Source organism: Adlercreutzia sp. ZJ242, from assembly GCF_011038995.1.
Classification (GTDB): domain Bacteria; phylum Actinomycetota; class Coriobacteriia; order Coriobacteriales; family Eggerthellaceae; genus CAAEEV01.
In genome coordinates this window covers 1-57,189 of the sequence record NZ_JAAKEE010000015.1, presented here as the reverse complement: position 1 = coordinate 57,189, position 57,189 = coordinate 1, and the positions used below count along the sequence as shown (strand labels likewise).

At 66.3% G+C, this 57,189-nt stretch carries 49 protein-coding genes and 1 pseudogene (1 of these 50 only partly in view); 7 read left to right on the top strand and 43 right to left on the bottom strand.

Going from position 1 to position 57,189, the window contains the following annotated elements; all coding sequences use genetic code 11:
- The 9 genes from moaA to G7Y49_RS05445 all read right to left on the bottom strand — a co-directional run.
- Positions 1 to 853: the 5' portion of a GTP 3',8-cyclase MoaA gene (gene moaA, locus G7Y49_RS05485; RefSeq protein ID WP_165171858.1), read on the bottom strand. It extends 149 nt beyond the left edge of the window; 853 of the gene's 1,002 nt are visible here — the first part of the coding sequence; it begins with the start codon at positions 851 to 853; the stop codon falls past the left edge of the window.
- Positions 854 to 1,134: 281 nt separating this feature from the next.
- A complete protein-coding gene (locus G7Y49_RS05480) occupies positions 1,135 to 1,506 on the bottom strand; it encodes a hypothetical protein (RefSeq protein WP_165171856.1) in 372 nt (123 codons plus the stop codon).
- Between the two features lie 65 nt (positions 1,507 to 1,571).
- Positions 1,572 to 2,132 (bottom strand): hypothetical protein, encoded by a 561-nt coding sequence (locus G7Y49_RS05475; protein WP_165171854.1) that lies wholly within the window; start codon positions 2,130 to 2,132, stop codon positions 1,572 to 1,574.
- 617 nt (positions 2,133 to 2,749) lie between these two features.
- Positions 2,750 to 3,862, bottom strand: a complete 1,113-nt coding sequence (locus G7Y49_RS05470; protein ID WP_165171852.1) for a sulfate/molybdate ABC transporter ATP-binding protein — start codon at positions 3,860 to 3,862, stop codon at positions 2,750 to 2,752.
- Position 3,863: 1 nt separating this feature from the next.
- Positions 3,864 to 5,354, bottom strand: a complete 1,491-nt coding sequence (gene modB / locus G7Y49_RS05465) for a molybdate ABC transporter permease subunit (RefSeq protein WP_241157273.1) — start codon at positions 5,352 to 5,354, stop codon at positions 3,864 to 3,866.
- A gap of 129 nt (positions 5,355 to 5,483) precedes the next feature.
- The gene (locus G7Y49_RS05460) at positions 5,484 to 6,392 is read right to left on the bottom strand and encodes an extracellular solute-binding protein (protein ID WP_165171850.1); all 909 of its coding nucleotides are present in this window, start codon (positions 6,390 to 6,392) and stop codon (positions 5,484 to 5,486) included.
- A 272-nt stretch (positions 6,393 to 6,664) separates the two neighbouring features.
- Complete coding sequence (gene ligA / locus G7Y49_RS05455) at positions 6,665 to 8,923, bottom strand: NAD-dependent DNA ligase LigA (protein WP_165171848.1); 2,259 nt, start codon at positions 8,921 to 8,923, stop codon at positions 6,665 to 6,667.
- Positions 8,924 to 9,020: 97 nt separating this feature from the next.
- Entirely contained in the window at positions 9,021 to 9,728 is a 708-nt protein-coding gene (locus tag G7Y49_RS05450; RefSeq protein ID WP_241157272.1) for an HdeD family acid-resistance protein, read from the bottom strand.
- A gap of 169 nt (positions 9,729 to 9,897) precedes the next feature.
- Positions 9,898 to 10,785 carry an NAD(P)H-hydrate dehydratase gene (locus G7Y49_RS05445; RefSeq protein WP_165171846.1) on the bottom strand — a complete coding sequence of 296 codons (888 nt, stop codon included), beginning with the start codon at positions 10,783 to 10,785 and terminating at the stop codon, positions 9,898 to 9,900.
- A gap of 90 nt (positions 10,786 to 10,875) precedes the next feature.
- Between G7Y49_RS05445 and G7Y49_RS05440 the strand changes: the two genes are divergently transcribed.
- The gene (locus G7Y49_RS05440; protein ID WP_165171844.1) at positions 10,876 to 11,304 is read left to right on the top strand and encodes a hypothetical protein; all 429 of its coding nucleotides are present in this window, start codon (positions 10,876 to 10,878) and stop codon (positions 11,302 to 11,304) included.
- Between the two features lie 252 nt (positions 11,305 to 11,556).
- Positions 11,557 to 11,775 (top strand): helix-turn-helix domain-containing protein, encoded by a 219-nt coding sequence (locus tag G7Y49_RS05435; protein WP_165171842.1) that lies wholly within the window; start codon positions 11,557 to 11,559, stop codon positions 11,773 to 11,775.
- Between the two features lie 21 nt (positions 11,776 to 11,796).
- Here G7Y49_RS05435 and G7Y49_RS05430 read toward each other — a convergent pair whose 3' ends face one another.
- The 14 genes from G7Y49_RS05430 to glmS form a co-directional block, all read right to left on the bottom strand.
- Positions 11,797 to 13,233, bottom strand: coding sequence for an oligosaccharide flippase family protein (locus tag G7Y49_RS05430; protein WP_165171840.1), 1,437 nt, complete (start codon positions 13,231 to 13,233; stop codon positions 11,797 to 11,799).
- Complete coding sequence (locus G7Y49_RS05425; protein ID WP_165171838.1) at positions 13,220 to 14,425, bottom strand: Coenzyme F420 hydrogenase/dehydrogenase, beta subunit C-terminal domain; 1,206 nt, start codon at positions 14,423 to 14,425, stop codon at positions 13,220 to 13,222. Before G7Y49_RS05425 ends, G7Y49_RS05430 begins: the two co-directional genes overlap by 14 nt.
- The gene (locus tag G7Y49_RS05420; RefSeq protein ID WP_165171836.1) at positions 14,412 to 15,578 is read right to left on the bottom strand and encodes a polysaccharide pyruvyl transferase family protein; all 1,167 of its coding nucleotides are present in this window, start codon (positions 15,576 to 15,578) and stop codon (positions 14,412 to 14,414) included. Before G7Y49_RS05420 ends, G7Y49_RS05425 begins: the two co-directional genes overlap by 14 nt.
- 1 nt (position 15,579) lies before the next feature.
- A complete protein-coding gene (locus G7Y49_RS05415; protein WP_165171834.1) occupies positions 15,580 to 16,809 on the bottom strand; it encodes an O-antigen ligase in 1,230 nt (409 codons plus the stop codon).
- Positions 16,796 to 17,902: a glycosyltransferase family 4 protein gene (locus G7Y49_RS05410; protein ID WP_165171832.1), complete on the bottom strand. Its 1,107-nt coding sequence runs from the start codon at positions 17,900 to 17,902 to the stop codon at positions 16,796 to 16,798. The genes G7Y49_RS05415 and G7Y49_RS05410 overlap by 14 nt, the downstream gene beginning before the upstream one ends.
- A 4-nt stretch (positions 17,903 to 17,906) precedes the next feature.
- A complete protein-coding gene (locus G7Y49_RS05405) occupies positions 17,907 to 18,773 on the bottom strand; it encodes an ATP-grasp fold amidoligase family protein (RefSeq protein WP_206214565.1) in 867 nt (288 codons plus the stop codon).
- A 26-nt stretch (positions 18,774 to 18,799) separates the two neighbouring features.
- A complete protein-coding gene (gene wecB, locus G7Y49_RS05400) occupies positions 18,800 to 19,891 on the bottom strand; it encodes a non-hydrolyzing UDP-N-acetylglucosamine 2-epimerase (protein WP_165171873.1) in 1,092 nt (363 codons plus the stop codon).
- A 25-nt stretch (positions 19,892 to 19,916) separates the two neighbouring features.
- Positions 19,917 to 21,134 (bottom strand): nucleotide sugar dehydrogenase, encoded by a 1,218-nt coding sequence (locus tag G7Y49_RS05395; protein WP_165171828.1) that lies wholly within the window; start codon positions 21,132 to 21,134, stop codon positions 19,917 to 19,919.
- Complete coding sequence (locus G7Y49_RS05390) at positions 21,127 to 21,918, bottom strand: WecB/TagA/CpsF family glycosyltransferase (protein ID WP_206214563.1); 792 nt, start codon at positions 21,916 to 21,918, stop codon at positions 21,127 to 21,129. The genes G7Y49_RS05395 and G7Y49_RS05390 overlap by 8 nt, the downstream gene beginning before the upstream one ends.
- A complete protein-coding gene (locus G7Y49_RS05385) occupies positions 21,918 to 22,718 on the bottom strand; it encodes a sugar transferase (RefSeq protein WP_206214562.1) in 801 nt (266 codons plus the stop codon). Before G7Y49_RS05385 ends, G7Y49_RS05390 begins: the two co-directional genes overlap by 1 nt.
- Before the next feature lie 283 nt (positions 22,719 to 23,001).
- A complete protein-coding gene (locus tag G7Y49_RS05380) occupies positions 23,002 to 23,643 on the bottom strand; it encodes a transcription termination/antitermination NusG family protein (protein ID WP_165171824.1) in 642 nt (213 codons plus the stop codon).
- 179 nt (positions 23,644 to 23,822) lie between these two features.
- Positions 23,823 to 24,449, bottom strand: coding sequence for a transcription termination/antitermination NusG family protein (locus G7Y49_RS05375; RefSeq protein ID WP_206214561.1), 627 nt, complete (start codon positions 24,447 to 24,449; stop codon positions 23,823 to 23,825).
- 282 nt (positions 24,450 to 24,731) lie between these two features.
- On the bottom strand, positions 24,732 to 25,358 hold the full coding sequence (gene acpS / locus G7Y49_RS05370) for a holo-ACP synthase (RefSeq protein ID WP_165171820.1): 627 nt from the start codon (positions 25,356 to 25,358) through the stop codon (positions 24,732 to 24,734).
- 135 nt (positions 25,359 to 25,493) lie between these two features.
- Positions 25,494 to 27,365 (bottom strand): glutamine--fructose-6-phosphate transaminase (isomerizing), encoded by a 1,872-nt coding sequence (gene glmS / locus G7Y49_RS05365; RefSeq protein ID WP_165171818.1) that lies wholly within the window; start codon positions 27,363 to 27,365, stop codon positions 25,494 to 25,496.
- Positions 27,366 to 27,756: 391 nt separating this feature from the next.
- Here glmS and G7Y49_RS05360 point away from each other — a divergent pair, with 391 nt between their 5' ends.
- The 3 genes from G7Y49_RS05360 (at position 27,757) to G7Y49_RS05350 (ending at position 29,564) form a co-directional block, all read left to right on the top strand.
- A complete protein-coding gene (locus tag G7Y49_RS05360) occupies positions 27,757 to 28,212 on the top strand; it encodes a PadR family transcriptional regulator (RefSeq protein ID WP_165171816.1) in 456 nt (151 codons plus the stop codon).
- Between the two features lie 140 nt (positions 28,213 to 28,352).
- Positions 28,353 to 28,994, top strand: a complete 642-nt coding sequence (locus tag G7Y49_RS05355) for a flavin reductase family protein (protein WP_165171814.1) — start codon at positions 28,353 to 28,355, stop codon at positions 28,992 to 28,994.
- Positions 28,995 to 29,012: 18 nt separating this feature from the next.
- Positions 29,013 to 29,564 (top strand): methylated-DNA--[protein]-cysteine S-methyltransferase, encoded by a 552-nt coding sequence (locus tag G7Y49_RS05350; RefSeq protein ID WP_165171813.1) that lies wholly within the window; start codon positions 29,013 to 29,015, stop codon positions 29,562 to 29,564.
- On the opposite strand, the gene G7Y49_RS05345 is transcribed toward G7Y49_RS05350, so the two are convergent.
- The 9 genes from G7Y49_RS05345 to G7Y49_RS05305 all read right to left on the bottom strand — a co-directional run bounded on the left by G7Y49_RS05345 (position 29,561) and on the right by G7Y49_RS05305 (position 41,412).
- A complete protein-coding gene (locus G7Y49_RS05345; protein ID WP_165171812.1) occupies positions 29,561 to 30,004 on the bottom strand; it encodes a GNAT family N-acetyltransferase in 444 nt (147 codons plus the stop codon). The genes G7Y49_RS05350 and G7Y49_RS05345 overlap by 4 nt on opposite strands.
- Before the next feature lie 24 nt (positions 30,005 to 30,028).
- Entirely contained in the window at positions 30,029 to 31,054 is a 1,026-nt protein-coding gene (locus G7Y49_RS05340; RefSeq protein ID WP_165171811.1) for a DUF169 domain-containing protein, read from the bottom strand.
- 189 nt (positions 31,055 to 31,243) lie between these two features.
- Positions 31,244 to 32,566 (bottom strand): radical SAM protein, encoded by a 1,323-nt coding sequence (locus G7Y49_RS05335; protein WP_206214560.1) that lies wholly within the window; start codon positions 32,564 to 32,566, stop codon positions 31,244 to 31,246.
- Between the two features lie 99 nt (positions 32,567 to 32,665).
- Positions 32,666 to 33,529 (bottom strand): DUF2064 domain-containing protein, encoded by an 864-nt coding sequence (locus G7Y49_RS05330; protein WP_165171810.1) that lies wholly within the window; start codon positions 33,527 to 33,529, stop codon positions 32,666 to 32,668.
- Positions 33,530 to 33,541: 12 nt separating this feature from the next.
- Positions 33,542 to 35,845 (bottom strand): molybdopterin-dependent oxidoreductase, encoded by a 2,304-nt coding sequence (locus tag G7Y49_RS05325; protein ID WP_165171809.1) that lies wholly within the window; start codon positions 35,843 to 35,845, stop codon positions 33,542 to 33,544.
- A 4-nt stretch (positions 35,846 to 35,849) separates the two neighbouring features.
- Complete coding sequence (locus tag G7Y49_RS05320; RefSeq protein WP_165171808.1) at positions 35,850 to 36,779, bottom strand: heterodisulfide reductase-related iron-sulfur binding cluster; 930 nt, start codon at positions 36,777 to 36,779, stop codon at positions 35,850 to 35,852.
- Positions 36,780 to 36,949: 170 nt separating this feature from the next.
- The gene (gene nrfD, locus G7Y49_RS05315) at positions 36,950 to 37,927 is read right to left on the bottom strand and encodes an NrfD/PsrC family molybdoenzyme membrane anchor subunit (RefSeq protein WP_165171807.1); all 978 of its coding nucleotides are present in this window, start codon (positions 37,925 to 37,927) and stop codon (positions 36,950 to 36,952) included.
- A complete protein-coding gene (locus G7Y49_RS05310) occupies positions 37,927 to 38,505 on the bottom strand; it encodes a 4Fe-4S dicluster domain-containing protein (protein WP_165054430.1) in 579 nt (192 codons plus the stop codon). Before G7Y49_RS05310 ends, nrfD begins: the two co-directional genes overlap by 1 nt.
- Before the next feature lie 12 nt (positions 38,506 to 38,517).
- Positions 38,518 to 41,412, bottom strand: a complete 2,895-nt coding sequence (locus G7Y49_RS05305; RefSeq protein WP_165171806.1) for a molybdopterin-dependent oxidoreductase — start codon at positions 41,410 to 41,412, stop codon at positions 38,518 to 38,520.
- Positions 41,413 to 41,832: 420 nt separating this feature from the next.
- On the opposite strand from G7Y49_RS05305, the gene G7Y49_RS05300 reads away from it, so the two are divergent.
- The gene (locus G7Y49_RS05300; protein WP_165171805.1) at positions 41,833 to 42,669 is read left to right on the top strand and encodes an MBL fold metallo-hydrolase; all 837 of its coding nucleotides are present in this window, start codon (positions 41,833 to 41,835) and stop codon (positions 42,667 to 42,669) included.
- A gap of 6 nt (positions 42,670 to 42,675) precedes the next feature.
- On the opposite strand, the gene G7Y49_RS05295 is transcribed toward G7Y49_RS05300, so the two are convergent.
- The 6 genes from G7Y49_RS05295 to G7Y49_RS05265 form a co-directional block, all read right to left on the bottom strand.
- A complete protein-coding gene (locus G7Y49_RS05295; RefSeq protein ID WP_165171804.1) occupies positions 42,676 to 43,827 on the bottom strand; it encodes a toxic anion resistance protein in 1,152 nt (383 codons plus the stop codon).
- A gap of 106 nt (positions 43,828 to 43,933) precedes the next feature.
- Positions 43,934 to 45,235, bottom strand: a complete 1,302-nt coding sequence (locus G7Y49_RS05290) for a 5-bromo-4-chloroindolyl phosphate hydrolysis family protein (RefSeq protein WP_165171802.1) — start codon at positions 45,233 to 45,235, stop codon at positions 43,934 to 43,936.
- Between the two features lie 175 nt (positions 45,236 to 45,410).
- Positions 45,411 to 47,882, bottom strand: a complete 2,472-nt coding sequence (gene pheT, locus G7Y49_RS05285; protein WP_165171800.1) for a phenylalanine--tRNA ligase subunit beta — start codon at positions 47,880 to 47,882, stop codon at positions 45,411 to 45,413.
- A gap of 266 nt (positions 47,883 to 48,148) precedes the next feature.
- Entirely contained in the window at positions 48,149 to 49,210 is a 1,062-nt protein-coding gene (gene pheS / locus G7Y49_RS05275) for a phenylalanine--tRNA ligase subunit alpha (protein WP_165171798.1), read from the bottom strand.
- 554 nt (positions 49,211 to 49,764) lie between these two features.
- Entirely contained in the window at positions 49,765 to 50,202 is a 438-nt protein-coding gene (locus G7Y49_RS05270; protein ID WP_165171796.1) for a type II toxin-antitoxin system HicB family antitoxin, read from the bottom strand.
- 98 nt (positions 50,203 to 50,300) lie between these two features.
- Entirely contained in the window at positions 50,301 to 50,474 is a 174-nt protein-coding gene (locus G7Y49_RS05265; protein WP_165171794.1) for a type II toxin-antitoxin system HicA family toxin, read from the bottom strand.
- Between the two features lie 1,129 nt (positions 50,475 to 51,603).
- On the opposite strand from G7Y49_RS05265, the gene G7Y49_RS05260 reads away from it, so the two are divergent.
- A complete protein-coding gene (locus G7Y49_RS05260; RefSeq protein WP_165171792.1) occupies positions 51,604 to 52,851 on the top strand; it encodes a serine hydrolase in 1,248 nt (415 codons plus the stop codon).
- Positions 52,852 to 52,865: 14 nt separating this feature from the next.
- On the opposite strand, the gene G7Y49_RS05255 is transcribed toward G7Y49_RS05260, so the two are convergent.
- From G7Y49_RS05255 to G7Y49_RS05235, 5 genes and pseudogenes are all read right to left on the bottom strand, one after another.
- On the bottom strand, positions 52,866 to 53,636 hold the full coding sequence (locus G7Y49_RS05255; RefSeq protein WP_241157271.1) for an energy-coupling factor transporter transmembrane protein EcfT: 771 nt from the start codon (positions 53,634 to 53,636) through the stop codon (positions 52,866 to 52,868).
- The gene (locus G7Y49_RS05250; RefSeq protein ID WP_165171790.1) at positions 53,633 to 54,487 is read right to left on the bottom strand and encodes an energy-coupling factor ABC transporter ATP-binding protein; all 855 of its coding nucleotides are present in this window, start codon (positions 54,485 to 54,487) and stop codon (positions 53,633 to 53,635) included. The genes G7Y49_RS05255 and G7Y49_RS05250 overlap by 4 nt, the downstream gene beginning before the upstream one ends.
- Entirely contained in the window at positions 54,484 to 55,323 is an 840-nt protein-coding gene (locus G7Y49_RS05245; protein WP_165171788.1) for an energy-coupling factor ABC transporter ATP-binding protein, read from the bottom strand. The genes G7Y49_RS05250 and G7Y49_RS05245 overlap by 4 nt, the downstream gene beginning before the upstream one ends.
- Positions 55,324 to 55,441: 118 nt before the next feature.
- Positions 55,442 to 56,029 carry a tryptophan transporter gene (locus tag G7Y49_RS05240; protein ID WP_241157270.1) on the bottom strand — a complete coding sequence of 196 codons (588 nt, stop codon included), beginning with the start codon at positions 56,027 to 56,029 and terminating at the stop codon, positions 55,442 to 55,444.
- Between the two features lie 548 nt (positions 56,030 to 56,577).
- Positions 56,578 to 57,189: pseudogene (locus tag G7Y49_RS05235) on the bottom strand (DNA repair protein RecN); the annotation flags it as partial.

Here is a 57,189-nt window from a genome sequence, read left to right as displayed (position 1 = left end):
TGAACAGGCACGGGCGGATCTTGCCGTCGGCCGTCAGGCGCAGGCGGTTGCACTCGCCGCAGAAGTGGCGGGACAGGGGCGAGATGAAGCCCACCGTGCCCTGCGCGCCCGGGAACTGGAAGTAGCGCGCCGGGCCCCAGCCGAGCGGGCGCCCGCTCCCCGCGTCCACGAGCTCCGGCAGGCCCTGCGCCCGCGCGCGCTCGTTGATGAGGGCGTAGAGCTCCTCGCTGGGGATGACGTCGTCCTTGCCCCAGCCGCAGCCGTCCGCGCCCGAGCTTTCGCCCACGGGCATGTACTCGATGAATCGCACGTGCAGCGGGCGGTCGACGGAGAGCTTGGCGTACTCGAGGAAGTCCTGGTCGAGGCTGCGCACCACCACCGCGTTGATCTTCACCGGGTTGAGTCCCGCCGCCAGCGCGGCCTCGATGCCCGCGAGCGCGTCGTCGAGGTTGCCGCAGCGCGTGACCATGCGGAACTGGTCGGCGTCGAGCGTGTCGAGCGAGATGTTCACGCGCGAGAGGCCCGCCGCCTTCAGGTCGTCCACCATGCGCGGCAGAAGCACGCCGTTGGTGGTCATGGACACGTTCTCGATGCCGGGGATCTTGGTGATGGCGTCCACCAGGTCGATCACGCCCTTGCGCACGAGCGGCTCGCCGCCCGTGAGGCGGATGCTCTTGATGCCGATGCCCGCAGCGATGCGCACGAGCTCCTCGATCTCCTCGATGCGCAGGATGTCCTCGTGCCTCAGCTGGCTCACGCCGCCTTCGGGCATGCAGTAGATGCAGCGGAAGTTGCAGCGATCCGTGAGCGATATGCGCAGGTAGTCGATGGTGCGGCCGTGTGAGTCCTTCAAGATGCTTCCCTTTCCGTTCTATCGCCGCCCATTATACATGAACGCGATTAGTTCTCACGCGGGATCATCCGCCACGGCCCGGGAGGACGAGGGGAAGCGCAGGCAGGCGGCGAAGGGGCGGAGGCGCCGCGGGGCGCTGGGGGCCGCATCGAGAGCCGACCTGAAAGATGGAGCAGCGATCCGAAAGCGAGCAGCGGGCAGCGGAGAGCACGTACGTCATCCCCGCCTCGAGACGCGAAAAGGACGAGGCTCGGCGCAGGAAGGCAAGGCGAAGCAGCACGTCAGATCAGGCGCACGCCTGCTTTCGCGCTCCTGCCGCGGCGCTGGATGTCAGCCAAGCTCGTCCTGAGCGCCAGCTTGCGCGCATCGTGGTCATCGAGCGACACCCGCATGCGAACGCCGAGCCGCCGCGCAATGCCCGAGGCGATCCGATCCATCTCGCGGAGAGACTTGAGCTCCGCGTTCGTCACCGTCACGACATCGTACCCCAGAGCCTTCAAGTCGTTTCGGCGACGAGAGTCGCGCACGAACCTCTCGTCCCCCGAATGCCACTCGTCGCTTTCGTACTCCAAGGCGAGGCGCGCGCCCCTCCAGAGCATGTCGGGGGTGATTGCCTCCCGATCGATCAGCTTCCTCTGAGATTCGGTGAGCACGATACGCTCATTCAGCGCGGGCTTCGGCAGGGCATATCCACCCATGCGCAGAGGAAGCGTGAGCATCATGTCGACGTCAGTCTCCCGAGGCGAGGCCGACCTCTCGGAAGCGCGACCACCAGCAGGCGCATCTCCCGAACGCCGCGCATGCCCGAGGCGCTTTTCGCAAAGCTACTCACCCGCGACAAATTCGTGATCGGCTGGCAGCCGCTGAATCCGCGCACGTCATTCTCGTTAAGCACGTAGCAGCCGCACAGCTCGTAGAGCAAGCGAAGGAGCTCGATCCTCGTCAGGCGCGCCGCCATCCTGAGCGCCAGATACTCGGGAGAAGCCACGTAAACGCCCTCATTGAGCCGGACGAAAGAGCCTGCTGGCAGGACGCCGCCGAAAACCCGATACGACACGTCGCAAGTCCTTCGAACGTCAGACGCACGCGCCACCAAAGCGCAAACCGGCTCGTCGGGCGCACGAAAATAGTCACACGCCGCCACTATGTCGCTTGGAGGCGGCGACCCTTCGGGAACGGCCTTCAGGCGCGCAGGGGCGAACTGGCTGAGCTGCGAACCGCTGCTCGCCCTCCAACGCCAGAACCACATCGCCGTGTCGTCTGTGAGCAATATCGCCATGAGGGCACTCTACTCCTCGCGAGCCACACGACGATGCAGAACTTCTCGGGATAGGATATCGCTATCGAAGCCCTGTGCGATTTCACGCCCCCGCGCAATTCGCATTCCTCTCCGCGCGCTCCGAGGACTCCGCGCCCCACACGGCTCGCAGATCTCCCCCTCGCAGCTTGCGGATCTCCCTGCGCAAAGCTGCGCCTAAGCCCGCGCCCACGCGATTTTCGGGCATCCCGCGCAACGCCGCATTCCAATCCGCGTGATTTTAAGCGCCCTAGGATGTGCGTGCAAAATTCCGGAGCGATTTTGGCAGAAATCTTCAGATATTGGTCAATCCAGGTGCTCCAAAAACCGCTCAGAGCCGCCATCGAACGCTTCGCGAGCAACGGTAGCAACAGCGACCAGGTGTTTTACACAAAGACACACTGTCGCAATCGGTCAAGCAACCTCTAACGCCCCGCGAAAAGACAAACAACTGCAGATTTCTGCCAAAAACGCCCGTGAAATCTGCACTGCCCGCAAAAATGCCGAAAAGAAACGGCGTCGCGAGCCCCCGCATGCCCTGGCACACCGCCCTGGCACACCGCCGCCGCCCGCCATGGGCGGGGCCGCGCCGAGAGCAGCTACTTCGTCACCAGGTAGATGCGGTCCTTCGGGATGTGGACCCAGACCTCGTCGCCGGCGTCGAGCAGCCGGGCCGGGTCGACGTCCACCTTCCCCACGCGCCAGAACATGTGCTGGTGCAGATACTTCATCTCGTCCTCGGTGTGCGCCACCGTGGGCACCGCCGACTCGTCGCGGTCGACGAACCCGAGGAGCAGCGTGCGCTCGAAGCGCGAGTCGCTCGCGCGGTCGACGCGCATGCGGTAGTTGTTCTCGCCCGGCCCCTCGGCGCGCTCGACGTAGCGCGCGCGCACGCCAAGGTACTTCACGTCGGCCGGCACCTCCTCGTCGGTGGCCACGCGCACGCCCCACTTCGGCAGCCACACGCAGTGGTCGCCCACGCGCTCGGCCGGCGTGGCGTTCTTGCAGCCCGACAGCTTCAGCGCCGCGGAGGACTGCGGGCGGTTCACCAGGTCATCGCCGGTGTCGATCTCGAGGATGTGCCCGGACTCCACCACCGCGATGCGGTCGCAGAAGCGCAGCGCCTCGTCGATGTCGTGGCTCACGTACAGGATGGTGCCGTCGAACGCGTCGAACAGGCTCACGAGGTTCTGCTCGAGCACGCCCTTGAGGTGCGCGTCGAGCGCCGAGAACGGCTCGTCGAGCATGAGGATGCCCGGGCGCGCCGCGAGCATGCGCGCGAGCGCCACGCGCTGCTGCTGGCCGCCGGAGAGCTGCGCGGGGTAGCGCGCGTCGAAGCCCTCCAGGCCGAAGCGCTTCAGCTCGCTCTGCACGATGGCGTCCGCGTCAGCCCTCGGCACGTCGCGCCCGATGCCCGCCGCCACGTTCTGCGCCACCGTGAGGTTCGGGAACAGCATGTAGTTCTGGAACAGCAACGCGGTCTTGCGCTGCTGCGGCGTGAGGTTGATCCGCTCCTCGGAGTCGAAGAACACCTGGCCGTTCACCACGATGCGCCCCTCGTCGGGCTTCTCGATGCCCGCGATGCAGCGCATGGTGAGGCTCTTCCCGCAGCCCGACGCGCCCAGAAAGCCGAGCGTCTCCGACCCGGCCTCGATCGACACGTCGAGCGTGAAGGACGGGAAGCTCTTCTTGATGCTGACCTCCAGGCTCATGCTAGTCCTCCTCGACGCGACGGCGGTACTTGGTGGTGCGCGCGCTCCACCAGTTGATGAACAGGATCACCACGAAGCTGAACGCGATGATGACGGCCGTCCAGAACCACGCCACCTCGCCGTTGCCGTTCATCCACTCGAAGTAGATGGCGATGGGGATGGTCCGCGTGACGCCGAGGTAGTTGCCCGCGAGGAACAGCGTGGCGCCGAACTCGCCGAGCGCGCGGGCGAACGCGAGCACCGTGCCGGCCGCGATCGAGCTCCACGACAGCGGCAGCATGAGCTTCACGAAGATGCGCGCGTTCGACCAGCCGAGCGTGCGCGCCGCGTCGAGCATGTTGGGGTCGAGGTTCTCGAACGCCCCGAGCGCGTTGCGGTACATCAGCGGGAACGCCACCACCACGGCCGCGATCACCGTGGCCGGCCAGCTGAAGATGAGCGGGAACCCCACGTCGATGAAGAACTGCCCGAACGGCGTGTTGCGCCCGCACAGCCACAGAAGCACGAAGCCGCACACCGTCGGCGGCAGCACCATGGGGATGGTGAAGATGGAGTCGCAGATGTTCTTGGCGCGGGCGGAGATGTTGAGGCAGAAGTACGCCGCCAGAAGGCCCAGCACGAAGATGATGACGATGGCCACGCCCGTGGTCTTGAGCGTCACCCACAAGGGGCTCCAGTCGAGCGCGGCAAGGAACTCGCCGGCGGCCGCGAGCCCCGTGGCCTTCTGCGCGATGCTCACGTCGGCGGGGCTGGCCAGGCGCGCGAAGTCGGCGAAGGAGGGCTTGGCGAAGAGGGGGTTCTCGCTGTCCGTGACGTCGGAGCCGTCGGCGCCGATCACGAACGCGTACACGTTGCCGTCGACCTGCTGGTCGAACTGGAAGCGCACGCCGTCCACGTCATAGGTCGTCTCCGCGGTGAAGTGCCAGGCGGGGACCTCCGCGAGCTCGAGCGAGCCCGCGGCGTGCTGCGCGTCGAGCGCGATGAGGCAGGACTTGAGGAGCTGCTGGTCCTGCTCGTCCGCCACGTCGACGCCGAGCGTCTGCGCGAGGGCGGCCGGCACGTAGGCCACCGCGTAGTCGCGCATCGCCACCACCTGGGCGAAGGCGCCCGCCTCCTGCCCCACCAGGTAGGAGTAGCCGCGGTAGGCGCCGTCGACGGGGCGGTTCGTGCCCTTCTGCGCGCGTGAGAAGTCGCTCATCGCGAAGCTTGCGCCCTGCGCGAGGGCCGCGTCGCCCTCCGCGCTCACCTCGACCTCGGCCGTGTCTGCGGCGGCCGAGCCTGCGGCGGCCGGCGCGCCCGCCTCGCCTCCCGACCGTTCGGCCTGCCCGTCCTGTTCGGCCGCAGCTGAGCTCGCAGCGGCAGCCGAGCCTGCGGCCGCAGCCGCCTCGTCGGCGTACGCCAGCGTCCCCGCCGAGAGCAGCCCCGCCGCCAGCGCCAACGCCAATGCCAGCGCCAGCGCAAGGCCCGCGATGAACGTTCTTTCGCGCATCATGTCCTTTCCCCTCGCCCCTCGAACTCACCCATTATATAAGAGAGGATGGACGCGCGCGCCCATCCTCTCTCGACTCAGCATGATCCCATGTGAGAACCACTGAGCCCTGCAGTCGGCCGTGCCAGCTGGCTACGCCAGCTCGAAGCCCCACTCGGCCCAGATCTTGGCAGCCTTCTCGCTGGTCAGGCACCAGTCGAGGAACTCGGCGGCCGCCTCGGCGTTCTTGGAGTCAGACGTGATGGCGCCGGGGTACACGATGTTCTTGTGCGTGTCGCCCGGCACCTCGCCCACGATCTCGACGCCGCCGAAGCGGTACACGTCGGAGGTGTACACGAAGGCAACGTCAACGTCGCCGGACTCGGCGTGCTTGCACACGTTGCCCACGGAGGTGTCGAGGACGGGGGTGTAGCCCTCGGCGAAGGAGCCGCCCTTGCCGGAGATGTCCTTGCCGGTCTTGCCAGCCTCGTCACCTGCAGGGACGTACACGCCCACCGTGGAGAGCGACTGGCAGGCGTAGTTGCCGGCCGGGACCGACTCGTCGCCCACGCAGAAGGTGTACTTGTGGTCAGCGATGTCCTGCAGGGTGACGTCCTTGAGGCCCGAGCCCTCCTTCGAGACCACGACCAGGTCGTTCACGAACATGTCAACGCGCGTGGACTTATCGACGTAGCCCTTCTCCACGGCGGTGTCCATGGAGCCCTTCGAGGCGGTGATGAGCAGGTCGGCGTAGGAGCCGGCGCCGAGCATCTCGTTGAGCTCGCCGGAGCCCTTGTACTGCGTGTCAAGGAAGGTCACGTTGTCATGGCCGTCCTCGACATAGGCCTTCTGAACGTCCTCCATAGCCTTCGACAGCGAGTTGGCGGCGAACACCTGCAGCTCGACGGGCTCGGCGGCCTGGGTGGCGGCAGAGCTGCTCGCGGAGCTGGCTGCGCTGCTCGAGGAGCTGGCCGCGTTGCTGCTCGAGCAGCCGAACAGGGCGAACGCGCCCACGAGCGACAGCGCGAGCACTGCCGCGGCTATCTTGCGAGTTTTCTTCATGTGACGATCCCTCCTTGACAAAGCAATAGATAAGCGCCTATGCGCTGATGAGTATATTATCCTTCCGATAATATATAGTCAATGAGAGATTATTACTTTTTAAGGATGATTGGCGCGAGCGGCTGTTTCGCCGCGCCTGCCCCGCCTTGGGGACGCGAAAGCGGAAGCGGTCGAGCGGGCGCGGCCTACCCCCACCTCGCGGACGCGACGCGCGAGGCCTTCCCCACCTCGCGGACGCGAAAGCGGAAGCTGCCGCGCGGCTGCGCCCGCCCCTACCCCACCTCGGGGGCGCGGCCCGTCTCGTAGATCGCGAGCAGCTGGGCCTCGGTGAGCACGGGCACGCCGAGGGCGACGGCCTTGTCGTACTTCGAGCCCGCGGCCTCGCCGGCCACCACGAAGCTCGTCTTCTTCGACACGCTGCCGCTCACCTTCGCGCCCATCGCCTTCAGGCGCGCGCCGGCCTCGTCACGCGTGAGGCCGCTCTCCGCGAGCGAGCCCGTGAGCACGAACGTGAGCCCCGCAAGCGTCTGGGGCACCTCCTCGCCGGGCGCCATCACCTCGTCGGCCATGGTCACGCCCGCCGCGCGCAGCCGCTCGATGACGGCCGCGTTGTCGGGCGTGCGCAGAAACACCCACACGCTGTGCGCGATCTTCGGACCGATGCCCTCGACCTCGGCGAGCTGCTCCTCCGTGGCCTGCGCGAGCGCGTCCATCGACGGGAAGGCCGCCGCGAGCGCCTCGGCCGTGGTCTTGCCCACGTGCCGCATGCCGATGCCGAACAGCACGCGCGCGAACGGGCGCGCCTTGCTCGCGGCGATGGCGCTGACGAGCTTCGCCGCCACCGTGTGCCCGAGCCGGATGGGCTCGCCGTCCTTGTTCACGCGGCCCATGTCGAGGCTGGCGAGCTCCGCCTCCCCGAGCGAGTAGTAGTCCGCCACGTCGGTCACGCGACCCGACTCCACGAGCCGGCTCACGATCTCCTCGCCCATGCCGTCGATATCGAGCGCGCCGCGGCTCGCCCAATGCAGCAGGCGCTCGAGCGCCTGCGCGGGGCAGTCGATGGAGATGCAGCGGAAGGCCACCTCCCCCTCCTCGCGGATGACGGGGCTCGAGCAGCTCGGGCACGCCGCGGGCATCTCCCACGCCTGCGCGCCGTCCGGGCGCAGCGAGGCCACCGGCCCGAGCACCTCGGGGATCACGTCGCCCGCCTTGCGCACGATCACCGTGTCGCCCACGCGCACGTCCTTGCGGTGCACCTCGTCGAGGTTGTGCAGCGTGGCGCGCGCCACCGTGGAACCCGCCACCACCACGGGCTCAAGCTCGGCCACGGGCGTGAGCACGCCCGTACGGCCCACCTGCACGGTGATGTCACGCAGAAGCGTGGTCTTCTCCTCGGGCGGGAACTTGAACGCGATGGCCCAGCGCGGCGCGCGCGCCGTGAAGCCGAGCGCCTCCTGCTGCGCGAACGAGTTCACCTTCACCACCACGCCGTCGATCTCGTAGGGCAGCTGGTCGCGCCGCTCGACGGCGCGCTCGCAGAACGCGCGCACCTCCTCGCGCGTGGTGCAGCGCGCCACGTCGGGGTTCACATGGAAGCCCGCCTCGCGCAGCCACTGGAGGAGCTCCCACTGGCCGGGCAGGTTGAGCGCGGCCTCGTCGGCGATGGCGTACATGAAGGTGGACAGGTCGCGCGAGGCCGTGACGTGCGGGTCCTTCTGGCGCAGCGAGCCGGCGGCGGCGTTGCGGGGGTTGGCGAAGGGCGCGCGCCCGCTCGCCTCGGCGGCGGCGTTCAGGGAGTCGAAGCTGAACTTCGGCATGTACACCTCGCCGCGCAGCTCGAGCGGCTCGTCGGCGGGAGCGGTCCCAGCGGCGGCGGCCGCGGCGTCGGGGCCGGCCGCGTCAGCCCTGGCGGCAGCATTCCCGCCGGCCTGCGCCCCACGCGCCCCGCGCACGGCCTTGAGCGCGCAGGCGCGCAGGCGCAGCGGCACGTCCTTCACCGTGCGCATGTTGGCCGTCACGTCCTCGCCCGTGGTGCCGTCGCCGCGCGTGGCGGCGCGCACGAGCGCCCCGCCGGAGGCAACGTCGTAGGAAAGCGCGATGGACGAGCCGTCGATCTTGAGCTCGCAGCACAGAGGCGGCAGGCTGCCGTAGGCTTCCACGATGCGGTCCATCCACGCGTCGAGCTCGCCGAGGTCCATGGCGTTGTCGAGCGAGTACATGCGCCGCGCGTGGCGCACGGGCGCGAACTGCTCGCCGACGTAGCCGCCGACGCGCTGCGTGGGGCTCGACGGGTCGACGAGCTCGGGATGCGCCGCCTCGATCTCGCGCAGCTCGCGCATGAGCGAGTCGAACGCGGCGTCCGAGATCTCGGGCGCGTCGAGCGCGTAGTAGCAGTAGGTGTGGTGCTCGATCTCGCGGCGCAGCGCCTCGGCGCGCGCGGCCGGGTCGGTGGCCGCAGCCGCGAGCGCCTTCTCGTCGAAGAGGCTTTCCTGGTCGCCCGTTCCCCTCGCCTGCGCCTGACCGTTGCCCATGATGCACCCTTCCCTTCGCGTAAAAAGAGCCTGGCTCGCATCTGCCCCAGGCTCTTGGTTCTCATCTGCGTATGTTATCACGTCAGCGCGCGAAACCTCACACGTAAGGCACGTTCGTCGGCGCGATGAGGCCGAAGGTGGCCATGGTCACGCCGCGCATCGCGAGGAACACGCCGAGGAAGACGGCGAAGGCGACGGGGAGGAAGACGAACATGATCCCGCACAGCACCGACACGATGCCGTTGGCGAGCATGAGGCCCCAGCCCGGGCCCACCTTGCGCAGGCGCACAGCCGACACGATGGCGATGACGCCGTAGCCTATCACGAACGCGCCGGCGACCCACGGGATGACCGCCGCCGTGATGATCGGGTGGAGCAAGAACATCGCGCCGAGCACGAGGTTGCACAGCGCGTTCACGAGCGCCCAGCCCGAATGCTCCATCTTCTTGCGGAAGCGCACGTAGGCGACCATGTCGAACACGCCCGCAATCAGCATCATCACGCCTACGAACGCGGCGATCGTCACCAGCGTGAGGCCCGGCCAGAAAGCCACGATGAGACCCGCGATGAAGAGCGCGACGCCCGAGAAGAACAACCCCCAGTCGCGCTTGCCCTTGGTGCCGCGACCGCCCGAGCCAGAGCCGCCCGAGTGCGCATGGCGACGCGTCGCGCGGCGGCTCGCCGAGCCTCGAGAGCCCGAGCCCCCGCCCGTCGCCGCTGCGTATATGCGCTGCGCAGCGGCCTCCTCGTGCATGCCGCTCGCCGCAGCCCATCCTTGCAAGCCGTTCGCAACCGTTGTACTCATGCCAGCACACTCCTTCCAAAGCACCCGCGTCATCCTCGAAAACTCCTAAAAACCACCATCGTCATTGTCACCCAACCGAGGGGCCGCGAGCGCGAGAGAATGTGAAAAGCAGGTAAAAAAGTACCCGCCCGCAACCCGCTGGTTGCAAAAGCGGTCGAAGCACCCCTCCTCAGCCGACGCCCCGCACCGCCTGCGGGATCGCCTCGATCACGTCCTCGGGGGTCACGCATATGTCGGTGAGCTCCGCAGCGGCGGCGCGGCCCGCCTCGGCGTGCAGCGTCACGCCGAGCACGCAGGCGTCGACGGCGCGCAGCCCCTGGGCGAGCAGCGCCCCCACCATGCCCGCGAGCACATCCCCCGTGCCCGCCTTCGCGAGCGCCGGCGTGCCCTGGCGCACGGCCACGACCTGCGCGCCGTCGGACACGAACGTGTCGGGGCCCTTGAGCGCGACCACGCAGCGCCAGGCACGCGCGAGCTCGCACGCGAGCGCTGCGGGCTCGAGCGCCTGATCCACCTGCACCGCGCGCGCCAGGCGCGCCGCCTCTCCCCCGTGCGGCGTCACCACGAGAGGGAGGGCGCGCTGCGCGCGCTCGTGTGCCGCCGCAAGCCCCGCGTCAGTCGCGAGGATGGAGAGCGCCCCGCCGTCGACGAGCACGGGGGCCTCCACCTGCATGAGCGCGCGCAGCACGAGGTCGGCCTCGACGGCGCCGGAGGCGTCGAAGCCCGGTCCAACCACGCAGGCGCACGGACGACCCTCACGTGGCGCGATCTCGCCGAATCCTTCCCAGGTGTCCCAAGAACGTACCACCAACGATGGACGGCTCGCACGCACCGCGCTCACGCTCTCGGGCGCACACGCCACCTCCACGTACCCAGCGCCCATGCGCTGGGCGGCTAGGGCTGCCAGGGACGCCGCGCCTGAATATAACGCCGAACCTGCCACCAGCGTGAGCTTCCCGCGTGTATACTTGTTTGTATCACGTGCCGGCCATGGCAGAAGCGCCGCCAACCGCCCGCCGTCGTATTCGGAAACCTTGAAGACCCCCGAAGCGCCCATCGCATCTCCCTTCTCCCCGTCTTCATGCGCCGATGGTACCACAGCATCACCAGGCAGAAGCAAAGTCAACCATGAGAGCGAGGACGAGCCATGACCCCCAGCGAGACGTCCCATCTGCACGCCATCGACCGCATCAACATCGACGACCATGCCGCCAACGCCGCGGCGGGCGGCGTGGCGAACGGCCTCACCGCCAGCGACACGGCGGGCAGCAGCGCGGCGAGCACCAACCATGCCAACAGAGGCGCGGCTGACAGCGCAGCAAACGGCGCGGACGGCAGCGCCACGAGCACCGCCAACGCCGCTCGCAACGCGCCCCGATTAGAAACCATCGACCGCATAAACGCCACGCGCGATGACCTCGAGGGCCTCGCCGCCCTCGCCATGGCGCTCGGGGCGAGCGAGATGCACGCGCCCGAGGCCTTGAGCTTCATCGCACGCACGCTCGAGCGCTGCGCCCTCGAGCTCAACGGCGTCAGAGACGCGCTCGGCGGCGGCGGGATGGCACCACATCCTTGAGCTTAGGCGACGAGCCCCTGCGTTCAAGACGACGGGGACAAGCCCGCCCCTTCCGCAAAAGGCGCCTTTGAGTTTACAGCCTGCTTGAGGCTTTGCGCCCCTGGCCCATCGGGCCTGCATCACGTACCGCACGCCGCCGACCCCGCATCACGCAGCCGCACACCGCCCGCCCCACGTCAGAGCTCTTGCGCACGATAAAATGTTGTATGTAGTCCGTTGTTGTATATATAACAAACACTTTATTCTGCCTGCATGTCTAGCTCTCTGCAAATACAAGTGGGCCACCGCATCAAGAACCTGCGGGAGGCCGAAGGCGTCAGCCAGGAGACCTTTGCGCTCCGGATCGGCATGGACCGTTCTTACCTGGCCTCCATCGAGACGGGCCGGCGCAACCTCACGCTGCAGAACCTCGCCAAGATCGCGCAGGGCTTCGGAATGACCCTCTCCCAGTTCCTCGAGGGCATCGGCTGACGCTGTCGGGCCGAGAACCACCTATTCTTTTGACAGAAGCAGCATCCGCATAATCATCCTATGCCGACCGCTAATCTTAGACAGACAGCACAGAAGCAATAGGTACAGGGCCAACCCAAAAACCATAAGAGCCAATAGCAAGCAAATGCCCTGCAGCGGGACAATGAGCCTGATTGTCGCCATCAAGGCAAACATGAGAAACCCTATTGCAAAATACGGAGCAGAATCGATTGCGTACTGGCAAAGAGGAAGCCTGCGCCTCGAAGAAAACGTCAGCATTGCCGCGACAATGAGCTCTGTCACAATTGTCACGAGCGCCGCACCTCGCGCTCCCCAAAGCGGAATGGCGAAGTAATTTGCCGAGAGGTTGAATACAGCTCCGGCAACAACTGACGCAATGTACTGTCTATCCATCTTTTTAGGAATCAGGTATTGCTCCCTGAGCACCGAAGCCCAAGCTATCATTGGAACAGTGACGCTGAGCAAGCGCAACAGCACGCCCGTCTCTTCATAAGCAGCGCCGAAATAGATGACGGAAAACAAGTCGCCCACGGCAAGTATCCCAAACATGAGACAGCTGGAAATGATCATGGACAGCGACATCGTCTGTCGAAGGATGCTTATCCCCCGCCGCTCGTTGCCAAAAGAGATCAGATAAGCCATGCGCGGAAGCATGACCGCGCCCAATGCGCTGATTATCCCCAGGGGAACCATGACAATCTTGTCGGCGCAGTCAAAAAAGCCCAGCTGGGCGCTGTCGGACAGCATCCCAATAAGGACCTTGTCGAACACGCGGTAGATGCTTGTCGCCGCCAGAGGAAGGAAGAGAAGAACATTTGGAAGAAAATGACGAGCAATCGCCCTCAGGCTTGTTGGCCGAACGAAGCCGCTAATGTGGCGCCTTAGGCATGGCCAGAGCAGCAGCTGAGTCGTCAAATAGCCTAGCGCCATGATAAGCGCATACAAATAAACGTCTTCCTCGTTTTTAACAAACGCAAAAATGCAGACCGCTGTGGCAATTTTGACAATCGAATTTCTCACCACGGTTGTTTTGAAGTCTTCATCACCCCTGAACAGCCACGAGACGTCCAATGCCGTAGACAGCACGTAGGGAATCCAGATATATGCAAGCACACTTGAGGTTGCAGCCGAATACGCCAGATAAAGCAACATGACAACTGCTCCAGTAATCAGCTGAACTGACATCAGCTCCCAAAACAGCTTGTTCTTGTCGTGCTCGGACTCCCTTTTTGCCGCAATGCTTCGCGTGCCATAGCGAAGCATTCCAAGTGTCGCAAACATGCCGAAATAGTATGCGATGTTGTACGAATAGGAATAGTCGCCCATTCCCGTTGGGCCCAGAATTCGAGATAGGTACGGCGCGGTAATCAAAGGTATGGCGAATGCCAGCACCTCATATATCAAGCTATACAGGAAATTGTTTTTAACGCTTGTCATTCGAACGTTTCGTTTCCGCAAGTGCACTCAGAATACGCATGGCCCCCATTCGGTATGCTATGCTTTTCGCCCCCTCGACCGCATAATCGACAAAGCCAATCCCAAGATACTTTTTTGCCGCAAAGGCTAATGACCTTTGTCGGACCGCTTCATAAAAATCGTCCCCATGTGAATGGGAAGGCGTGCATAAGTCGATCATTTTTCCATGCAGTCGCTCGCATTTCAGCCTGTCAACTTGCTCGAAAAGCGCAGAGGACCCGTCGAGCGACTTCACCAATTCCATACCTTTTTCAGTGCTCACGATTACGCTCGTATAGCCACGGTCGTCATCGTGCTTCCCAGCTAGCTCACGATAGCTCCCGCAATCGAATAGCGTTAAGTCCGAATAGCGCCTCCTTCCTTTGAACCTGCAGGCATAGCACGCTTTCCTATGTGCTATGCCCGAGAAGAAGGCCCTCAGATACGGATCAACCCTTCCGCTCTTGCTGTAGACGCCCTTCTCATCCTGAATCCTCATCGTACTCATGTGGTACCCGTACGTTTTATTTCGAAACCGAATGTCCCGAATGCGGCCAAACCTCTGCTCCGAAAGGTACGCCTCCCAAAGCATGGGGGAAGCCACCCCATGACAAACGAGGTCAACAAGAACAAGATCGTCTGCTGAGGGGAATTCCTTTTTTACCGCTGCCGTCTGACAGGGCAGGCCAAAAAACACAACGGGAGTCTTGGAGGCGATATCTTCGGCAATCGAAGAGAAGACGTCGTTTGAGATCAGGCTGCTCTGCACGTATTTTGAGCCCACGCACTCGGCAGCCTCTTCTTCAGAGCAGCACCTCACATGCTCGACCGCCCACGTCCCTGAAAAGGCAGCCCCGTACGAAACGCCACCTTTGCGCGTTGCCGACCCGGAGATGGGAAGATGCATGCCGCCCGCCGTCGCCCGCTCAAGATTCGCGTCATTGACTGACCTTGCCGCAAATGCCAGGTCTAAGAATTCCGAGGCAGGCGGATGTATGGAGGGGCATTTCAGAAGGCACTTTCCGCATTGAACGCAGGAGTCACCCACCAGCGGAACAAGAAATCCCCTCTCGTTCGGAACCAAGGAGATGCAGTTCACAGGGCAGACGTACGCGCAGAGGCCGCAGCCGGAGCATCTGCATTCGTCCATCGTGGAAACGTTATTGCAGTCCATGCAGAGCGTCCTCCAAAAATCCCATCGACTCATTGCGCCATTTCGCCAGCCTGTTGTCGATGCTCGAGTAGTCAAGGTCAAGGCCGAGAAAGTGCCCCAGATCCTCTTCCTGCATTAAGCAGCCGTTTATGCTCAGCTTCGAGAACAGGCTGTCTATTCTTGTGTTTCTGCTGTTGGCGCCAGCTTTGTCCCTATAGAACGTAGCAAAATGCTTGCGGTGCAAAACGGAAAGCGCGGTTCCGTGGAACGAGTCCGTTAAAACAAATCGTGCATGCCGAATAAGATTGACAAAGTCATCGGGATCAGCTGAGAACATATCGTAATCATCAATCTTTTCGTCGTCTTCAAGGCGGTATCTCCAGTCCCTGAGCATGACAACCGAAAGGCCCGTCTCTTCTTTCAGCGCCTTGCACATGCGCCGAGCATGCTGGTTCGTCCCCAGAAAATAGCAGAGTATGTACTCTTCGCTTACTATCCGATTGTCCGGAACAATATCGTGCCATGCGTCGGCATCAAACAACATGGTAGGATCCAACACCCATTGAGCCTCTTTGCTCCCCTGGGTCACCTCGTGCACGATATCCGCGCCACTCGCTTCCCTTACGCTCAGATGATCTATGCTGGACAAGAACTTCTTCGCACGCCCGAAAGACGCCTTGGGCATGGCGGAAATCCCAAAGCTTGTCGCATATGAAATGCGCTTGATTCCCGGAAGCGCAAATTCCAGGGTGTAATAGCCCGAGCTGTATCCAGAGGGAAGCCAAAGCTGATCGCTGCCCACCATGACAGCCGAGTAGCGCGAAGATCCTCGAATAAGCTCTTCATATCCGCAGAATACGGGGCTCAGCTCAGTAAAGCGCCTTTTGCCATAGTCGTCGAACGAGGCAGCGCGCCTGCTCTGCCTCGCAGCCTCTTCGGGGTGCCGGCTTAGATACAGCCTCCACCTTGCATCTGCCATCAAGCCGGACCAGGCATCCATGGATGTGGTCTTCTTCAACAGCTGAAGAAAGCGCGAAGCCGAGTGATCCTTCTCGTATCGAATCAGCTCATAGTCTATCGACAACGACTTTAATGCCTCGCACGTTGCCAAGGCCTGCAGCATACTCCCGTAATTGTGATTGCCATAGCAAGCGCACAGTCCGACTTTAGGCATGTCAAACCGCTTTCTCGTAGGGTTTTTCCTGAATAGCAGCAAGAAAAACTACTTCCAAGGTGATCATTTGCATCGAAAACACGGATCCTGAGGCCGTTGTGGAAATCAGCAGAACTGCAATGAAAATCAGAGGGAGGGCCAGGATGCCCTTGCGCTTTCCCAGCCTGTAAAGGTCCAACATCACCGCAGCAAGCAGGCCGATCCATGCGAGCAGACCAATAAAGCCGAACTGGGCAAAGATGACAGGCCAGAACGTATCGGTCAGATAGCACGGATTGTCGGGAGCGAGTCCATACACCTGGTCCAAGCCATATTCGTAATACAGCGGAGAGTACGTGGTTTTTGTTGCCCCTGACCCAAACGTGGCAAAGCCGGCCCCCAAGGGAAACCATTGGCAGAGAATGTCAGAAGCGGCGCTCGTCAGCTGGCCTCGCGCCGATTCGGAAGCATCCCCGTAGTAGACGGTCATCTGCGACCGGCCAATAAGAATGGCGATGGCAGAGCAAACTGCGACGACGCCAAAAGACACTCGCTGCTTCTTTCCGTCGTCAAACAAAACGATAAGCAGCATCACCAGAGCCAAAGCCATCCATCTGCTTCGAAGCGACATGAATATCAGCAGCACCGCTATCAGGAAATAGACCGCCCAGCCTCTTTTTCTCTCGACATAAATTGCAACGAAGCATGCAAGGCACAGCGTGACCATGTGCGTGGGGTGGATATAGATGAACTGAAAAGACTTAAGTCCATACCTATGCTCATACGTCATCCCGATGTCGTGCAGCTGGTTCACAACCAGGCAGACAAACATTATGACAAGAAGGACTTTGCTTTCGACAGCCAAGTACCTCATGAAGAACTGCATATTCTTCATGTTTAGCCTGAGGGCCAGGTAAATGAAGAAGAATTTCGTGCAGGCAATAACATCTACGGCAATATAAAACAGGTCTGAGGCGATTTCAGATGCCATGTTCTCGTACAGACCCACGCCTATGATGACCAGCAAGAAGACGAGTATCGCGATAAGCGCTTTATTGTTTATGTGAAGCATCGTTGGCAGCGAAGCGCCAAGGAAGGCAATTGCAACAAGGGTGAGGCACTCGTCAAAATACGAGAAGGTCGGGATTAGCGCTTCAAGTATCGGCTGAAAAAGCAGCAGGTTGAACACCAGCAGAGCAAGAAACTCCACGCAGGTGACTCTGTGCCCGCCTTTGTTGCTAGCAGTTTTCATGCAGCACCTCAGAATAGATATCCGACAGCGCCTGATGAACTATGCGATTATCCAGCCTGGTCTTCACAAACGTTCTGTTTGCTTCAGTCATGTCACTCACCAGCTGCTTGTTGCCAAGCAACAAGCAGAGGGCGTCAGCAAGCCCGTCAACGTCGCCAGCGTCAATCAAAATGCGGCCGTCCTCGCATGTCGCCTCAGGAATTCCGCCGCGCCACGTGGACACGACCGCATTTCCGGCAGCCATGGCTTCGATTATCGACATGGGAAAGCCCTCGTGGTAGGAAGGAAGAACCATTATCGACGAATCGCGCAATAGGCATCGCACACGCCCAGAATCAACCCATCCGGTAAAGCTGACCATGTCGCTCAAGCCGCAATCCTCAGCCAGCTCGCGCACCTGCTTCGTCTCCCCGTCTCCTGCGAAGACGCATGTGAACGAAAAGCCCCGCAACTTTATCTGCGACAGGGCGTTGATCAAGTCATACGCTCCCTTTCGCTTGCCAAGTTGACCGACGAACGAAAGGGAGCCGGGCGTTCCATGGCTGAACTCATACAGCGAACAGTCCACGGAGTTGTTCAACACGACGACATTGCTCAAACCCAGCTCATTGCAAAAGAAGGACTTCCATGATTCCGAAAGAACGATGACGCGGCATGCAGCGGCGAAAGACGTCATAATCGCACGCTTTTGCCTGCGCGTGCATTTTGAATAGAAGAGGTCGAACTCGGCCCCATGCACATGGAAGACAACCCGCATCCCCTTCTTCTTCGCCGTTTTTGCGTACATTATCTTTCTCCACGTGCTGGAGTAGGAAGAGATGTGGATATGACAAATATCGGCTCTCTCGTTGCATATAGTGAATCGAATATACTGAGCAAACGAGTAGCACAGCCGCTTTTGGAGGGAGCCGTCTTTGCAGGAAGGGTGCTCCGCGATATCCCATTCCTCTAATAGAATTTCGCTTTTTCGCAGTGAGCGCATAACAGAAGCCACTCCGCCGGAAGATTCTTCGCTATCAGGGCCAATAAATACAACGCTGCCCTGCCTCATGCGGTCGCCGTCTTGCTTCGCGCGGTCACCACCTTGCCTCATGCGGTCACTGCTCAATCGGAAGGAAGATGAAATCGCCCAGATAGCGATCCAGCGGGTCGGATGACCTGTCTTCCCTTGAGTGGAACGGGTCGAATCCCCCTCCGGTATAAAAAGTCAGCTCGCCAAACAGCGGTATTCCGTCAATGCAGTACCAATCTACCCGCACATGCCTAAAGCCCTCTGCAAGCGACTCGGACAGATCGAGCATTTCCTGATACGCTTCCGGGCGCTCCAGCAATTGATCTTCAGGGACAGAAAACGTGTCCCAGTCTCCGTAAGACTCCCATTCGGGGGAAAAGAACTGCTCGACATGATTCGACCCGAATCGGTCGACGTCGCATTGGACCATCTTCACTTTTCCGTCAAAGCAGTAGAACTTCCAGTCGTTCGGAGTAATGTGGGCGGAGTCCTTCAGGTATTTCTCCACAATAATTCGCGGCTTGCAGTCTTTGTATGCCCACTCGCGACCCTGCCAAAACCAATTTCGCCGCATTGCAACACGCAACTCTTTGGCTGTCCTCGGAAAGTCAAACGAAAGCTTATCAGTGCAAACATGCGTGCTTTGCGAGTCATGCGTGCATTTCACGACGAATTGATCGGGTAAGTCTGCTTTCAAAAAGTCATCAACACGATCGAAAACATCAATGACGGGAACGAGATAGCGCTCACCTATTTCGGAAGAAACATATTTCCTCACTTCATACTTATCAACCAGAGCTGGAAGGCGAGGGTCGCGATCGTTCAGTTTTATCCACTGAATCTTTTCGTTAAATGTTTTGGGCTCATTTAGATCGGGGAGGGTACCGAATTTTGCCAAATAGTACAAACTTACATACGCTCGATCGGGAATGAATCGAAGGTTGTTCTTCAACGATAGGGTGAATCGTTTCTTTAGTCTCAAAGCCCTCCGCCTTTCAAAACGTCTGCAATGCGAGAACTTGCTTTTCCGTCTCCGTATGGGTTAGAAGAGTGAGCCATCTCTGCGTAGGCGTCCGCATTGTCGAGCAGATGCGAGAACTCGCGGTAGATTGCTTCCTCCCCGGTGCCGACTAGGAGCAACGTTCCTGCTTTCACGCCCTCGGGGCGCTCAGTGGTCTCGCGCATGACGAGCACGGGCTTGCCTAAGGAGGGAGCCTCCTCCTGGATGCCGCCTGAGTCGGTGAGGATGAGGTGGGAGCATGCCATGAAGTTGTGGAAGTCCAGCACGTCGAGCGGCTCGATGATGCGCAGGCGGTCGAAGCCGTCCAGCTCGGCGTGGGCAGCCTCGCGGACGAGCGGGTTCATGTGCACGGGGTAGATCGCTTTCGTGTCGGGGTGCTCCTCCATGACCCGCCGTATCGCCCGAAACATGCGGCGCATGGGCTCGCCGAGGTTCTCGCGCCTGTGTGCCGTGATCAGGACGAGGCGGCTCCCCGCCGCCCACTCCAGCTCGGGGTGGGAGTAGCCCTCGCGCACCGTCGTGCGCAGGGCGTCGATGCCGGTGTTGCCGGTGACGAAGATGCGCTCGGCGGGCTTGCCCTCGTCGAGCAGGTTCTGGCGGCTTGCCTCCGTAGGCGCGAAGTACCATCTGGACACGACGTCGACCGCCTGGCGGTTGAACTCCTCCGGCCAGGGGGAGCACAGGTCATGCGTGCGCAGGCCCGCCTCCACATGGCCCACCGGGATCTGCAGGTAGAAGGCCGCGAGCGCCGCTGCGAAGGAGGTGGTCGTGTCACCGTGGACGAGGACGCAGCCCGGGCGCTCCTCCTCCAGCACCGCCCTGATCTTGAGTAGCACGTCGCTCGTGACGTCGAAGAGCGTCTGCCCCGGCCTCATGACGGCCAGGTCGTGGTCGGGCTCCACGTCGAAGGCGCGCAGCACCTGGTCGAGCATCTCGCGGTGCTGGCCGGTCACGCACACGACCGTCTCGAACTCGTCAGGACAGCCCTTCAGCTCGTTCACGAGCGGGCACATCTTGATGGCCTCCGGGCGCGTCCCGAAGACGAGCATGACCTTCTTGCGCAATCTGACCACCCTAGAGCTTGTAGACGTTCTCGCCATCGCCCATGACGTCGCGCGGGTCGACGAGGATGCGGTCGCCGAACGCCTCGGGCCTGCCCTTCACCTGGGAGTGCCCGACCATGACGACGACCACCTCCAGGCCGTCCAGGAACTCCTCCATGGAGTGCACCTGGCCGGGCACCACGTCGCGCTCGACCCAGGGGTCGTAGACCTTGACGGCATGCCCGCAGAGGTGCTCCTCCACGGACTCCAGCATCTGGAGCGTGGGGCTCTCGCGCACGTCGTCCACGTCCTCCTTGTAGGTGAGGCCGTAGATGCCCACCTTCGCAGGGTCGGCGATCCCGTGCTCCGCCATCGCCTCATGGGCCCGGCGCAAAACGTACTCGGGCATGGAGGCGTTGGTCTGCAGGGCCAATCTGATGAAGTTCGCGGTCTCGGGGTAGTCGCCCACGAGGAACCAGGGGTCGACCGGGATGCAGTGGCCGCCAACGCCGGGGCCGGGCTGCAGGATGTTGACGCGCGGGTGCTTGTTGGAGATGCGGATGACCTCGCGGACGTCCATGCCGCCGACGCGGCAGACCTTCGCGAGCTCGTTGGCGAAGGCGATGTTGACGGCGCGGAAGGTGTTCTCCACGACCTTGGTCATCTCGGCGGTGCGGACGTCGGTGACGGCGATCTCGCCCTGGCAGAAGCTGGCGTAGAGCTCCGCCACCCTCCTCCCGACCTCGGGGTCGTCCGCGCCGATCGTGCGGTTGTTGCGCAGGAGCTCGCCCACCATGTTGCCGGGGATGATGCGCTCGGGCGCGTGGACGAGGGCAACGTCCTCGCGGCCCGCCTCGACCAGAAGCGGGCGCACGAAGCGGTCGACCGTGCCCGGGGAGACGGTGGACTCCACGACGAGCACGGCGCCCTCGGGCGCGACCTCCAGCACCGTCTCGCAGGCGGCGACCACGTAGGCGGGGTCGATCTTCTTGTCGACCTTGTCGTAGGGCGTGGGAACGCTCACGATGTAGGTGCCGCAGACCTGGTACTCGGTGGTGAACCGCACGCCGGCCCCGACGGCCTTGGCGAACAGCTCGTCGAGCCCCTCCTCCTTGAAGGTGGTATGCCCGGCGTTGAGCGTCGCCACGAGCTCCGCGTTGTAGTCCGTGCCGACGACCTCGACTCCGTGCGAGGCCATCATGAGGGCGGTGGGCAGGCCGATGTAGCCGAGGCCTATCACGTTAACCATTTTGCAAAGAACCTTTCTTCTCCCGTTTGAGCGAGTACGCGTACCTGACGAACCTCGCGTTTCCTATGACGTAGCGGCGCCACATTCGGCGCGGCTCCTGTGCGAAACGGTAGAGCCACTCCAGCCCGGCGCGCTGCATCCACCCAGGCGCGCGAACGGTCCTACCCGCCACGATGTCGAAGCTGCCCCCGACGCCCATGACGAAGGGGATGCCCAGCTGGTCGAGATACTTGTGAATCCAGTACTCTTTCTTCGGGGACGAGAACGCGACGAACATCATGTCGGCGCCAGATGCCGCCATGTCGGCGACGATTCCGGGCTCGTCCTCTTCGGAGAAGTACCCGTTCCTGCAGCCGACGATGCGAATGCCGGGGTGGCGCCGCTCAAGGACCGACCTCACCTCCGTGACGACCTCCTCCCTGGCTCCGAAGAGGTAGACCCCGTAGCCCCTGTCGGCCGCGACCGCGACGAGCTCCTGGAAGAGGTCGCAGCCCGTGACGCGCTCGGCAAGCGGCACCCCGAGCTTCCTGGCCGCCCAGACGATGGATGCGCCGTCGGCGTTGATGAGGGGGCACGCGTTCACTATCTCGGCGAGCTTCGGGTCGTCTCGCATGAGGTTGACCTTCGAGGCGTTGACGACCACGTGCTGGGTCGGCGTGCGCGACGCGATGATCTCCTCGACGCACGCGACCGTCTCCTCCATGGTCAGGGCGTTGACGTAGGTGTTCAGAAGAGAATACCTGTTGGGAAAGATGCCCGCTGCCGACTTCCCGGCACACGCCATCAGTACGCCCCCTCCCCAACGGCCATGGCCCTGAGGGTACCGACGATCAGCTTGAGGTCATAGCCGACCGAGCAATTCTCGGCGTACTCGAGGTCCAAGTCGACCATCTCCTCGAAGGTGCCGTCGCTGCGGCTGCCGACCTGCCAGGGGCCTCCGCAGCCGGGCTTGACGGTCAGGCGGCGCTTGGCGCGCTCGTCGTACTGGAGGACCTCCGCAGGCAGGCCGGGCCTGGGCCCTATCAAGCTCATGTCGCCGAGGAAGACGTTCACGAGCTGCGGGAGCTCGTCGAGCGAGTGATGTCGGATGAAGCGCCCGACGCCGGGGATGACCCTCGGATCTTCCCTGATCTTGAACAGCGGGCCGTCGGCCTCGTTCAGCTCCTCCAGCTCGCCGAGCATCTCGTCCGCGTGCGGCACCATGCTCCTGAACTTCCACATGCGGAAGAGCCTGTAGGTGCCGTCGGGGTTCAGCCTGCCCACCCGCGTCTGGCCGTAGAGGGGACCGGCGCCGGGGCTCTTGGCGCAGATCACCGCCGACAGCGCGAGGCCGGGGAGCAGCAGGGCCGCTATGGCCGCGCCGGAGGCGACGAGGTCGAACGCGCGCTTCGCGAAGCGGTAGCCGCGGCGCGACAGGTCGGGGCGCAGCCCTGCGCTCGACCCCGCGAGGACCTTCGCGGCCTCGTCGTTGGCGAGGCCCCCGGAGGCAGGCCACCTGGCCGACCGGCCGCCGTCGCAGCAGCAGGCGTCCTCGAAAGCGAGCTGCTCCTTGGCGTCGCAAGCGAAGCTTTCGCCAAGCTTCACTTCCTGCTCCTCGGCTTGCAGGACTTGGCTCATGCGCGAGCTCCCACAGCCCACTGGGTCAATTGGCCTAGCGAGCAGGAAAGAGCAGCAGGCGGGTTCTTTGCTATGGACTGGAAGCCGCGGTATGCTCGCCCTGATATAAGTTGTCCCATAAAAGGGACAATTACAAACCCATAGGCGCCCAGCGCCGCGACAAGACGACACCCGCCCATCACCGTAGCGCCTTTCGCCACCGCAGCGCCCCGTGCGACCATCGCCCTATCTTCGATTATGGATCTCTGCTTCAAACCCTTTTTCTTGTCACTTTCAGACCGAGCTGGGCCTTTATCGTCCTGCCGAACATCTGCATCTCCAGGTACGCCACCTTCTTGCGGTGGTTCACCTTCCGCACCCAAGCCTCCTTCCCCAAGAGGGGGCCGCTGGTGATCTTCAGCTTGCCGCCCTCCAGGCAGCCTTCCGACATCTCCACGACGCGGTCGGACCGGGAGGTTGACGCCTCGAGCCACGCTACCTCGCTTGCGTCGAGGGGAGTGAATGCGTTGTCGTTTCCGAGGATGCGCGTGAGGTCGGGCACGCGCCTGAGCACCGGCTCAAGCTGGTCGGCGCGCGCGGTCACCGCAATCAGGTAACCAGGCAGCAGCACCTTCTCGCAGGGAACCCACTTGCCGTCGACCTTCTGCGCCACGCGCGCCTTGGGCACGAAGCACTCCCGCAGAATGCTCGCAGCGCCCGCGGCGCCCACAGCTCGCCCGAAGCCAGCAGCACTTGCGGCACCCACGACACCCGCGACGCTCACGGCACCCGCAGCAGAAGAGAGCCCGTCTTCCGCAACCTGGGCAACAGCTTGGCTGATGAGGTCACGTGCGCGCTCCTCGTGGCCCGTGCGCACTTGGATCACGTACCACTTCGACCTGATTTCCGGCATGGCTTCGCCCCCAGCCTCTCGGCTCGCTCAATCGAAAACGCATTCGCTCCCCTGACGCCAACGAGCGTCGAGCGCGACGCTGTTCAGGGCATCTGGGTATGTTCGGCGCAGTTTCCTGCGCACAGCCCGACCGTTCAACCGGCCTGTGCGCAACAAGCTGCGAGGCGGGCACGCCGCCTTCAGGTGCGGCTCGTCACCGCGAGCCCTGCGCGCAAGAGCACCGCGCGGTCAGGCATGTCAACTTGCACCAGCGCAAGCGCCTTGTGGCGGTTGAGCTTCTTGACGCGCTGCTCGAAGCCGCGCAGCGGCCCCTCGCGCACGACGAGAGCGCCATCCTCGATGACGCCCGTGCTCGCCCGCAGCATGCGGCCCTCGTCGAGCACCGCCTCGAACCAACGCTGCTCACCTGCCGCAAGCGGCACGTACGAGCGCTCCTGCCGCCCCACCAAGCGGACGGGAAACGACAGCGCGCCGAGGCGTCGGTCGAGCCTGCGCGGGTCGCTTGCAATCGCGAACACGTAGCCGGGATACAGAAGCCGCTCCGCCAGGCGCCACTCGCCTTGGCGCTTCTGCATGAACTGCACACGCGGCACGAAGCAGTCGTGCAGCAGGCCGGAGTCAACGAGCTTGCGGCAGTCGCGCGCCGCTGCCTCCTCGCTCCCCTCGCGCACGCGCGCCACGTACCACGCGGGCGTGCGCGCCGCCAGGTTGCTGCCCCGCCGTCTGGGTGAAAGCGCCTCCGTCGGAACCAACCTCCTCCGCGTTCTCCGCCCGCCGAAAGCCTCGGCGGCTCTTACCTCGTCCACAATGTCTTGAATGTTGTTTATATGCAACATTCAAGACAATAGAAAAGACGGCCGAGCTTATCTGCTGGTTGCCGCCGTCACTAAGTTGTATTTATACAACATGAGGAGAAGCCTGAGAAGACACGATCGGCGAAAGATTCTTTTTCCGACACAACTAACGCATATGCGGCGCAACGATCACGCGAGGCCACGCGCAGGGCAAAGGCTCAGCACCTCCGAGACGCATGGACTGACAGGCAGGCCGCTACCCTGCCGGAACCCAGACGGACACGAAGCCCGCCCCTACAGCAGCTTGCCTTGGAGCACCTTGGGCTTGGGAGCCGCGACACCTGCAGCGCTCGCAGCGCCCGCGGCGCCCGCGGCAGCAGCGCCCTTCGCGGGGAGGTCGTCGAGCAGGGCCCGGGCCTCCTTGAACTGGGCGGCGAGCTCCTCCATGGGGTCGACGCGCTTCTTCGCCGCGCTCACCGCGTCTTCGGTGATGGCCATGGCGCAGGCCACGGCCTCGGTATGCGTGAACGACAGCGACAGCGGGATCTCGCGCACGCCCTGCTCGCGCGCCACCTCGCGCGCGCGGCCGGTGAGCACCACGTAGGGGCGCCCCTTCGACGTTCGGCGCACCTCGATGTCGCGCACGCCCACGCCTTCCGCGAACCCCGTGCCGAGCGCCTTCACCACGGCCTCCTTCGCCGCGAAGCGCGTGGCGTAGTGCACCGCGGGATCGGCCTTGCCGTCGCAGTACGCCTGCTCGGCTTCGGAGAACACGCGGTGGGCGAACGACGGCGTGCGGGCGAGGATGCGCCGCACGCGCTCGATCTCCACGATGTCGACGCCGAGGCCCACCTGACCCTCGACCCCTTGCATGCCGAGCACGCCGTCGACCGTCTTTTGTGCTTTCTTGCTTCGCGCCATGGCCTGCCTTGAAATCTCCTCGCGGGGGTTGCTATAATACGACTCGACGGCTGCCTCGCATGTGGGTCAGGCAGCGCCGTTGATGGTACTGGGCCGCAAGCTGCTACTTGCGGCCTTTCTTTTCTGCCCTGCCGCCTACTCGACCGTGACGCTCTTGGCGAGGTTGCGGGGCTGGTCGACGTCGCAGCCGCGCGCGAGGGCGATGGCGCGGGCGAACAGCTGCAGAGGGACGCTCGCCGTGATGGCGGAGAACGCGTCGCGCACCTTCGGGATGTAGATCACGTGGTCGGCGTGCGCGCGGATGTCCTCGTCGCCCTCGGTGGCGACGGCCACCACCATGGCCCCGCGTGCCTTGGACTCCTGCAGGTTCGACACCACCTTGTCGTACACCGGGCTCTTCGTGGCGATGGCGATCACAGGGAAGCCCTCGTCGATGAGCGCGATGGGGCCGTGCTTCATCTCGCCGGCCGCGTACGCCTCGGCGTGCAGGTAGCTGATCTCCTTGAGCTTGAGCGCGCCCTCGTAGCTGATGGCAGCGCCCATGCCGCGCCCGATGAACAGCGCGCTCGCGGCGTCCTTGCATGCGAGCGCCGCCGCCTCCACCTCGGGCGCGCACTCGACGAGGATGCGCTCCACCTGCTCGGCGGTGTCGGCCAGCTCGCGGAACAGCAGGCGGATCTGCGCGGTCTTGAGCTTGCCCTTGCTCTGCGCCAGCAGGAGCGCGAGCAGCGTGAGGCTCACCACCTGGCCGAGGAAGCTCTTCGTGGAGGCCACGGCGATCTCCTTGTTGGCCTTCGTGTAGATCACGCCGTCGCTCTCGCGCGCCACGGGACTCCCCACCACGTTCGTGATGCCGAACACCTTGGCGCCCTTCACGCGCGCGTCGCGGATGGCCGCGAGCGTGTCGGCCGTCTCGCCCGACTGGCTCACCGCCACCACGAGCGTGGTGGGCGTGATGATGGGGTTGCGGTAGCGGAACTCGCTGGCCACCTCCACCTCGCAGGGGATGCGCGCCCAGCCCTCGATCAGGTTCTTCGCGATGAGCCCGGCATGGTAGCTCGTGCCGCAGGCGATCACGTAGACGCGGTCGACGAGGTCGAGCTCCTCGGCGGTCATGTCGAGCTCGTCGATGGTGAGCGCGCCCGCCGTCAGGCGGCCCGCCAGCGTGTCGCGGATGACGCGCGGCTGCTCGTGGATCTCCTTCAGCATGAAGTCGGGGTAGCCGCCCTTCTCCGCCATGTCCACGTCCCAGTCGACGTGCGTGACGCGTGGCTCGATCGGGGCGCCGCACTCGTCGAAGAAGCTGACGTCCTCGGGCGTGAGCAGCGCCACCTGCCCGTCGGCGAGCACCACCACGTCGCGCGTGGCGTCGATCATGGCGATGATGTCGGAGGCCACGTAGCTGCCGCGCGCGCCGCGCCCCACCACGATGGGCGAGTCCTTGCGCGTGACGGCGATGACGCCCGGCTCCTGCTCGCACACCACGGCCAGGCCGTACGCGCCCACGAGCCGCGACGCCGCCTCCACCACGGCCTCCATGAGCACGCTTCCGCCCGCAGGCTCCTCGCCCGCCGCCGCGCGCGCCGCGCCGCGCGCGTACGCCTCCTCCACCAGGTGCGCCACCACCTCGGTGTCGGTCTCGCTGGCGAAGACGTGTCCGCGGCCCTCGAGCTCCTCGCGCAGCTCGGCGAAGTTCTCGATGATGCCGTTGTGGACCACCGCGACGTCGCCCTTGCACGAGACGTGCGGGTGCGCGTTCACCTCGGAGGGGCGCCCGTGGGTGGCCCAGCGCGTGTGCCCGACGCCGCACGTGCCCGCGAAGTCGAAGTGCGACAGCGTGTGCGCCAGCCCGCTCACCTTGCCCTTGCGGCACACGACCTGGAGCTTTCCGTCATCTTGGATGGCCACGCCCGCCGAGTCGTACCCGCGGTACTCGAGGCGCGTGAGCCCCTCGATCAGAATCCCCTGAGCCGCATCAGCTCCCGTATATCCCACAATGCCGCACATGGCGAGCCTCCTTGCCTCCAGGCGTTCCCCCAGCGCCTCCCGGGCGCTCTCATCCGGGCGTCAGGCGCTTGGGCGGAACGAAAACCGCTCCCGCTATTGTAGGGCAACTTTCGCAGCCGCCGCGCCGCCCCTCGCTATATCCACGTTTGCGTCGGCGAACTCCCCTCGCCCGCGGAAGCGGCTGGGGACGGGGCCGGGTGGCACTCCCCCGTGGAAGCGGTCGGGGACGGGGCCGGGTGACGAATGCCCCAGGGAAGCAGCCGGAGCCAGCCGGCGAGCCGCGTTTGCGGATTCCTTCTTTCCTTCTCGGAAAATATTTGTATCGTGAAAATAGTTATGGGATGATGTAGGCGTGTTTCAGACCACGACCTAGGAGAAAGAGGTCCCACCTATGTGGAGCAGCTGCCACCCGCAGTCCGACGAAGACCTGAAAGAATGCGCTGAGCTGGGCAAGTCACTGAACCGCCTGTCCCAGCCCACCATCCTCACCCTGCTCGCGCAGAACCAGGCGCCCATGCACGGCTACATCATCGTGCAGCAGGCGGCGAACTCGCCGATGTTCGGCGGCAAGAAGCCCGACGCCACCGGCATCTACCGCGCGCTCAAGCGCATGGAGGAGGCGGGGCTCGTGACGTCCGAGTGGGACACGCCCGCCGAGGGGTCGGCGAAGCGCCTGTTCACGCTCACGGACAAGGGCTACCGCTGCCTGCGCCGCTGGATCGACGCGCTGGCCTGCTACGAGCTCACGCTCGAGGAGCTGCGCGGCCAGGCGGCCTGCGCGCTCGGCATCGACCTGCCTGACGCGCCCGTATGCTCGCACGGCGCCGCCGAGCAGGACGCCGAGTAGCCCACGCGCACGGCCGGGCGCGGTGCGCCGCGCTCGTGCGCCCGCGACGGCACGAGCCTCACGATCCCGGCAAGGGCGCGCAGCTGCGAACGCAGGTGCGCGCCCTTCTTCACGCGAGACGCCCTTCGAAAGGACACGCCATGAGAGATGCTGACCTCAACCCCCTTGACTTCGAGCTGGTAGGCGGCCGCGACGTCGCCGCGCTGCAGGACCCGCGCCCCGCCGTGCTCGTGGGCGCGCGGTCAGACGCGGGCGAGGTATGCTTCGCCACCGTCATCTGGGTGACGCCCGTCTCGCACAGCCCCGCCCTGGTGGCGTTCACCCTGCGCGCGAAGTCCCACACCATGGGCATCATCCGCGAGACGGGGCGCTTCTCGCTGGCCGTGCCCCCCGCGGACGCGGAGGGCGTGCGCCTCGTGGAGTTCTGCGGCGGCAACACCGGGCGCCTCGTGGACAAGGGGGCCGCCGTGGCGCACGCGCTGGTGAGCGCGGCCCCTGCAGCAGCAGCCGCAACAGCAGCAGCCGCAAGCCCCGCCGCGCCGGCCGAAGCCGTCGCGGACGCCGGGCGCGCGGGCCTCGTGCCCGTCCCGCTGCACAGCTACTCGTGGGAGGTCGGCGTGATCGAGAGCATCCAGGAGGCGGGCGACCATCTGCTGGCGGTCGGCGCCGTCACGCGCGCGGGCACGCGGGCGCCGCGCGACGAGCGCGGGCAGCTCACCCCCTACGACAGCCTGCTCTGCGTGCAGCACGGCGCCTACGCCGCAGCCGCGCAGCGCCTCTAGCGACAGGAGGAGAGAGCCATGGGACAGGAAGGCGCGTCCGCCACGCTCGTCAAGAAGGTCAGCTCCCCCGTCGGCGAGCTCACGCTCGCCGCGAGCGCCGCGGGGCTCACGGGCCTCTGGATCGAGGGGCAGAAGTACCACGGCCGCACGCTGGGCGACCACGCGGAGGGAACCTGCGAGGTGCTCGAGCGCGCCGAGGCGTGGCTCGAGGCGTACTTCGCGGGCGAGCGCCCCGAGGTCGACCTTCCCCTCGCCCCCGCGGGCACCAGCTTCCAGCAGGAGGTGTGGGCGGTCTTGCGCTCCATCCCCTACGGCGAGCTCACCACGTACGGCGAGATAGCCCGCCTCATCACCGCGCAGCGGGGCGGCGTGCGCACCGCTGCGCTCGCCGTCGGCGGCGCCGTCGGGCACAACCCCATCTCCATCATCGTGCCCTGCCACCGCGTGGTGGGGGCCGACGGCAGCCTCACCGGCTACGCGGGCGGGCTCGGCGTCAAGCGCGCGCTGCTCGAGCTCGAGGGCGTCGACCTCAGCAGGCTCTACACCCCCACGCGCGGCACCGCGCTCTAGCCCAGGCGACCTGCGCGGCGCATGGGCTGGGGATTGCACTCGTCGCGCAGGGGGCAGCCGTCGCAGTCCTCGGTGACGCTCACGTCCACCTCGTCCCACGCGCAGCACACGAAGCCCAGCGCATCGTAGAACGGCTTCGACGCGCCGCGCGCCACGAGCCGCAGCTCGCCGAACGTGCGCTGCGCGTCGTCCACGAGCGCGCGCCCCACGGCGTGCCCGCGCCAGCTCTCATGCACCACCACGGGGTTCACGTGCGCGAGCCCGTTGGCGCCCTGCGCGATGCGGATGAAGCCCACCGGCTCGTCGGCGTCGTTCGCCGCCACCGTCACGTTCTCGAGCGAGGGCAGGTAGTCCATGCCCTCGGCGTAGGCGTACGAGTCGAGGTAGGCGCGGTCCCGCTTCTCAGCGGGGCGCAGCGTGAAGAGCTGCCCTGATGCCATGTTCCTTCTCACCGGCCCTTCGCGCTACATGATGGGCGGGACGTAGATCTTCATGCGGGAGTGCGGGATGGACTTCTTCGCCAGCTCGGTCAGGCCCTTGACCACCGTGGGGAGCGCCGAGGTGGGCACGCCCATGAACATCATGTCCTCGCCGAGGTCGGTGGCCGCGCGGCAGCCGTAGCAGCCGAACGTGATGTTGGGCTGCTGCTCGAGCATGGGGTAGAGCACCGCCTCCACGCACATGGAGTTGTAGCCGCTCGCGTGGAAGTCGAAGCGGTGGCCCGTGTAGTAGCTCATGGACATGCACAGCCACATCATCTGCTCGGGCGTGCCCGTGAACACCACCACCTCGGGCTCGCGCACCGTCTTGTCGAGCGGCGCCACGTAGGTGGCGCGGCGGCTCTTCGGCTCGAGCGTGGGGCGCTCGGCCACCATGCGCGCCGCGGCCTCCGCGTTCACCAGCTTGTGGAACAGCACGTAGATCTCGCCCGTGGCCAGCTTCTCGGGCACGCCGGTCATGCCGAAGATGGACGTGCCGTCGGGGCAGGCGTGGCGGTACGGCGGCATGAGGATGGACGCGCCGCGGCGCGCGGCCATCATGGCCTGGCAGAAGCGCAGATTCTCAGGCGGCAGCGGGGCTGCGGGCAGAGGCTCGTCCTTGTCGATGAGGCTCACCGCCACCGGCTGCCAGCGAAGCCCCAGCTTCTCCATGATGACGCGCTGCCACTCCGCGTACTGCGCGCGGAGCTCCTCGGAGACGGGCTCGGCGCGCGGCTCGTCGGCGAGCGGGTCGAAGGTGGCGTCGCCCTGCGCCTCCACCAGGAGCGCGCGCTGCGGGCAGTTCCCCGCGCACGTGGTGCAGCCCACGCAGTTGTCGATGTGCGCCGCGTAGGGGTAGCCCTCCTCGTCAAGCTCGAGCACGTCGCACGGGCAGAACGCCACGCACAGGCCGCACCGTACGCAGCGGGTCGGGTCGTTGGTCACCGCATAGGCGGTCTCGCTCGCGATGTCTTGCGCGTCCCACAGCGCCTTCTGCTCGTTCTTGTCCATAACGCCTCTCGTCTCGTCGCTTCACCGTCTAAGTCTTGCCGTACTGCAACCGAAGTCCTGCCGCCTTGCCGCCGAAGCCTCCTCGCCCGGCGGCGCCTTGGGGCCCGGGCGCCGCGCTCGTCCGCAGCCCCCGGGCGCGCCCGCACGTGCGCCCGCGCCCGCGCTCACACCCGCGCTCGCGGCGGCCCGCTAGTGCCGGTCCCCCACCCCGCGCAGCTCCTCCTTGCACCAGGGCGGGTACACGCGCTTGCCGGCGGCGTTCGTCAGGTGGTAGGAGCAGAACGGGATGGCGCGGCCGTCGGGCACCGTCACCATCATCGAGCACTCGCGCAGACGCTGGGTGTCCATCGACACCGCGTCCATGTAGTTCATGATGATGATCGACAGGCCCGTCTTCACCTCGACGCCCTTCTTGTACAGGATGTCCAGGAACACCGAGCCCTGCGGGGAGTCGGGGCTGTAGCCCTCCGCGTACTCCTCCATGGTCATGCGGCGCGTGGCCGGGTAGAAGCCGCTCTCGTGCTCCGCGTCGTCGCTCCTCACCAGAAAGACGCCAGTGTCGCACAGCGGACTCGAGCAGCCCAGGGGCCAGATGTCGCGCACCTCGAGCAGCCCGTCGGACTGCTCGGCCAGCGAGAAGATCACGTCGCCCGCGCTCATGGGCATGGCGCGCTCGGCGTCGAAGCGGCCCGAGGTGAACGCCGGCTGCAGGGCCAGGCCCGCGACCACGTCGGAGTTCTCCAGCGCGAAGCGCAAAAGGTCGCCGAGCTGGCCGTCGTTCACGCCCGCGACCACCGCCACGGAGAGCACCACCTGGATGCCCACCTCGCGGCAGCGCTCGATGGCGCGCAGCTTCACGTCGAGGATGTCGCGCCCGCACGTGGCCTCGTACACGTCGCCGGTCAGGCCGTCGAACGACAGGTACACGCCCGTGAGGCCCGCGCCCACGAGGTCTTCCAAATACCCTTCGCGGTTGGCGATGACCAGGCCGTTCGTGTTGACCTCGATGCCCCAGAAGCCCTTTTGCCGTCCCTCGTAGATGATGTCGACCAAATCCTTGCGGCACGTGGGCTCGCCGCCCGTGATCTGCACGGCGCCGTCGGTCCCCACCGCGCGCGCGATGACGTCGTACATCGCCGCGATCTCCTCGAGCGTGGGGTCGTCCTCCCCGCCCTCGGCGCTCGCGAAGCACACGGGGCAGCGCAGGTTGCAGTTGCGCGTGACCTCGATCTCGAGCAGCGTGCCGCGGCGCTCGTGGCGCGCGCACGTGCCGCAGCCGAACGGGCACGGCCCCTTGACGGGCTCGGTGTTCGCCGGCTTGGTCTTGGGGAACGCCTCGGAGCGCAGCCACTCGTAGTGCGCGGCGTCAGGCCACATGCGCGTGTCGAGCCGCCCGTGCTCGGGGCAGGTGCGGCTCATCCACACCACGCCCGCCTCGTCGGCGTACACCTCGGCCGGCAGCTCCTTCAGGCACGTCGGGCACAGGGCCCCTGTTCTATGCAGTAGTTTCAACTTGCTGTTCCTTGTCCTCTCAACAAAGCACCCGCCGCAGGCTGGCGCACGAAGCCGCAGCGTCGAGCCGTTCCGCTCGTCCCGTCAGGGCAAGCGGAGCTATTCGTCGATGTACTGGCGCGGGTCGTGCTCGTCGTTGGGCGGCGTGGACACGCGGATGCCCATGATGTTCACCCAGTCGAGCACGCGCTGCGGCACGAAGAGCTCGTTCTGGTACTTCGCCGCCTGCTTGATGGCGTTCATGCACGAGATGGCGTGCGCGAGGTCGGTCTTCTCGTCGATGTCGGCCACGGGCGAGAAGTACGCCGTGGGGATGTTCGCCGCCTCGGTCTTCTCCATGTAGGCGTCGAGCGCCGGCTTGCCGTCGAGATTGTAGTACACGCCCTGGTGGTTGATGGGCGTGTTGTAGCTGAAGCCCACGAGCGACGTGCCGCACTCCTGGCAGGGCGCCTGCACGAAGCCCGGCGTGCCGAGCGACTGGAAGTAGTCGAGCCACTGGAACGCCTGCGTGATGTGCGACTTCGGCATGGTGGGGATGTCGCCGCCCACGGACACGATGTGCTCGTAGCCCAAGTCGAAGATCTGCTTGAACGCGTCGTCGAAGTGGTCGTCGAACGTGGCGCCCGCGTCGGTCAGGTAGTGGATCTCCATGGGCCACGGGCCGATGGCGTCGAACGTCTCCTTCATGAGCTCGACGTTCTTGGCCGGCGTGGTGGACACGAAGAAGTCGTAGGTGATCTTGTCGGCGGCGGGGTCGGCCTCCACGAGCGCGTCGTTGGCGCGCTGCAGCTCGATGAGCGCGTGCATGGACGCCTCGCACACGTCGTACAGGCTGCGCCTGAAGAACTCGGCGGCCTGCTCGTCAGTCAGAAAGCCGCCGTGCTTCACGGTCAGGCGCGTCTTCACCATGCCCGGGATGGGCGGCTTGCTGAACACCAGCAGCGCTTGCTTTTTCTCTGCCACTTGAAATGCTCCTTAATCCTCACGACGCCGCGCCCCGCATGCGGCATCCTCCGGCGTGAAGCCGGGCTGCCAGCTCAAGGGCGCGTCGTCCTTCCTTATCATGCAGTCGATCGCGTTGTAGGACCACGTGCCGATCATGGGCTCGCCCTGGTCGAGCGAGCACGAGGTCAGGCAGTTGATGTTGGACTCCCACATGCCGCCGAACGCGGGCGCGCCCGGCGTCCACTCGGGATGCCACCATCCGTAGTCCGCATTTAGTAGACCATCGCGCATACGTATTGTATCAGCCATGAAGCGCGCCTCACCCTGATCCGTCGCCACGACCACGCAATCACCCTTCTCGATCCCGAGCTCGCGCGCCGTCGCCTCGCTCATCTCCACCACCGGGTAGGGCGCCTTCTCGCGGAAGGCGCGGTTGTTGAAGTACATGGAGGCGTTGTAGGGCTGCTTGCGCGCGCCGGTGGTGAGCGTCAGGTGCGCCCAGCCCTGCGCCTCGTGCACGGCGACGAACTCGGGGCTGCACAGGCGGCGCGGCTCGCCCGGCTCGGGCAGGCGCGGCCCGCCGAGCTCCTCGAGCGCGACGCTCGCGAGCTCGATCTTGCCCGTCGTGGTGGCGAAGCCCTGCGGGGCGCCGTCGGCGCCGGGGATGAGGTGCTTCTCGTAGGCGGGCGGCACGTAGCACAGGCCCAGCAGGCAGTACGTGTCCCAGTCCATGCCCGTCGGCGCGAGCGTGCGCGCGATGGCGTCCTCGAACGTCTCGTCGGGCCAGGACTCCTCCTGCCCGAGCGCGCACCCGAGCAGGCGGAAGATCTCGTAGTCGCTCTTGCGCTCGTAGTACGGGTCCGTCGCCTTCGGGCCGCCGTAGGCCATGTTGGCCACGCCGCCGTGCGCCTGGAAGAGCGAGCGCTCGATCGCGCCCGCCGCCGGCAGCACGTAGTCGGCGATGGATGCTGTGGAAGTCAGGTAGTAGTCGAGCACCACGATGAGGTCGAGCCCCATGAGCGCGTCGAACACGCGGTGCGTGTCGGCGTAGGTGAGCAGGGGGTTCGTGGCCTCCACCACGAGCGCGCGCACCGGGTAGGGCTCGCCGGTCTCCATGGCCGCGAGAACCAGGTCGGGGTGAGCCGAGGTGAGGTAGCGCGCCGGGAGCTTGCGCCCGAGGCGCTCGGTGAGCGCGGCGACGTGCGCGTAGCCCTCGTAGCACTGCAGGGGCGTGTGCGGCGTGTTCAGGCAGCGCGCGGAGAGCTCGCCCGCGTGCTCGAGCGTGAGCTCGAGGTCGACCTCGGGGATGAAGTCGCTCCCCTCGGCGAGCACGCACGCGCCGGGCCGATCCACGTTGCCCGTGACGGCGCGCAGGCAGCAGATGGCGCGGTGCGTCGGCGCCACCGAGCGCCCCACCTGGTCGATGCCGCGTCCCGACACGAGCGCCGAGGGGTAGGCCCCCTCGCCGCGCGGGCCCGCGAACAGGCGCGCCGCGCGCGCGATGTCGGCGGCCGGCACGTCGCAGACGCCCTCCGCGTACTCGGGCGTGAAGCGCGCCACGTGCGCGGCCAGCTCGTCGAAGCCGTAGCACCAAGCGTCCACGAACGCGCGGTCCACCAGGTCCTCGGCGATGATGACGTTCAGCAGGGCGAGCGCGAGCACGCAGTCGGTGCCGGGGCGCGGGGCGAGCCACAGGTCGGCCGCGCGCGCCGTGCGCGTGAAGCGCGGGTCGATGACCACGAGGGCGGTGTCCTCGGACTTGCCGATGTGGAGGAGGCTGCGCCAGAACAGCGAGTTGTCGGACTCGGCCGGGTTCGTGCCCCAGATGAGCACGCAGCCCGTCTCGGGCCGGATGTCGGCCTCCACCGTCCAGCCGAAGGTGAGCACGTCCATCCAGATGCGCGGGTTCCAGCAGATCTGCCCGATCCCCATGTTGTTCGGCGAGCCGAACAGCGTCATGAAGCGGTGCAGCGGCCAGAACGACGTGTGCGGCCCGCCGATCATGGACGCGAGCGTGCCCGGGCCGTGCTCGGCGGCGAGCGCCCTCAGGCGCGCCGCGATGTCGGCGATCGCCTCGTCCCAGCTCACGCGCTCCCACTGGTTCGCGCCGCGCTCCCCCACCCGGCGCAGCGGGTAGTTCACGCGGTCGGCCCCGTCGAGCACGTCGAGGTTCATGCGCCAGCGGCGGCACCCCGCCAGGACCTGCGGGTCGTACGGGTAGCGCGTGGGGTCGGGCTCGAGGTCGACCACGCGCCCGCCCTCGTCGACCGTCGCGACGAAGGCGCAGCAGTAGCCGCAGAAGTGGCAGTTGGTCCTCTTGCGTTCCTGCGTCATGGCGCTACCTCCCCAGGCCCTTGAACGCGCGGCCGCTTCCCTCGTCCTCGGCCACGCCCATGGTGTCGTCGAACAGGAAGCGCAGCTTCATCCACGCGCCCACGGTCGCCCAGTTGACGCGCCACGCGTAGAGCAGCTCGAGGAAGTGCACCACCTGCACGGAGCTCTGCGCCATGTTCAGCTGGAAGGTGCAGCTCATGCATGCCGTGACGATGGCGTCGGCGCCCACTGCGAGCGCCTCCTCGCCGTTTCGGCGCGCGCACTTGTCGGCCGCCTCGAGCTTGCCCGCCGCGCGCGGGAGCGAGCCGCAGCACAGCGAGCGGGAGCGCGCGTGCTCGGGCTCGGCGTAGAGCCCCTCGGGCAGAAGCGCGCGGAGGCCGTCCGCGAACTCGCCGGTGGCGCGGTCGGGGCACGAGTCGTGCGTGCACAGAAGCACGGGCGCGGAGGCGTCGCCCTTCACCTGCTCGGCCACGGTGTCGCGGTCGATGCGGTAGCCCAGGTCGGCCAGCACCTGCGGCAGGGCCACGATCTCAATCCCCTCCACGCGCGCGTCGCCCTCAAGCGCCTGGCGCAGCGCGGTCACGCAGTTCGGGCACGCCGCCACGATGCGCGTGATGCCGCTTCCCGCGAGGTGGTCGCGCAGCTGGGCCTCGAAGCCCGCGCGCACCTCGCCGCCGTCGGGCTCATACGACAGGATCTTGCCGCAGCACAGAAGCGAGATGCCGTCGACCGCGCCGCCTGCCTTGAGCGTGTCGTACACCGCCGCCACGAGCGGCATCGCGTAGTTGATGAACGAGCAGCCCGGGAAGAAGAGCGTCTCGCACGCGGGCAGCGCCTCGCCCTCCGCGCGACGCGCCAGGCGCGCCTCGCCCGTCTGGTAGTCGAACGTGACCGCGTTGCCCGTCAACGCGTCCGCAAACGTGTAGTCCTCCATGAAGCCTCCCCTTCGTTGCCTTCCCGGGAAGCGCGCCGCGACGCCAGCCGCCGCCTGTCCGGCGGCCGCCGCGCGCCTCTCGGGAACGCAACAGGTGGGGCCCGGCAGAAAACCTGCCGAACCCCACCAGCTTAGATCGTTAAGACCTGCGAGTCTTCCCTAGCTGAAGCTTAGAAGATGTTCTCGCCGTAGGTCCACTTGTGCACGAACTCGGCGTCGGGCTTCGCCACGCGCTCGTAGTAGCGGATCTCGCCCGGGATGGGGGCGCGATCGTCGGTGTTGACCACGAGGAAGCGCAGCAGGCAGCCGCCGATGAGCACGAGGATGGGGGCGACGAGCTGGGACGCGGCACCCGAGCCGCCCACGTACAGGGCGAACGGGATGACCAGGCCCACGAGCACCATGCCGATCCAGAACAGCGGCGCGTAGGAGCCGCACACCCAGCGCTTCGCGGCCTTCTTGGCGGTGACGTTGCCAGCGCCCAGGAAGGAGAGCACCATGGTCATCAGGATGATGAACTCGGTGATGACCAGGATGATGTCGACCACGTGCAGGATCTCGAGCACGACCTCGGACACGATGAGCGTGCCGAGCGTCACCTCAGCCGGCCAGCCGCCGATGGACAGCACGACAGCCGCGCAGCCCGTCGAGATGGCGGACACGGTGAACAGCACCGGCAGGGCCGGGGTCGCCCAGAACGCATGCGCCTTCAGGGTGGAGAGCATGATGCCGGTGTACATCATGATGCACAGGCCGAAGAAGCCCGCCACGCCCAGGAAGAAGCCGGCAGCCGGCTTGAGCAGGTCGGACAGGCCCGCGAAGATCGGCCAGGCATCGCCCAGGTAGGCCAGGAAGAACAGCAGCGCGAACACCGCGGCGATGACCAGGAAGGTCGCGCCCCACTTGATGATGGAGGTCGCCGTGGTCCACACGCGCCAGAACACGCCGGGCTGGCCCAGGTCGATGACGAGGAACACGCAGCCGATGGCGATGCACACGAGCGAGACGAGCACGGGCATCGCGAAGACCTCGGCAAAGCCCGGCACTACGAAGGTGTTGAAGACGGCGGACAGGAACAGAATGCCGCCAGCCAGACCGCCCAGGAAAAGGTACAGGGCGATAGGCGGTTCCCAGTAATGATGCTTCATTATGCCTTGCCTCCCAACTCAGGAATGTAGTAGATCTGAGGCTCGGTGCCGAACTCCTCGAAGAGGCGCTCGGTCTTCACAGAGCCGATGAGCTTCGAGACCTCGCTCTCGGGGTCGTCCAGATCGCCGAACACGCGCGCCTTCTGATGGCAGGTGAGCACGCAGTACGGCTGGGCGTCCGGGTCGAGCTGGCGCTTGTCGCGGCAGAAGGTGCACTTGCGCACGAAGCGGTGCAGGCGGGACTCGAGGTGGGACGCGTCGCGCATGCCGTAGGGGCAGGCGTTCACGCACACCTTGCAGGACAGGCACTTCTTGGGGTCGACCCACACGGTGCCGTCCGGGTCCTGCTGGCTCGCGCCCGACGGGCAGCAGGGAACGCACTCGGGGTTCTCGCAGTGCATGCACAGGAGCGGCGTCCAGCTCTTGTGGACGTGCGGCCACGTGCCCTGCGCGCCCTCGGTGACGACCGGGTTGTAGATGATGTCGAGCGGCAGCTTATTCCAAGTACGGCAGGCAACCGTGCAGGAATGGCAGCCGATGCAACGGCGCTGGTCGATGACCATTACGTAACGTGTCATGTTCAGCTCCTCCTATTCTGCCATCTCTTGGTATTCCATGGTGTAGCGCTTGCCAGTCGCCATGTCGATCAGGCAGTTCGCCGTGGGATCGTACGCCCAGCCATAGTAGGCGTCGTAGTAGACGTTGGTCGCGGGATCCACGAGCCAGCCGGAGTTGCTGTCGTAGATCAGCTCGTCGCGGCCGGGAAGCGTGGCGTAGCCCTCTTCCTTCCACACCAGCTGCTCGGGAACTGCGTACGGGGCCTCGGTGCCGGGGTAGAGGCGGTAGGCGCCCATGTACTTGATCTCCTCGCGGTCCATGGTGTAGCGCTTGCCCGTCTCGTCGTCCACGAGGCACTCCTCGCCGGCGTCGTAGCGCCAGCCGGTGTACGCGTCGTAGTACGCCTTGTTGCGCGGGTTGATGAGCCAGCCGGAGGCGTCGAGCTTGTAGTTCGTGCCCTTCTGGTACAGGGTGTTGTTCTGCCACACCCAGTCGTAGCCCTCGGGAACCTCGCCGCCCTCGTACTGGGGCATCTCGAACGGGATGTCCTCGCGAGCCAGCGGGCGGGAGCTCGGCATCTCGTGGATGCCCGGCTCGGCGACGCTGCCCGGGATGGAGAACTGGGCGTCCTCGGGCTTGTACTCATGGTCGAGCTCGGTGCACTTGTACACCTTGCACAGCAGGCCGCGGTTGGCCCACGAGCCGCCCATCGGGTCGCAGTGCTCCTCGTCGACCGAGGTCAGCACGTTGACGTTGGACTCGAGGCAGCCGAACGGGTTGTCGAGGTCGGCCGAGCCGTCGCGCTCGGGGAACCACCAGCCGCGCGGCGCGAACACCACGCGCGGATCCACCTCGGGCTCCACGTTCGCGCGCATCTTGATGCGGCCGCGGCGCGTCTCGATCCAGCACCAGTCGCCGTACTCGATGTCGAGCTTCTCGGCGAGCTCGGGGTTGATCGAGAAGTACGGGTCGGGATACAGGTAGCGGATGCCCTGCATCTGGAAGTGCTCGGAGTGGTGGTACGGCATGAAGCCGCCGCCGGTGGTGAGCACGATCGGGTACTCGTCGAGCAGCTCGGGCGTGTCGATCGGGTTCTCGATGGTGCCGATGTAGGTGGGCATGCCCGGGAAGCCGAGCTGGCGCATGATGGTGGAGTTCAGCTCAACCTTGCCGGACGGCGTCCAGAAGCCGCCGTTCTTCTCGAACTTGCTCTGGTGCAGCGGCGGGTAGTACATGCGCACGTTGTCCACGAACTCGTTGTAGTCGGAGACCGGCAGGCCGATGCCCTTGAGCACCTCGTAGTAGGCCTCCTCCTCGGTCTCCCACGGCCAGTTCGCCGGATCCTGGCCGCAGGCCAGGCCGAGCTTGCGCCAGAACACCATGTCGGTGTGGCGGTCGAACTTCGGCTGGATGGCGCGGCGGCCGCCCATGAGGGAGTCGGTGGCGCCGTAGTGGGTGACGATGGTCGGACGCTCGAGCGCGCCGGCGGCCGGGAAGACGTAGTCGGCGAACAGCGCCGTCGGGGTCATCCAGTAGTCGACGACCACGAGGAACTCGCAGGCCTTGAGGGCGGCCAGCGTCATCTTCGCGTCGCCGTAGGAGTTCACCGGGTTGGTGGCGTTGCAGATGAGGGCGCGCACCTGGTACGGGTCGCCCGTGAGGATGGCCTTGAACACGCTCGGGCCGTGGGCCTCGCAGAACCACTCGGTGGGCAGCGTCTTGCCCCACGTGCGGCGCGCGGTGTCGGAGATGATCTGGTAGCCGGGCCAGGAGGTCAGCTTGTAGCGGCTGATCTGCTTTGCCTTCTGCTCCTCGGGCAGGCACTCGTTGAGCTCGAGCTCCTCGTCGGTGAGGAAGTTCAGGGCCGGGCCGGGCATGCCGTCGCCGCCGGGGACGTCGAGGTTGCCGGTGACGGCGCGCAGGAGCGCGATCGCATGGGAGCCGGTGGTCGACGCGCGGCCGATCTGGTCCCACGTGCAGCCCCACTGGATGCAGCCGGGCTTGTTGGTGGCGTACATCATGGCAGCCTGGCGGATCTGCTCGGGCTCGAGCCACGTGATGGGCGCAGCCCACTCGGGCGAGTACTGCGCCAGGTGGTCCATGAGGTCATCGAAGCCGTCGCACCACTTGCCGATGAAGTCGTAGTCGGCCATGCCGCCGTACACGATGGTGTGAAGCATGGCGAGCGCCAGCGCGGCGTCGGAGCCGGGGCGCAGCGGCAGCCAGAGGTCGGCCTTCGAGGCCGTCTCGGAGTAGCGCGGGTCGACCATGATGATCTTCAGGCCCGCCTTCTGCAGGTCGGTGTAGCCGTGCATGCCGCCCAGGGTGGAAGCGCCCGGGTTCATGCCCCACAGGATCAGCGACTTCGCGCCGCCCAGGTCGGTCTCGAACGGCGACCAGCCGGCCACGCAGGTCTCAGCCATGAACGTGGGGATCCAGCACAGAAGCGCGTTGTGGAAGCCGTTCGGCGTGCCGAACTGGTTCAGGAAGCGGCGGCGCGCCCAGTCGTCGGTACGCGTGGTGCCGCCGGCGGAGGCCACGGCCTCGGCGCCGCTCTCGGCCTTGATCTGGTTGAGTCGGTCGGCGACCTCCTGGATGGCCTGATCGTAGTCGATCTGCTCCCACTTGCCCTCGCCCTTCTCGCCGACGCGCTTGAGCGCGTGGTTGATGCGAGCCGGGTGGTTCACATGCAGAAGCGCGCTGGTGCCGCGGCAGCACAGGCCGCCCTGGCTCGAGTAATTAGGATCGCCCTCGATCTTAATTACGTCGCCGTCCTTGACGTAGGCAAGAACGCCGCAGTTGGCATGGCAGAAGTAGCAGAGTGACTTGATCATCTCAACGCCGTCGGCGTGGATGTCAACCTCAGTCGACTCGGTGTCAGGACACAGGATGTCCTTGAGGCCCGTCGACGTCTTGGAAATTTCCATCTACCTTCCCCTCTTCTTCTCGTCTCTTACTTGCATCACCAATGAATGAGCGCACCGCGAGCGCGAGCGCGCCCTCATGTCCGCAAATTGCCGCAACAGTGTAGCCGAGAGGAGGGGCCGAGGCATCGAACCCGCAGGATGGAAAAGGCCGGACGGCCTACACCCCGAGGTACGAGCCGCGACATCCGCCGCTGGGGCGCTGAGCGCGGCGATCAGGCTTATCCCCTGCTCAGACGCTCTCTCCCAACGTCACGGCACAAGACGCACCTAACCAAGTACGGGATTATACCGATTGCGTTCAGTAGTTGCCACCACCCTTTATTCTTTTCCGACAAGTGGAGCTCAGGCGGCTATAATCGAGGCGGGCGAGCGCCATCGGCCCGCCCGTGCACCAACTGCCCCACCCCGAGGAGGAAGCGCATGCCCCAGCACACCTTCACCTTCATGGGCACCGCCGCCGGCTGCGGCGTGCCCTCGTTCTTCTGCGACTGCCCCGCCTGCGAGGAGGCGCGCGCGAACCCCGCGCTGCGTCGCGGCGACTGCGGCGTCATGGTACGCGGGCAGGCCGACGAGGCGGGGCGCGTCCCCACGCTCGTGATCGACACGCCGCCCGACGCGCGTCACCAGCTTCTGCGCGAGGACGTGCGCCGCGTCGACGAGATCCTGTTCACGCACGCGCACTTCGACCACATCGGCGGCCTCGGCGAGTACGAGTACCTCGTGCAGCTCATCCAGAAGCGCACGATGCCCGTCTTCGGCTCCGCGACGGCGCTCTCGGGGATCGCGGGCGAGTTCCACTACATGACCTACTGCATGGACCTGCACGCGATGGAGCCCTTCGACGTCCACGAGTTCGACGGGGTGCGCTACACCGCCTGTCCCGTGACGCACGCGCCGGGGACCTACGGCTACCTCATCGAGACGCCGGGCGACGAGGCCGCGGGCACTCCCGGCACGCGGGTGTTCTACGCGTCCGACACCGCGCGCCTGCCCGAGAAGACGGCCGAGCGCGTGCGCGGCTGCGACGTGCTCGCGATGGACGCCACGTTCTGGAAGCGCAACTGGAGCCCCGACGACCACCATTCCGTCCAGGAGTGCATCGAGGAGGGGCTTGCTCTCGGCGCGAAGAAGATCTACCTCACGCATATGTGCATGCACTACGACGAGCCCGTCACCTACGCCGAGCTGACGAGGTGGCTCGGGCAGTACGAGGGCCGCGTGGAAGCGGCCCTCGACGGAATGTCGTTCGCGATCTGACGGCGGCTACCTCAGCTGCAGCAGCTTGTCGCGCAGCTCGGCCTCCATCTTGCGCATCTCGCCTTCCGCCTCGGCGCGCTTGGCGCGGCCCTCCTCCTGGATGCGCATGACCTCGTCGAACGTCTCGATGAGGCGCTCGTTGGTGACGCGCAGCGTCTCGATGTCCACGATGCCGCGCTCGCTCGCCTGCGCGACCTCCACCGTGGAGGTCTTGAGCTTCTCGGCGTTCTTCCGCAGAAGCTCGTTGGTCATGTCGGTCACCGCCTCGTGCGCGCGCAGGGCCGCCTCGTTGTTGGCGAGGCCGAGCGCGAGCACCATCTGCCCCTTCCACAGAGGGATCGCGTTCACGAGCGTCGTCTGGATCTTCTCGATCATGAGCATCTCGTTGTTCTGCACCAGGCGGATCTGCGGGGCGGTCTGCAGGGCGATGGTGCGCGTGAGGTCGAGGTCGGAGAGCTTCTTCTCGAAGCGGTTGCACGACGCCTCGAGCTTCTGCGCCGCCTCGGCGTCCTCGGTGCGGCCGGTCTGGCGCGCACGCGCCGCCAGCTCGGCGAGCTGCCCGGCGCGCACCTCCTCCAGGCGGCGGCGCCCCGCGATCAGGTACATGGTGAGCTCCTTGAAGTACGTCAGGTTCAGCTCGTAGAGCTTGTCGAGGGTGGCGGCGTCCTTCATGAGCGTCATCTGGTGGCCTTCGAGCGCGTGCGTGATCTTGTCGATGTTCGCCTCGGTCTTGTCATAGCGCGCCTTCATGGCGGCGAGCTTGTTCGTCTGGCGCTTGAAGAGGCCGAACAGCCCCTTCTCCTCCTCGACGTCGAAGCCCTTGAGCTCGGTGACCACGCCCGTGATGAGGTCCCCCACCTCGCCGAGGTCCTGCGTGCGCACCTTCTCGAGCGCCATCTCGGAGAAGTCCGCCATCTTCTTCTGCGCGCCGGCGCCGTACTGGAGCACCTGCTGGGAGTTGGCGACGTCGATCTGGCGGGAGAACGCCTCCACCTGCGCGCGCTCCTCGTCGGTGAGCACGTCGTCGAGCGCGGGGGCGGCGGGGGCGGAGGCGCTGACGAGGGTGGCCTCGAGCACCTGCGCGGGCTCTTGGTCGGCGAGCGGCTCGAGCGTGAGCTTCGGGGAGGGGACGCCGTCGAAGGCGAGGTCGTCGGACATGGGTGGTTTCCTTTCTCTCGGGCGGATGGCCCGGGCGCGCGATGCGGCCCGGCGCCTGCGGCAAGCTGGGCGGGCGGCGCAGGGTGAGCCTCGCCGCCCGCCCGCCTCACTTCTTGAAGGGGCCCTCGGTCAGGCCCTCCTGCGCGAGCACGGCGTGCAGCACGCTGACGTCGGAGGACACGTCGAGGGTGAGGTCTTGGAACGTCTCGTCGAGGAGCTTCTCGAAGGCGCCGTGCAGAGCGCCGAGGGCGCGCTCGATCTCCTGGCGCGAGCTGGCGACGTTGCCGAGCTGGGAGGGCTGGTCCTCGAGGTTGTCGTAGGCCTCCAGGAGCTTCACCGTGGTGGGCAGGTAGTAGCTGTTCAGGCGCTCGAGGCCGCCCATCACCGACGGCTCGTCCGCCACGCGCGCCAAGATGCGCTCGACCACCTCGGCGAGGCCGGCGATCTTCGCGCTCACCTCGGCGTCATCGATGCGCGCGTCGAGCTCGCGCATCTGGCTCAGGAAGCCGCCTCCCTGGCTGATGAACGCCCGCGCCTCGGCCGGCAGCTCGCCCCTCGCGCGCGCGGCCTCGGCCTCGAGGCGCGAGCGCTCACGCGCCGCGCGCTCCTCGGCGAGCTGCTGGGCGCGGGTGCGCTGCACCTGGCGGTAGAGGCGGTAGGCGTCGTCGGTCACCATGAGGCAGGTGCCCTCGTCGTCGAGGTGCCCCTGGGGAAGCAGGCCGCGCTTCAGCATGCGGCGCGCCGTGGCGAGCGCGCGTGCGTCGCTCACGCCGAGCTGCCGGGCGATCTCGGAGACGTCGCACACCTCACGCGAGCCGAAGACGCGCTGAAACGACTTCGCGCGGCTCGCGAGGCGCAGTCGCCCCACGCCTGCGGCGAGCAGCCAGCCGGAGAGCGCGGCGAAGACGGCGGCGAAGGCCGCGACGGCCACGCCGGCGCCTGCCAGCGGCGCCACCAGCGCGATGACGGCCGACGCGAGGAACGAGAAGGCGAGCGTGCCGCCGACGGCGGCCATGACGGCGCCCGACGCCGTGAGCCCCGCGGTGGAGCGGAAGCGCGCCTTCGCGAGGGCGGACTCCACGCGCTCCTTCCGAGCGGGCGCGACGTCCGGCGGCACGGGCCACGCGTTCTTCCGCGCGGCCTCCCGGTACGCCTGCTGGCAGGCGTCAGCCGCCTGCCCCATGGCGCTGCCGGCCTTGCCGAGCCCCGCCACGGCGAGCTTGGCCACCTGGGAGACCGACTCCTCGATGGTGCGACACATCTGGGCGAATTCCTCGGGCGACATGCCGTCGGTCGGCGCGCCGGCGCGGCCGGCTCCGGCGGCGCCGGGCTTGCGGCCGCCCGCAGGCTGCTGCCGCTGGCCGCCGGCGTTCGGGGTGCGGCCTTCGTAGGGGTTCTGCGGACTCATCAACTGCCTCTCACGCGAGCGCGCGCAAGCGTCGCCCGCATCAATCGTTTGACCTGCTTGTGATTCTACCACGACAAGCGGGGAGGGGCCGCGCGCGCAGCCCCTCCCCAAACACCTCATATCAAGGGGGCGGCGAAGGCAAGCCCGCCCCGCCGTCCCCGCACGCGCCCTGACGCTAGCCGCGCACCTCGGCTCCGGTCGCCTTGCACACCTTGGTCACGAGGCGGTTGTGCGCCTTCTCCACCTCCTCGCTCGTGAGCGTGCGGTCCGCGGCGCGGTAGGTGAGCGCGTAGGCCATCGACTTCCTGCCCGCGCCGACGCGCTCCTCGTCGCGGTACACGTCGAACAGCTGCACGCTCTCGAGCAGCTTGCCGCCCGCCGACGTCATGCACTGGAGCATCTTCTCGTGCGCGACGTCCTCGGCCACCACGAACGCCTGGTCAACCGACACGGCCGGGAACGTGGGCACGTCCACGTAGGGGCGCGCGTCGCACGACGCCTTCATGAGCGCGCCCATGTCGAGCTCGAAGGCGACCACGGGCGCCGCAGCGTCGAACGCGTCGACCGCGAGCGGGTGCAGCTCGCCCACCCAGCCGATCACCGTGCCGCCGGAGAGCATCTCGGCGGCGCGGCCGGGCTGCAGGTGCGGCGCGTCCTCGGACGAGAGCGCGCGGAAGCGCACCTTGGGCAGCGCCAGCTCGCGCGCGAGGCTCTCGAGCACGCCCTTGCCGTCGAAGAAGTCGAACGGCACCGCGGCGGCGTTCCAGCCCGCCTCGCGCATGGCGCCGGCCATCACCGCCGCCACCTTCTTGCGCTCCTTGGGCTTCTTGCGGCCCTCGGCGGTGGAGAACACCGTGCCGATCTCGTAGAGCTGCACGTTGTGCACGCCGCGGCTCTGGTTGTAGGCCACGCTGCGCAGAAGGCCGGGGATGACGGACTGGCGCATCACCGACTGGTCGGCGTTGAGCGGGTTGAGGAGCTCCACGGGCGCGCCGAGGCCCTCGGGGCTCATGCGCAGACGAGCGATGTCGCCCGGCTCGGCGAACGAGTAGGTCATCGTCTCGTTCAGGCCGCACGCGCGCAGGGTGTCGTTGATGACGTCGCGCTTGCGCTGCTCGTCGGTGCGCACGCCCACGCGGTCGGGGCTCGCGGGCAGCGTCGGCGCGATGCGGTCCATGCCCCACAGGCGCAGCACCTCCTCGTACAGGTCGATCTCGCGCTCGAGGTCGGGGCGGAACGTGGGGGCGACGACCGCGAGCACGTCGGCGTCGGCGGTGTCGGCCACCTCGCAGCCCAAACGCGCGAGGACGTCGACCACGAAGTCGCGCGGGATGTCGGCGCCCATCATGCCGCAGAAGCGCGGGATGCGGAAGGAGAGGCGCGCCGGCTCGGACGGCGCGGGCCACACGTCCACGCAGCCGAGGTCGTTGCCGGACGCGGCGCACACCGTGCCGCCCGACACCGCGGCGATGAGCGCGGCGGCGGCGGCCGAGCGCTCCACCATGCCCTGGTCGTCCACGCCGCGCTCGTAGCGCAGGGAGCTCTCGGAGATGAGCCCCAGGTTGCGGCTCGTGCGGCTCGTGCGGCCGGCCTCGAAGGTGGCGGCCTCCAGGAAGATGTCGCACGTCTCGTCGGTCACCTCGGTGTCAAGCCCGCCCATGACGCCTGCGAGCGCCACCGCGCCGCGCTCGGGCGTGGCGATGACGGTCATGTCCGGGGTGAGCACGCGCTCCTCCCCGTCGAGCGTCGTGAGGCGCTCGCCTTCCCGCGCCGCGCGCACCACCACGTGGGCGCGCCCGTCGGCGCCCATGAGCTTGCCCAGGTCGAACGCGTGCAGCGGCTGGCCGAGCAGGAACAGGACGTAGTTCGTGACGTCCACGATGTTGTTGATGGAGCGCTGGCCGATGGCGGCGAGGCGCTCGACCATCCAGTCGGGCGAGGGGCCCACCTTGCAGCCGCGGATGACGCGCGCGGTGTAGCGCGGGCAGCGCACGGCGTCCTCGACGGTCACGCTCACGGCCTCGTCGACGGGCGCGGCGTCCGCGTCGAGCGCGAGCTCGGCCGCCATGGAGGCGAGCGGGTCGCGCCAGTCCTGCTGGTACATGGCGCCCACCTCGCGCGCGAAGCCCACGATGGACAGGCAGTCCGGGCGGTTCGGCGTGATCTCGAGGTCGAGCACGGTGTCGGTCATCTTCAGGTAGTCGGCGATGGGCTCGCCCACGGGCGCGTCCTCGGGCAGGACCCAGATGCCGGAGTGGTCGGAGCCGAAGCCGAGCTCGCGCTGCGAGCAGCACATGCCGCAGCTCGCCACGCCGCGCAGCTTCGACTTCTTGATCTTGAGGTCGCCGGGCAAAACCGCGCCGACGGTGGCCACCGGCAGCTTGATGCCGGCGGCGATGTTCGGCGCGCCGCACACGATCTGCACGGGCTCGCCCGCGCCCACGTCCACCGTGACCACGTGCATGTGGTCGCTGTCGGGATGCGCCTCGCACGTGAGCACGTGCCCCACGACGATGCCGTCGAGCGCCGCGCCCGTCTTCTCCACGCCCTCGACGCCCGTGCCCGTGAGGTCGAGCTTGTCGCAGAACGCCTTTATGTCAGTCGGCACGTCCACATACTCGGACAGCCACTTCAAAGATACCTTCATGTGTCTTCTTCCTTCTTCTCCAACCCGCATGCCGAAGCATGCGGGCAAAGGGGACTTGCATCCAGAGAACTCCTGCATGGGAGAGTCGCAGCCAGCCGAGGGCTGGAGCGGTGCTCACCAAGCGAGTTCCGCACGAGCCGAAATGCCCGGCGGGTATTTCGAGCGAGCAGGACTGTCTGAGCGACTGAGCTCCGCTCCAGCCCTCGGCGCCCACGGCGCCTCCGGGCGGCTGAGCTCTGCTCCAGCCCTCGGCGCTTCCGGGCGGCTTAGAACTGACGCAGGAAGCGCATGTCGCCTTCGAGGAGCATGCGCAGGTCGGGGACGTTGTACTTCAGGCAGGCGATGCGCTCCACCCCCATGCCGAAGGCGAACCCCGAGTACGCCTCGGGGTCGATGCCGCTCATCTCGAGCACGTTCGGGTCCACCATGCCGCAGCCGAGGATCTCGAGCCAGCCGGTGCCCTTGCACATGCGGCAGCCCTCGCCGTGGCAGATGCCGCAGCTCACGTCCACCTCGGCCGAGGGCTCGGTGAACGGGAAGTAGTGGGCGCGGAAGCGCGTCTTGCGGTCGGGGCCGAACACCTGCTTGCACACGTAGTCGAGCGTGCCCTTGAGGTCGCCGAAGGTGATGCCCTTGTCCACCACCAAGCCCTCGATCTGGTGGAACTGCGGCAGGTGCGAGGGGTCGGCCACGTCGCGGCGGTACACCTTGCCCGGCGCGACGATGTAGATGGGCAGCTCCTGGTCCTCCATGACGTGCACCTGCACGCCCGAGGTCTGCGTGCGCAGAAGGACGTCCGACTCGCCGCGCACCCGGGAGGTGTCGCCGGAGAGGTCGTGCACGTAGAACGTGTCCTGCATGGAGCGGCTGGGATGGTCGGCCGGGGCGTTGAGCGCCGTGAAGTTGTAGTAGTCGGTCTCCACCTCGGGGCCCTTCGCCACCGAGTAGCCCAGCCCGAGGAAGATCTCGGAGAGCTCGTCGATGATGCCGTTGATGAGGTGGCGCGTGCCCATCTGCTGGGCGCGGCCCGGCAGCGTCACGTCGACGGCCGCCGCGTCGATGGCCGCCTCGAGCTCGGCGGCGTCGAGCGCGGCCTTGCGGGCGCCGAGCGCCTCCTCGACGGCCACGCGCGCCTCGTTCACGGCCTTGCCGACCGCCGCGCGCTCCTCCTTGGGCACGCTGCCCATCGAGCGCAGGTACCCGGTGAGCGTGCCCGACTTCCCGAGCACGGCCACGCGCACGGCCTCGAGCGCCGCCGACGTCTCCGCCGCGGCGATGCTGGCAAGCGTGGAGGCGCGCAGCGCGCTCAATTCGTCTGTGATCGCCATAGTTGCTTTCTGCCTTTCTTCTTCCGACAAAAAAAGAGCCCTCTCGCGTCCCTGGTTCCCGAAACGCGTGATTTCGAGTCCAAGGACGAGAGAAGGCTCTCGCGGTACCACCTCGGTTGGCGCGCATCTCCGCGCTCCCCCGCCTCTGCCTGCGCCGCCGCGACGCTCATGGCGTCTGCGCGGCTGCCGCTGGCAAGGGGCGAAGGCGCCGCATGCCGCGCCCGCTCATTGCGCCCTGTGACGGGAGCACCCGTCATGCCCTACTCGACATCTCGCGCCGCACCTGCGGGCCACTCCCGCCCTGCGACCTGCGGTGGCCCCACCGGGGGAACCGCGGGCGCCGCGTCTGCTTTCAGGCATGCTGCTCGGAAGGGAATTGGCGTGCGCGATGGGCCCGGACCCTCTCAGCCGGTGAGGTCCGTCTCTGGGGGCGTCGCCTGCGCGCCACTGTCTTCGTCAACGCATGTAACAGCGCAGTATAGCACTCTTTCCCGCGCGCAGGGCGCCAAAGCTACAGGAAGCGGTACTTCATTTCAAGCATGCTACGTCCATGACTACGCACACGCCTTATCCTTCCTCGGCCTACCTGCCTTCGGCTTCTCGGCTATGCGCGCCTTGATGCTGTCAAGCGTCACGTACACGTCACGGCCTACGCGGAAGCTCGTCAGGAGCCCCTCCTTCGTCATTCGGGAGACCCGCGACGGTGTCACCCCGAGAAGCGTCGCGGCCTCCTTGGCGCTCACCTTCTCAATGGCATCGAGGCTCACGTCAACTGCCACGAGAAGCATGCGCCCCCCTCTTCGAGGGTCGGCGCCAAGCGTAGGGGAAGGTATAGCCTCACCGTTCATCAGGCGATATTCAAGCTCGGTCTTGAGCCAGTCTGCCGCCATGTCCGAAGCCTCCGCCAAGCTCTTCCCTTGCGTCGCGCCGTCGAAGTCAAGGGGAACGGCGACGAACCACCCCTCGCTCTCTACCAGCTCGAACTCAAACACATATCGCACAACGCACCTCCTCGACGTCAGCCTGCCGGGTTGGCGCTTTGCTCCATCCCGCACACGGCATCTGACCTCAACCCGGCCTGCCCCTCGCGCTATTTGAGGCCGGCTTGCTTCCTTATCTCGCCCGCTGTAACTTCCCTGAGCTCGCGATGATATGGAACCACCGTCCTATAGCCAGGCTTGACGAACACCTCGTGATTCCTTCCGCCCCTGCTTACAAACCCCGCCTCGGTCAGCTCCCTCACGAGGTCCCGCCTCTTGACCATGGTCGCCTCTCAAAATTATACAGTTAAGTTGATAATTTTGAAGCAGCCGCAGGAAAATGACGCAAGGAGCATGGCCAACCCTTCTCTGCGGCGAAAACGCGCTTCGCAAAAGGCTGTCCCCCTATGCGCGAGGTTAGGACCGATCGTCCAACCGCAATAACATTATAACAAACATTTGTTTGGCATACAAGTGTTTTATTTTAAGACATAAGACGCCTGCCAACTCACCGGGGGAGGAAACGACTCGACCTCATTGCCCTCTGCCAGCTGGCGTCGCGCAACGATTGGTTTTGTGCATTACTGCCCTTTCAAAAGCAGCAGGGCGGCGAAATTCGTCACCCCGCCCCCATCGAGTCCCGCACCGAAAAACGCGGCCGCCCTGGCCGCAGCCGCCTCGCAGAATTCCATACGTGCTATACTCAGGGAGATTTTTGCACGAAAGGGAACTACAGGCAGAAGAACCATGTCAACCGGCGATTATTCCCAACAAGGCGCATACGGGGACCGCATGCGCCCCCGCTACGGCGCTTCGGGCCCCACCAGCGACCAGACGTCCCGAAACCGCCCCCTTACGCACGAACCGAGCATGCGCGACCGTCATACGAGCCGCAACGGCATGCCCCCGACTCCGCGCGGCAGCTCCTCGCGGATCCTGCTCTCCGCACGCGACGACGACCCGCGCGCAACCCCCGCCGCCGAGGCGCCTGCAAGCTCTCACGGCCCGCATGGCGCGCAGCGCCATCAGGAAGGCCAGCCTCGCAGGCCCCGCCAGGCTCGACGCGAGAGCGAGGCGGGACGCGAGCGGGGACGCCGTCCCGCACGCGAGGCCGCAGAGCCGCAGGGCGACCGCCCACGCAGGCCGCGACCTGGCCAAGCACGCTCCCAACGCGAGAGGGACGAGCGGAGGAGCTCCGCTCGTCCCGGCTCATCTCGTCCCGGCCCGTCTCGCCGCGACTCGTCCCGTCCCGGCCCAGCACGCTCCAGCTCGCCGCGCCGCGACCCTTCGCAGCGCGGCGAGCGCAGGACGCGCGAGGGCCGCAGCACGCAGGATGCGCGCAATGAGCGCAGGCCTCGTCCTACGCGCCCGTCCTCGTCATCCTCGCAGCAGCGCGGCGCGCGCGACACCTTCGTGCCGCAGCCCTCGACCATCGGCTACAAGTCGCTGTACGGCACCGTCCCCCAGCGGGGCATCGCTGCCATGGCCTCGTGGAGCTCGCCGCTCCCCAAGATCATCGCACTCGTCCTCATAGCGGCGCTGCTGCTCTTCGCCCTCTCGCGCATCGCCGGATGCGTGTCGGGGGCCATATCCGGGATAGCAGGGCCCGCCCAGGTCAGCACCGAGACGGTCTTCGAGGCGACCGACTTCAACCTCACCCCCGCCTCCTTCGACCTCATGCCCGAGATGTCGACCTCGGACGGCATCGTCTCCTTCTCGCTTTCCGACCTGTCCGCGCCCGAGGTTCCCGCATTCGACGAACTCCGCATCGTCAGCCGGATCATCGGCATCGAGAACGACCGCGAGGCGCGCGCCGGCTTCGTCTTCGTCGACACCGAGACGGGACGCGGCATCGCCTACAACGCCGAAGACAAGATCTACGGCGCCAGCACGTTCAAGGCGCCCTACGCCACCTACGTGTGCGAGACGCACGTGGAGGACGGCGACGTCACGCTCTCGACCCCCTGCCGGCTGTCTACCTCGGTCGACCGCGGCAGCTACTACAAGGCCGGGAGATCCTATGCCGTCCAAGACCTCATCGACGCCGCCGTCACCTGGTCGGACAACAACGCCTTCGGCGGCTTGCGAACCAACTTCGACATGCGCGGGTTCGACGACTGGGCCGGCTCGCTCGGCGCGAACGACGTGAAGTACGATGACTCGAGCTGGTTCCCCACCTACTGCCCGCGCACCTCGGCCAAGCTGTGGTCCGAGGTCAACAACTACGTGAGCTCGGGCACCGAGACGGCCGCCTGGCTCGGCGAGCTGCTCGGCGACACCGAGGTGTCGTTCATCCGCAACGGCATCACCGGGGAGACGAAGGAGACGACCGCCAGCGGCCTGGTCGAAGTCGAAGGCGACGGGGAAGAGTCGGGCGAGAGCAGCTCGGATGCCGAAGGCGCCTCTTCGCAAGCAGGCGTCGAGGGCGACATCACCTTCATGAACAAGGCCGGATGGTCACCTGACGAGGACCCTGCGTACCGAAGCGTGAGCGATGCCGGCCTCGTCACCCTCGACGGCCGCACGTACCTGCTGTGCATCATGACCGACATGCGCGACAGCGAAGCCAGCCGCAGGTACTTCGAGGACCTCGCGCGCACCATCTTCGACGCACGCGAAGCCCTCGACTACCAGTGGGTCGAGCAGGCGCAAGAGGCCTAGGCGAGAGCACGCCCCTACAGCAGCAGCCCGAGCGCCACGGCGGCTGCCACGAGCGCGGCGCTCGCCGCCATCGCGGCCACGTCGAACGCCGCGAACGGGTAGTCCTTGTAGCCGCTCTCGCGCGTGCGCAGGTTGAACCCGCGCACCTCCGCCGCGATGGCCGCCGAGTTCGTCTTGCGCACCGAGCTCACCAGAAGCGGCACGCACAGCGGCACCATCAGGCGGATCCGCTTCGCGAGCGAGCCGTCGAACTCCACGCCGCGCGCCGTCTGCGCCTCCATGATGCCCGCCATGTCGTTCATGAACACGGGGATGAAGCGCACCGTGGAGGTGAAGGCGAAGGCGTACTTGTAGGGCACGTGCAGCACCTTCACGATGGCGTTGGCCATGTCGGTGAGCTTGGTGACGTAGAACACCAGGAAGAGCGGCACCGCGCAGGCCACGAGCCGCACCACGATGAGCACGGCCGCCGCTATGCTCCCCGTGCCGACGTACCCCCACGGCAGCGCCACGAGCACGTCGCCTGCGGGCGTGAACAGAAGCGCGATGAGCGCGAGCAGCAGCGAGAAGGCGCACACCGCCTTCGCCAGGCCGATCGTCTGCGCCACCATGTCGCACCGCACGGCCAAAACGGCGTCCACCACGAGCACGAGCGCCAGAAGCGCGGGGCTCGACGTGGCGAAGCAGGCGATCACCAGCAGAAACGCCGACGCCAGCTTGGCGACGGGGTTCATGCGGTGCAAGAAGCTGTCGCCGGGTACGTACTCCAGAAAGCCGCCGCTCATCGCGCGCCCTCCCCTCTCGCCGCGCCCGCGCCCGCGGCGTCCGCGAGCGCGCGCTCCATCTCGTCAAGCGTGTTCGCCGCCGCCACCGGCGTGCCCGCGCAGACCCCAAGCTCCTCGCCCAGGCGCATCGACACCCCCACCACCTGGGGCGGGAGCAGGTGCGCGCGCTCGAGCACCGCGCGGTCCCTCAGCACCTCGAAGGTGGGGCCGTCGGCCACCACCTGGCCGGCCGTCATGGCGATCACGCGGCGCGCGTAGTCGCCCACCACCTCCATGTCGTGGCAGACCATGATGACGGTGGTGCCGCGCGCGTTCATGGCGGCGATCGCGTCCATCACCTTGCCGCACTCGCGGAAGTCGAGGCCCGTGGTGGGCTCGTCGAGCACGACCACGGGCGGCTCCAGCACGATGATGGAGGCCAGCGCCAGAAGCTGGCGCGTGCCGCGGTTCAGCAGGAACGGCTCGGCGTCAGGGTCGAAGCCGAAGCGCTCGACCATCGCGTCGACGCGCGCCTCCGCCTCAGCATCCGCGCGCCCGAGCACCTTGAAGCCGAACAGGAGCTCCTCGCGCACCGTCTCGCAGCAGATCTGGCGGTCGGGGTTCTGGAACAGGAAGCCCACCTTCGCCGCCAGCTCGCTGGTCTTGAGGTCGCGCGTGGACGCCCCGTCGATGAGCACCTCGCCCGACGTGGGCTTCAGAAGCCCGTTCACCAGGCGCATCGTGGTCGACTTGCCGGCGCCGTTGGTGCCGACGAACGCCACGAAGTCACCGTCGGGCACCGCGAAGCTCACGTCGCGCAGAACCGGCAGCTCCTCGGCGTAGCTGGCCGACACGTTCTTGAACTCGATCATGCGAGCACCTCCTTGCAGGCGGCGACCGCCTCGTCGACGTTGCGCGCGGCCGGGCCCGCGAACAGGCCGCGGCGGCGCAGGCGGTTCACCAGGCTCGTGGCGCGGGGGCAGTTCACGCCGATCTCGAGCAGCTCGTCGGAGTGCGCGAGCACCTCGGCGGGCGCGCCCCTGAACACGACGGCGCCGCCGTCCACGATGAGCAGCTCGTCGGCGTACTCGGAGAGCAGGGCGATCTTCTGCTCCACCACGATGACGGTGGTCCCGTGCTCGCGCGCGTAGCGGCGCAGAAGCTCGAACACGCCCACCGACGAGGCGGGGTCGAGCTCGGCCGTCGGCTCGTCGAGCACGAGCACGCGCGGCTCGAGCGCGATCACCGACGCCACCGCCACCTTCTGCTTCTGCCCGCCCGAGAGCCCCGCGATGCTGCGGTGGCGCAGGTCGGCGATGCCCATGGCGTCGAGCGCCTCGGTCACGCGGCGGCCGATCTCGTCCTTCGGCACGCCGAAGTTCTCCAGCCCGTAGAGGATCTCGTCCTCCACCACCGACGACACCATCTGCGACTCGATGTCCTGGCACACGCTGCCCACGAGCCGGCTCACGTCGGTGAGCGAGGCGGTGCAGGTGTCGAGCCCGTCGATGACCACGCTGCCGTAGAAGTCGCCGGGGTAGCAGTGCGGGATGATGCCGTTGAACGCGTAGGTGAGCGTCGACTTGCCGCTGCCCGCCGCGCCCGTGATCCCCACGAACGTGCCGTCGGGGATGGTGAGGCTGACGTCGCGCACCACCGGCGCGCTCCCCTCCCGGTAGCGGAAGGTGAGGTTTGAGATTTCGATCATGTTTCTCCTTACGGGAAGAGGGAACTCACATGCCCGGGAAAGCCGGCGCGCGGGGCCCGGATGAGCCCCGCACGTCATCGGGCGGCCCGGACCTGCGCCAGCAGGTCCGAAGCCCCCCTTAGCGCTTCAGCACCGCGCGCAGGATCGGGGTGAGGATGACGGCCACCACGGCGTTCATGACGGCGGTGCCGAGCACCATGACCGCGTACACGCCGAACACGGCGATCGGGTCGAGGTGCGCCACGGCCACGCCGACGATCAGGGCGAACGTGTAGCCGGACACCACCGTGGAGACGAAGGTGATGACGGCGGGGAACACCGCGTTCTGGCACGCCTTGTTGTCGGCGGCCACCTTGGCAAGCACGCTCACCAGGATGCCGCACACGAGCGCGCCGAGCACCTCGGAGGCGATGTTCACCAGGGGCGTGGCGTTGAGCATGGGGATCTGGCTGACCAGGCCCACCAAAAGGCCGATGATCACCGACTGGTACACCTTCGGGCGCACGAGTATGATGGCCAGGCAGTACATGGCGATCATGAAGTTGGGCTTCATGCCGCCGAACGACAGGAAGCTCGACACCGTGAGCTTGAGCACGGCGCCTGCCGCGATGAGCACCGCCACCAGGATGAGGTCCTGGACCGCAAGCCCGCTCTTCTCCTGCTGGGCCACCACGCGCTTCTGAGCCGTTGCGTTCACATCCGTCATTTCGATCATTCCTTTCTCGGCGGCCTCCACGCCGCCCGTCCTCGTCCGTCCCCGGACTCTTGCGTGCCGTCTACCTCTTGCCGAAGCGGGACGGGGCGAGGAACCCCGGGCGCCACCAACAAAAAAAGAGGCCTGTCCTTCGGGAAGTGCTTCCCTTAAAGGACAGACCTCTCAAAAGATCTGCGGTGCCACCTTTAATTGGCTCGCTTGCGCGAACCCCCTCGCGAACATGCCAACACATGTCCTGCCACTAACGCGGGCTCACGGTCCAGATACTCAGCCAGCCGCCGCGGCATGCGCCGCGCCAAGCCAACCTTTCCCCTTTCCCTCGGCGATCCATTTACCATCCAGCATTTCTGCGGGAATCTCAGCTGCACCCGCTCTCTGTGAGCGCTTGTGATGGCTTGACCTTCGCCTCAACGGTTTAAGGTATTCAATTGCGCTGCATACTTTAGCACAACGCAGCGGGCGCGCAAGGAGAATTTTCGCGAACGGAGCGCGGCGCCGCAAGCGGAGGGCGCCGGCCGCGTCGGCCGCGCGAGGCCGCCTCACGCGCGTGCGCCCAGCATCTCGCGCGCGTGGGCGAGCGACGCCGCGGTGGCGTCACCCGAGAGCATGCGCGCCACCTCGGCCACGCGCCCCTCCCCCTCGACCGCGCGCAGCGTGGTCTCGGGGACGTCGCCGGGGCTCTTCTCGACCACGTAGTGCACGTCGGCGGCCACGGCCACCTGCGCGAGGTGCGTGACCACGAGCACCTGGTGCGTGCGCGCGAGGTCGGCGAGCACCTGGGCGAGCGCCGTGGCGGTGGCGCCGCCCACGCCGGCGTCCACCTCGTCGAACACGAGCGTGGAGGTGCCGTCGCGCTCGCCCATCACCACGTGGATCGCCAGCATCACGCGGCTCATCTCGCCGCCCGAGGCGATGCGCGCGAGCGGGCGCGCCTGCATGCCCGCGCCCGGGCGGAAGAAGAGCTCGACCGCCGAGGGGCCCGCCGCCGTCCAACTCTCGCGCTCCAGGAGCCCCACCTCGCACGTCAGCTCGGCCGACCCCATCTCCAGACGGCCCATGACGTCGCTCACCGCGCGCGCGAAGGGCGCGGCGGCCGCGGCGCGCGCCTCGTGGAGGGCCGCGGCGGCCTGCGCGAGGGCGGCCTCGGCGGC

Bases quoted from the DNA above. Each gene is read 5' to 3' on its own strand.
- G7Y49_RS05255 (WP_241157271.1), bottom strand. From the start codon at position 53,636: ATGAGCGGCGGCTTTCTGGAGTACGTACCCGGCGACAGCTTCTTGCAC.
- G7Y49_RS05470 (WP_165171852.1), bottom strand. From the start codon at position 3,862: ATGAGCCTGGAGGTCAGCATCAAGAAGAGCTTCCCGTCCTTCACGCTC.
- G7Y49_RS05410 (WP_165171832.1), bottom strand. From the start codon at position 17,902: ATGAGGCAAGGTGGTGACCGCGCGAAGCAAGACGGCGACCGCATGAGG.
- ligA (WP_165171848.1), bottom strand. From the start codon at position 8,923: ATGGGCAACGGTCAGGCGCAGGCGAGGGGAACGGGCGACCAGGAAAGC.
- nrfD (WP_165171807.1), bottom strand. From the start codon at position 37,927: ATGAAGCATCATTACTGGGAACCGCCTATCGCCCTGTACCTTTTCCTG.
- G7Y49_RS05245 (WP_165171788.1), bottom strand. From the start codon at position 55,323: ATGATCGAAATCTCAAACCTCACCTTCCGCTACCGGGAGGGGAGCGCG.
- G7Y49_RS05420 (WP_165171836.1), bottom strand. From the start codon at position 15,578: ATGCCTAAAGTCGGACTGTGCGCTTGCTATGGCAATCACAATTACGGG.
- G7Y49_RS05325 (WP_165171809.1), bottom strand. From the start codon at position 35,845: ATGACGCAGGAACGCAAGAGGACCAACTGCCACTTCTGCGGCTACTGC.
- G7Y49_RS05310 (WP_165054430.1), bottom strand. From the start codon at position 38,505: ATGACACGTTACGTAATGGTCATCGACCAGCGCCGTTGCATCGGCTGC.
- G7Y49_RS05425 (WP_165171838.1), bottom strand. From the start codon at position 14,425: ATGGACTGCAATAACGTTTCCACGATGGACGAATGCAGATGCTCCGGC.
- G7Y49_RS05460 (WP_165171850.1), bottom strand. From the start codon at position 6,392: ATGAAGAAAACTCGCAAGATAGCCGCGGCAGTGCTCGCGCTGTCGCTC.
- G7Y49_RS05445 (WP_165171846.1), bottom strand. From the start codon at position 10,785: ATGGGCGCTTCGGGGGTCTTCAAGGTTTCCGAATACGACGGCGGGCGG.
- wecB (WP_165171873.1), bottom strand. From the start codon at position 19,891: ATGCTCGTCTTCGGGACGCGCCCGGAGGCCATCAAGATGTGCCCGCTC.
- G7Y49_RS05290 (WP_165171802.1), bottom strand. From the start codon at position 45,235: ATGAGTCCGCAGAACCCCTACGAAGGCCGCACCCCGAACGCCGGCGGC.
- modB (WP_241157273.1), bottom strand. From the start codon at position 5,354: ATGATGCGCGAAAGAACGTTCATCGCGGGCCTTGCGCTGGCGCTGGCA.
- G7Y49_RS05295 (WP_165171804.1), bottom strand. From the start codon at position 43,827: ATGTCCGACGACCTCGCCTTCGACGGCGTCCCCTCCCCGAAGCTCACG.
- G7Y49_RS05395 (WP_165171828.1), bottom strand. From the start codon at position 21,134: ATGGTTAACGTGATAGGCCTCGGCTACATCGGCCTGCCCACCGCCCTC.
- G7Y49_RS05345 (WP_165171812.1), bottom strand. From the start codon at position 30,004: ATGGCATCAGGGCAGCTCTTCACGCTGCGCCCCGCTGAGAAGCGGGAC.
- G7Y49_RS05475 (WP_165171854.1), bottom strand. From the start codon at position 2,132: ATGGCGATATTGCTCACAGACGACACGGCGATGTGGTTCTGGCGTTGG.
- G7Y49_RS05320 (WP_165171808.1), bottom strand. From the start codon at position 36,779: ATGGAGGACTACACGTTTGCGGACGCGTTGACGGGCAACGCGGTCACG.
- G7Y49_RS05240 (WP_241157270.1), bottom strand. From the start codon at position 56,029: ATGACGGATGTGAACGCAACGGCTCAGAAGCGCGTGGTGGCCCAGCAG.
- G7Y49_RS05415 (WP_165171834.1), bottom strand. From the start codon at position 16,809: ATGAAAACTGCTAGCAACAAAGGCGGGCACAGAGTCACCTGCGTGGAG.
- pheS (WP_165171798.1), bottom strand. From the start codon at position 49,210: ATGGCGATCACAGACGAATTGAGCGCGCTGCGCGCCTCCACGCTTGCC.
- G7Y49_RS05450 (WP_241157272.1), bottom strand. From the start codon at position 9,728: ATGAGTACAACGGTTGCGAACGGCTTGCAAGGATGGGCTGCGGCGAGC.
- G7Y49_RS05360 (WP_165171816.1), top strand. From the start codon at position 27,757: ATGTGGAGCAGCTGCCACCCGCAGTCCGACGAAGACCTGAAAGAATGC.
- G7Y49_RS05350 (WP_165171813.1), top strand. From the start codon at position 29,013: ATGGGACAGGAAGGCGCGTCCGCCACGCTCGTCAAGAAGGTCAGCTCC.
- G7Y49_RS05305 (WP_165171806.1), bottom strand. From the start codon at position 41,412: ATGGAAATTTCCAAGACGTCGACGGGCCTCAAGGACATCCTGTGTCCT.
- pheT (WP_165171800.1), bottom strand. From the start codon at position 47,882: ATGAAGGTATCTTTGAAGTGGCTGTCCGAGTATGTGGACGTGCCGACT.
- acpS (WP_165171820.1), bottom strand. From the start codon at position 25,358: ATGGCGCGAAGCAAGAAAGCACAAAAGACGGTCGACGGCGTGCTCGGC.
- G7Y49_RS05300 (WP_165171805.1), top strand. From the start codon at position 41,833: ATGCCCCAGCACACCTTCACCTTCATGGGCACCGCCGCCGGCTGCGGC.
- G7Y49_RS05430 (WP_165171840.1), bottom strand. From the start codon at position 13,233: ATGACAAGCGTTAAAAACAATTTCCTGTATAGCTTGATATATGAGGTG.
- G7Y49_RS05355 (WP_165171814.1), top strand. From the start codon at position 28,353: ATGAGAGATGCTGACCTCAACCCCCTTGACTTCGAGCTGGTAGGCGGC.
- G7Y49_RS05340 (WP_165171811.1), bottom strand. From the start codon at position 31,054: ATGGACAAGAACGAGCAGAAGGCGCTGTGGGACGCGCAAGACATCGCG.
- G7Y49_RS05380 (WP_165171824.1), bottom strand. From the start codon at position 23,643: ATGCCGGAAATCAGGTCGAAGTGGTACGTGATCCAAGTGCGCACGGGC.
- G7Y49_RS05265 (WP_165171794.1), bottom strand. From the start codon at position 50,474: ATGGTCAAGAGGCGGGACCTCGTGAGGGAGCTGACCGAGGCGGGGTTT.
- G7Y49_RS05435 (WP_165171842.1), top strand. From the start codon at position 11,557: ATGTCTAGCTCTCTGCAAATACAAGTGGGCCACCGCATCAAGAACCTG.
- G7Y49_RS05250 (WP_165171790.1), bottom strand. From the start codon at position 54,487: ATGATCGAGTTCAAGAACGTGTCGGCCAGCTACGCCGAGGAGCTGCCG.
- G7Y49_RS05440 (WP_165171844.1), top strand. From the start codon at position 10,876: ATGACCCCCAGCGAGACGTCCCATCTGCACGCCATCGACCGCATCAAC.
- glmS (WP_165171818.1), bottom strand. From the start codon at position 27,365: ATGTGCGGCATTGTGGGATATACGGGAGCTGATGCGGCTCAGGGGATT.
- G7Y49_RS05390 (WP_206214563.1), bottom strand. From the start codon at position 21,918: ATGGCGTGTGCCGGGAAGTCGGCAGCGGGCATCTTTCCCAACAGGTAT.